The 57,671-nt window shown below is 52.8% G+C and carries 46 protein-coding genes and 6 tRNA genes (2 of these 52 running past the window's edge); 26 read left to right on the forward strand and 26 right to left on the reverse strand.

Annotation, left to right across the window (positions count from 1 at the left end; all coding sequences use genetic code 11):
- Together EX31_RS23195 and miaB are read right to left on the reverse strand one after the other, a co-directional pair.
- Positions 1-97 carry the 5' end (the start) of a PhoH family protein gene (locus EX31_RS23195; RefSeq protein WP_112151683.1) on the reverse strand. It extends 980 nt beyond the left edge of the window, so the window shows 97 of its 1,077 coding nt (coding positions 1-97); it begins with the start codon at positions 95-97; the stop codon falls past the left edge of the window.
- Between the two features lie 245 nt (positions 98-342).
- Positions 343-1,767, reverse strand: coding sequence for a tRNA (N6-isopentenyl adenosine(37)-C2)-methylthiotransferase MiaB (miaB, locus tag EX31_RS23205; protein ID WP_013576480.1), 1,425 nt, complete (start codon positions 1,765-1,767; stop codon positions 343-345).
- A gap of 188 nt (positions 1,768-1,955) precedes the next feature.
- On the opposite strand from miaB, the gene ubiF reads away from it, so the two are divergent.
- Entirely contained in the window at positions 1,956-3,140 is a 1,185-nt protein-coding gene (gene ubiF, locus EX31_RS23210) for a 3-demethoxyubiquinol 3-hydroxylase (RefSeq protein WP_013576479.1), read from the forward strand.
- Positions 3,141-3,247: 107 nt separating this feature from the next.
- Here the strand turns inward: ubiF and EX31_RS23215 are convergent.
- The 11 genes from EX31_RS23215 to nagB form a co-directional block, all read right to left on the reverse strand.
- Positions 3,248-3,322, reverse strand: a tRNA-Gln gene (locus EX31_RS23215).
- A 44-nt stretch (positions 3,323-3,366) separates the two neighbouring features.
- A tRNA-Met gene (locus EX31_RS23220) sits at positions 3,367-3,443 on the reverse strand.
- Between the two features lie 92 nt (positions 3,444-3,535).
- Positions 3,536-3,610 (reverse strand) — tRNA-Gln (locus tag EX31_RS23225).
- A 70-nt stretch (positions 3,611-3,680) separates the two neighbouring features.
- Positions 3,681-3,755, reverse strand: a tRNA-Gln gene (locus EX31_RS23230).
- Between the two features lie 23 nt (positions 3,756-3,778).
- Positions 3,779-3,863 (reverse strand) — tRNA-Leu (locus EX31_RS23235).
- 7 nt (positions 3,864-3,870) lie between these two features.
- Positions 3,871-3,947: transfer RNA gene (locus EX31_RS23240), tRNA-Met, on the reverse strand.
- A 228-nt stretch (positions 3,948-4,175) separates the two neighbouring features.
- Positions 4,176-5,840: an asparagine synthase B gene (gene asnB, locus EX31_RS23245; RefSeq protein WP_037037050.1), complete on the reverse strand. Its 1,665-nt coding sequence runs from the start codon at positions 5,838-5,840 to the stop codon at positions 4,176-4,178.
- Between the two features lie 360 nt (positions 5,841-6,200).
- Positions 6,201-6,953 (reverse strand): HAD-IIA family hydrolase, encoded by a 753-nt coding sequence (locus tag EX31_RS23250; RefSeq protein ID WP_015690266.1) that lies wholly within the window; start codon positions 6,951-6,953, stop codon positions 6,201-6,203.
- 57 nt (positions 6,954-7,010) lie between these two features.
- The gene (locus EX31_RS23255) at positions 7,011-8,234 is read right to left on the reverse strand and encodes a DNA-binding transcriptional regulator NagC (protein ID WP_013576476.1); all 1,224 of its coding nucleotides are present in this window, start codon (positions 8,232-8,234) and stop codon (positions 7,011-7,013) included.
- Between the two features lie 20 nt (positions 8,235-8,254).
- Complete coding sequence (gene nagA, locus EX31_RS23260) at positions 8,255-9,394, reverse strand: N-acetylglucosamine-6-phosphate deacetylase (RefSeq protein ID WP_013576475.1); 1,140 nt, start codon at positions 9,392-9,394, stop codon at positions 8,255-8,257.
- A gap of 149 nt (positions 9,395-9,543) precedes the next feature.
- Complete coding sequence (gene nagB / locus EX31_RS23265) at positions 9,544-10,344, reverse strand: glucosamine-6-phosphate deaminase (protein ID WP_037037052.1); 801 nt, start codon at positions 10,342-10,344, stop codon at positions 9,544-9,546.
- A gap of 385 nt (positions 10,345-10,729) precedes the next feature.
- Here nagB and nagE point away from each other — a divergent pair, with 385 nt between their 5' ends.
- The 4 genes from nagE (at position 10,730) to chiQ (ending at position 16,827) form a co-directional block, all read left to right on the forward strand.
- Positions 10,730-12,766 carry an N-acetylglucosamine-specific PTS transporter subunit IIBC gene (nagE, locus tag EX31_RS23270; protein WP_126125306.1) on the forward strand — a complete coding sequence of 679 codons (2,037 nt, stop codon included), beginning with the start codon at positions 10,730-10,732 and terminating at the stop codon, positions 12,764-12,766.
- Positions 12,767-12,958: 192 nt separating this feature from the next.
- Positions 12,959-14,629: a glutamine--tRNA ligase gene (gene glnS / locus EX31_RS23275; RefSeq protein WP_015690263.1), complete on the forward strand. Its 1,671-nt coding sequence runs from the start codon at positions 12,959-12,961 to the stop codon at positions 14,627-14,629.
- 478 nt (positions 14,630-15,107) lie between these two features.
- Positions 15,108-16,478 (forward strand): chitoporin ChiP, encoded by a 1,371-nt coding sequence (locus EX31_RS23280; RefSeq protein ID WP_231576106.1) that lies wholly within the window; start codon positions 15,108-15,110, stop codon positions 16,476-16,478.
- Positions 16,479-16,491: 13 nt separating this feature from the next.
- Positions 16,492-16,827, forward strand: coding sequence for a ChiQ/YbfN family lipoprotein (gene chiQ / locus EX31_RS23285; protein WP_037037495.1), 336 nt, complete (start codon positions 16,492-16,494; stop codon positions 16,825-16,827).
- A gap of 128 nt (positions 16,828-16,955) precedes the next feature.
- On the opposite strand, the gene fur is transcribed toward chiQ, so the two are convergent.
- Positions 16,956-17,411, reverse strand: a complete 456-nt coding sequence (fur, locus tag EX31_RS23290; protein WP_013576469.1) for a ferric iron uptake transcriptional regulator — start codon at positions 17,409-17,411, stop codon at positions 16,956-16,958.
- Positions 17,412-17,723: 312 nt separating this feature from the next.
- Positions 17,724-18,251, reverse strand: a complete 528-nt coding sequence (gene fldA, locus EX31_RS23295; protein ID WP_013576468.1) for a flavodoxin FldA — start codon at positions 18,249-18,251, stop codon at positions 17,724-17,726.
- Positions 18,252-18,672: 421 nt separating this feature from the next.
- Here fldA and EX31_RS23300 point away from each other — a divergent pair, with 421 nt between their 5' ends.
- Complete coding sequence (locus tag EX31_RS23300; protein ID WP_037037061.1) at positions 18,673-20,337, forward strand: methyl-accepting chemotaxis protein; 1,665 nt, start codon at positions 18,673-18,675, stop codon at positions 20,335-20,337.
- A 76-nt stretch (positions 20,338-20,413) separates the two neighbouring features.
- Here EX31_RS23300 and ybfE read toward each other — a convergent pair whose 3' ends face one another.
- Positions 20,414-20,695: a LexA regulated protein gene (ybfE, locus tag EX31_RS23305; RefSeq protein WP_015690259.1), complete on the reverse strand. Its 282-nt coding sequence runs from the start codon at positions 20,693-20,695 to the stop codon at positions 20,414-20,416.
- 261 nt (positions 20,696-20,956) lie between these two features.
- Positions 20,957-21,739 (reverse strand): esterase, encoded by a 783-nt coding sequence (gene ybfF / locus EX31_RS23310; RefSeq protein ID WP_037037498.1) that lies wholly within the window; start codon positions 21,737-21,739, stop codon positions 20,957-20,959.
- 241 nt (positions 21,740-21,980) lie between these two features.
- Between ybfF and seqA the strand changes: the two genes are divergently transcribed.
- From seqA to EX31_RS23325, 3 genes are all read left to right on the forward strand, one after another.
- Entirely contained in the window at positions 21,981-22,535 is a 555-nt protein-coding gene (gene seqA, locus EX31_RS23315; protein WP_037037064.1) for a replication initiation negative regulator SeqA, read from the forward strand.
- A gap of 24 nt (positions 22,536-22,559) precedes the next feature.
- The gene (gene pgm / locus EX31_RS23320) at positions 22,560-24,203 is read left to right on the forward strand and encodes a phosphoglucomutase (alpha-D-glucose-1,6-bisphosphate-dependent) (RefSeq protein WP_013576463.1); all 1,644 of its coding nucleotides are present in this window, start codon (positions 22,560-22,562) and stop codon (positions 24,201-24,203) included.
- A gap of 182 nt (positions 24,204-24,385) precedes the next feature.
- Complete coding sequence (locus EX31_RS23325) at positions 24,386-25,102, forward strand: PadR family transcriptional regulator (protein ID WP_037037067.1); 717 nt, start codon at positions 24,386-24,388, stop codon at positions 25,100-25,102.
- On the opposite strand, the gene kdpE is transcribed toward EX31_RS23325, so the two are convergent.
- Genes kdpE through EX31_RS25645 form a run of 6 tightly spaced genes read right to left on the reverse strand, consistent with a single transcriptional unit; the run spans position 25,092 to position 32,993 of the window.
- A complete protein-coding gene (gene kdpE, locus EX31_RS23330) occupies positions 25,092-25,781 on the reverse strand; it encodes a two-component system response regulator KdpE (RefSeq protein ID WP_037037070.1) in 690 nt (229 codons plus the stop codon). The two genes, EX31_RS23325 and kdpE, sit on opposite strands and share 11 nt — an antisense overlap.
- A complete protein-coding gene (gene kdpD, locus EX31_RS23335; protein WP_037037073.1) occupies positions 25,778-28,474 on the reverse strand; it encodes a two-component system sensor histidine kinase KdpD in 2,697 nt (898 codons plus the stop codon). The genes kdpE and kdpD overlap by 4 nt, the downstream gene beginning before the upstream one ends.
- An 18-nt stretch (positions 28,475-28,492) precedes the next feature.
- A complete protein-coding gene (kdpC, locus tag EX31_RS23340; RefSeq protein ID WP_173362110.1) occupies positions 28,493-29,071 on the reverse strand; it encodes a potassium-transporting ATPase subunit KdpC in 579 nt (192 codons plus the stop codon).
- 33 nt (positions 29,072-29,104) lie between these two features.
- On the reverse strand, positions 29,105-31,171 hold the full coding sequence (kdpB, locus tag EX31_RS23345; protein WP_013576458.1) for a potassium-transporting ATPase subunit KdpB: 2,067 nt from the start codon (positions 31,169-31,171) through the stop codon (positions 29,105-29,107).
- Positions 31,172-31,214: 43 nt separating this feature from the next.
- Entirely contained in the window at positions 31,215-32,903 is a 1,689-nt protein-coding gene (gene kdpA, locus EX31_RS23350; RefSeq protein WP_037037075.1) for a potassium-transporting ATPase subunit KdpA, read from the reverse strand.
- Positions 32,904-32,993 (reverse strand): K(+)-transporting ATPase subunit F, encoded by a 90-nt coding sequence (locus EX31_RS25645; protein WP_071823630.1) that lies wholly within the window; start codon positions 32,991-32,993, stop codon positions 32,904-32,906.
- Positions 32,994-33,402: 409 nt separating this feature from the next.
- On the opposite strand from EX31_RS25645, the gene EX31_RS23355 reads away from it, so the two are divergent.
- The 5 genes from EX31_RS23355 (at position 33,403) to EX31_RS23375 (ending at position 37,983) form a co-directional block, all read left to right on the forward strand.
- Positions 33,403-33,609 carry a YbfA family protein gene (locus tag EX31_RS23355; RefSeq protein ID WP_013576456.1) on the forward strand — a complete coding sequence of 69 codons (207 nt, stop codon included), beginning with the start codon at positions 33,403-33,405 and terminating at the stop codon, positions 33,607-33,609.
- A gap of 181 nt (positions 33,610-33,790) precedes the next feature.
- A complete protein-coding gene (locus EX31_RS23360) occupies positions 33,791-34,744 on the forward strand; it encodes a YbgA family protein (protein WP_037037078.1) in 954 nt (317 codons plus the stop codon).
- A gap of 21 nt (positions 34,745-34,765) precedes the next feature.
- Positions 34,766-36,196, forward strand: a complete 1,431-nt coding sequence (phrB, locus tag EX31_RS23365; protein ID WP_037037080.1) for a deoxyribodipyrimidine photo-lyase — start codon at positions 34,766-34,768, stop codon at positions 36,194-36,196.
- A 33-nt stretch (positions 36,197-36,229) separates the two neighbouring features.
- Positions 36,230-37,213 carry an MBL fold metallo-hydrolase gene (locus EX31_RS23370; protein ID WP_037037083.1) on the forward strand — a complete coding sequence of 328 codons (984 nt, stop codon included), beginning with the start codon at positions 36,230-36,232 and terminating at the stop codon, positions 37,211-37,213.
- A 26-nt stretch (positions 37,214-37,239) separates the two neighbouring features.
- Positions 37,240-37,983, forward strand: coding sequence for a type 2 GTP cyclohydrolase I (locus EX31_RS23375; protein ID WP_037037086.1), 744 nt, complete (start codon positions 37,240-37,242; stop codon positions 37,981-37,983).
- On the opposite strand, the gene EX31_RS23380 is transcribed toward EX31_RS23375, so the two are convergent.
- On the reverse strand, positions 37,980-39,365 hold the full coding sequence (locus tag EX31_RS23380) for an MFS transporter (RefSeq protein WP_369794826.1): 1,386 nt from the start codon (positions 39,363-39,365) through the stop codon (positions 37,980-37,982). The genes EX31_RS23375 and EX31_RS23380 overlap by 4 nt on opposite strands.
- Before the next feature lie 275 nt (positions 39,366-39,640).
- Between EX31_RS23380 and pxpB the strand changes: the two genes are divergently transcribed.
- Genes pxpB through nei form a run of 5 tightly spaced genes read left to right on the forward strand, consistent with a single transcriptional unit; the run spans position 39,641 to position 43,428 of the window.
- Positions 39,641-40,306 (forward strand): 5-oxoprolinase subunit PxpB, encoded by a 666-nt coding sequence (gene pxpB, locus EX31_RS23385; protein WP_013576450.1) that lies wholly within the window; start codon positions 39,641-39,643, stop codon positions 40,304-40,306.
- Positions 40,300-41,229, forward strand: a complete 930-nt coding sequence (pxpC, locus tag EX31_RS23390) for a 5-oxoprolinase subunit PxpC (protein WP_037037091.1) — start codon at positions 40,300-40,302, stop codon at positions 41,227-41,229. Before pxpB ends, pxpC begins: the two co-directional genes overlap by 7 nt.
- Positions 41,219-41,956: a 5-oxoprolinase subunit PxpA gene (gene pxpA, locus EX31_RS23395; protein WP_037037094.1), complete on the forward strand. Its 738-nt coding sequence runs from the start codon at positions 41,219-41,221 to the stop codon at positions 41,954-41,956. The genes pxpC and pxpA overlap by 11 nt, the downstream gene beginning before the upstream one ends.
- 27 nt (positions 41,957-41,983) lie before the next feature.
- A complete protein-coding gene (gene pcp, locus EX31_RS23400) occupies positions 41,984-42,634 on the forward strand; it encodes a pyroglutamyl-peptidase I (protein ID WP_037037096.1) in 651 nt (216 codons plus the stop codon).
- The gene (gene nei, locus EX31_RS23405; protein WP_037037099.1) at positions 42,634-43,428 is read left to right on the forward strand and encodes an endonuclease VIII; all 795 of its coding nucleotides are present in this window, start codon (positions 42,634-42,636) and stop codon (positions 43,426-43,428) included. The genes pcp and nei overlap by 1 nt, the downstream gene beginning before the upstream one ends.
- Before the next feature lie 51 nt (positions 43,429-43,479).
- Here the strand turns inward: nei and EX31_RS23410 are convergent, their stop codons facing one another.
- Together EX31_RS23410 and EX31_RS23415 are read right to left on the reverse strand one after the other, a co-directional pair.
- A complete protein-coding gene (locus EX31_RS23410; protein WP_231576107.1) occupies positions 43,480-46,248 on the reverse strand; it encodes an autotransporter family protein in 2,769 nt (922 codons plus the stop codon).
- 420 nt (positions 46,249-46,668) lie between these two features.
- On the reverse strand, positions 46,669-47,952 hold the full coding sequence (locus tag EX31_RS23415) for a citrate synthase (protein WP_013576444.1): 1,284 nt from the start codon (positions 47,950-47,952) through the stop codon (positions 46,669-46,671).
- An 827-nt stretch (positions 47,953-48,779) separates the two neighbouring features.
- Between EX31_RS23415 and sdhC the strand changes: the two genes are divergently transcribed.
- From sdhC to sucC, 7 genes are all read left to right on the forward strand, one after another.
- Complete coding sequence (gene sdhC / locus EX31_RS23420) at positions 48,780-49,169, forward strand: succinate dehydrogenase cytochrome b556 subunit (protein WP_013576443.1); 390 nt, start codon at positions 48,780-48,782, stop codon at positions 49,167-49,169.
- Complete coding sequence (gene sdhD, locus EX31_RS23425; protein ID WP_013576442.1) at positions 49,163-49,510, forward strand: succinate dehydrogenase membrane anchor subunit; 348 nt, start codon at positions 49,163-49,165, stop codon at positions 49,508-49,510. The genes sdhC and sdhD overlap by 7 nt, the downstream gene beginning before the upstream one ends.
- Positions 49,511-49,513: 3 nt before the next feature.
- Positions 49,514-51,280, forward strand: coding sequence for a succinate dehydrogenase flavoprotein subunit (gene sdhA, locus EX31_RS23430; RefSeq protein ID WP_013576441.1), 1,767 nt, complete (start codon positions 49,514-49,516; stop codon positions 51,278-51,280).
- Positions 51,281-51,299: 19 nt separating this feature from the next.
- Positions 51,300-52,016 carry a succinate dehydrogenase iron-sulfur subunit gene (locus tag EX31_RS23435; protein WP_013576440.1) on the forward strand — a complete coding sequence of 239 codons (717 nt, stop codon included), beginning with the start codon at positions 51,300-51,302 and terminating at the stop codon, positions 52,014-52,016.
- A 400-nt stretch (positions 52,017-52,416) separates the two neighbouring features.
- Positions 52,417-55,224, forward strand: a complete 2,808-nt coding sequence (sucA, locus tag EX31_RS23440; protein WP_013576439.1) for a 2-oxoglutarate dehydrogenase E1 component — start codon at positions 52,417-52,419, stop codon at positions 55,222-55,224.
- 46 nt (positions 55,225-55,270) lie between these two features.
- The gene (gene odhB / locus EX31_RS23445) at positions 55,271-56,500 is read left to right on the forward strand and encodes a 2-oxoglutarate dehydrogenase complex dihydrolipoyllysine-residue succinyltransferase (protein ID WP_013576438.1); all 1,230 of its coding nucleotides are present in this window, start codon (positions 55,271-55,273) and stop codon (positions 56,498-56,500) included.
- A 92-nt stretch (positions 56,501-56,592) separates the two neighbouring features.
- Positions 56,593-57,671 carry the 5' portion of an ADP-forming succinate--CoA ligase subunit beta gene (sucC, locus tag EX31_RS23450; RefSeq protein ID WP_013576437.1) on the forward strand. 88 nt of this gene lie beyond the right edge of the window, so only the first 1,079 of its 1,167 coding nucleotides appear in the window; its start codon is at positions 56,593-56,595; the stop codon falls past the right edge of the window.

Below are 57,671 nucleotides of genomic sequence, written 5' to 3' on the forward strand. Positions count from 1 at the left end.
CATCAAACGGCCCGCACAGGCTCAGCAAACGCTGGTTGTCTTCGGGCTCCAGTAAAATCTCTTGTGTTACAACGTTCAAACGAATCCTCTGGGTCACTTCGGACCAGTTGTCATTTCACCCGGCTGAGTCACTGCTTTCAGCCGCCAACCATACCTGACTTAATAATACATGCCCTTGGCAAAATATGCTGCGCCGTGGCAGCAGTTGCAGGCACCGTCATCCGGATATGCGGCCTTTGCTGGAAAATTAAACCCTTATGATGAGGTTATTACCGAAAATCTCAAAAGAAACAGGACGCCGGAGCGCCCTGTTGATTTCAGGCTGTGCATCATTCTGATGGTTCAGGGTTGATATAATCCAACGCCCAATTCATTTTCTTTGCGGGTGCGTTCGATAACTGATTGTGGTGATTCATGCAGGCGAAGCGCCATCTGTTCTTCCGTACGGACAACCACACCGCGCAGTGAGTTGGCATACACGTCGACAATTTCGACATCAACGAACTTACCAATCATGTCCGGTGTGCCTTCGAAGTTGACCACGCGGTTGCATTCGGTACGGCCGGTCAGCTCCATAATGTCCTTGCGGGACGTGCCTTCCACCAGAATACGCTGAACAGTACCCAGCGTGGCGCGGCTAAAGCGCATGACTTGCTGTGTGATTCTGTCCTGTAACAGCGCCAGACGCTGTTTCTTCTCATCCATGCTGACATCATCAACCATATCTGCCGCCGGTGTGCCCGGACGCGGAGAATAGATGAAGCTGAAGCTGACGTCGTAATTCACCTGCGCAATCAAATCCATCGTACGTTCAAAATCTTCGTTCGTTTCGCCAGGGAAACCGATGATAAAATCTGAACTGAAATGAATATCAGGACGCGCGGCGCGTAACTTGCGGATAGTCGATTTATATTCCAGCACTGTATGAGGACGCTTCATCATCGTCAGAATGCGATCGGAACCACTTTGGATCGGCAGATGCAGGAAGCTCACCACTTCAGGCGTATCTTTATAGACTTCTATAATATCATCAGTAAATTCCACCGGATGACTTGTGGTGAAACGGATACGGTCGATACCGTCAATCGCTGCCACCAGACGCAGCAGCTCAGCGAAGGTGCACACGCCACCCTCAAACGCATCGCCACGATACGCATTAACGTTCTGGCCCAGCAGGTTAACTTCACGCACGCCTTGCGCGGCCAGTTGTGCCACTTCAAACAATACGTCATCGCACGGGCGGCTGACTTCTTCACCGCGCGTATAAGGCACTACACAGAAGCTGCAATATTTGTTGCAGCCTTCCATGATGGAAACGAAAGCTGTCGGGCCGTCTGCGCGGGGTTCCGGCAGGCGGTCAAATTTTTCGATTTCAGGAAAGCTGATATCCACGACCGGGCTTTTGGTGCCACGTACGTGGTTCACCATTTCCGGTAAACGATGCAAGGTTTGCGGACCGAAGACGATGTCGACACAAGGCGCACGTTTACGCAGCATTTCGCCTTCCTGTGATGCGACGCAGCCACCCACCCCAATGATAATATTCGGGTTTTTCTTTTTCAGTAATTTCCAGTGTCCGAGCAGGCTGAACACTTTCTCCTGCGCCTTTTCCCTTATTGAGCAGGTATTCAGCAGCAGAATGTCTGCTTCTTCAGCGTTATCCGTCAGCTGGTAACCATGGGTGCTGTCGAGAAGGTCAGCCATTTTGGATGAATCATATTCATTCATCTGGCAGCCCCAGGTTTTTATGTGCAGTTTTTTAGTCATCAGCGTGTCAGTACTCAATACGGGAAACGTTAGATCGGCAGTGCCGCAGTGCATAGCATAGTTCAGGGGCGCTATTGTAAACCCTCACTCCAGTGCTGACCAGTGCAGGAAAGCAGCTTAGGCCCTGATGCCAACACAAAAATCCGGTACACTTCGCATAATGAACTGAACAGAAAGCCGGAATAATAATGAATAATTCTGAGAAGACATTTGATGCAGTCATTGTGGGTGGCGGCATGGTGGGCGCTGCCACAGCCCTGGGGCTGGCGCAGCAGGGATTGCAGGTCGCTTTGATAGAGAATGAAGAACCTGCCGGGTTTGATCCGTCAGCGCCGGCTGATTTGCGTATCTCCGCGATTGGTTGCGCGTCTGTGCGCTTTTTACAGAAACTGGGTGCGTGGGGTGCGGTTGAGAAAATGCGCTCAGTCCCATACCGCCGCCTGGAAACCTGGGAAGTTGACGGTTCTGAAGTGAAATTCGATGCGCAGTCTCTCGGATTGCCGGAACTGGGCTTCATGGTCGAAAACCGGGTACTTCAGCTGGCGCTGTGGCAACAGTTTGATGCCCTCACCAGTCTGACCCGTTTTTGCCCGGCAAAATTGCGTCACCTTTTGCAGCACGATGATAAAACCTGGTCTCTGCAACTGACTACGGGTGAATTACTGCGCACGCCACTTGTGGTCGCTGCCGATGGTGCGAATTCGCTGGTGCGGCAGTTAGCGGGGATTGGTGTGGATGGTTGGGAATACCGCCAGCACTGTATGCTGATTCATGTAGAAACCGCAACGCCGAATCAGGACGTGACATGGCAGCAATTTTTCCCTTCCGGCCCGCGGGCGTTCCTGCCGCTGTTTGATAATCAGGCCTCGCTGGTCTGGTATGACAGCCCGCAGCGTATCCGTTATCTGAAAACGCTGAATATGCAGCAACTTACGACAGAAGTGATGCAGGCTTTCCCGGCACGGCTGGGCACAGTGAAAGCAATATCCGCAGGTGCATTCCCACTGGTTCGCCGTCACGCTCAGCGTTATGTCTTACCGGGGCTGGCGCTGGTGGGTGACGCAGCGCACACCATCAATCCTCTGGCAGGGCAGGGCGTCAATCTGGGATACCGTGATGTGGAAGCGTTATTATCGGTGCTGGAAAAGGCGCGTGACCATGATGAAGCGTGGAGCAGCGAGAAAGTATTACTGCGCTATCAGCGTCAGCGTCGTTTGGATAATCTGCTGATGCAAAGCGGGATGGATTTATTCTATACCGCCTTCAGTAACGATCTGGCACCGGTGAAAGCGTTGCGTAATCTGGCGCTGATGACCGCACAACGTACGGGCGCACTGAAAACCAAAGCACTTAAATACGCATTGGGGATTTAATGACGTCAAGGCTGGTGGGAAAACATCTCCACCAGACCTCTATTTTTAGATAAAGATTTAAAATACATAAAAGCAAAAGGCCTGCTAAAAAGCAGGCCTTTCTAATGTGGCTGGGGTGCCAGGATTCGAACCTGGGTATGCTGGTATCAGAAACCAGAGCCTTACCGCTTGGCGACACCCCAATTTTGTTTCTCACTACCTTTTGAGTAGTGTACTGCAAGTAAAATGGTGGCTACGACGGGATTTGAACCTGTGACCCCATCATTATGAGTGATGTGCTCTAACCAGCTGAGCTACGTAGCCAAATTCTACTGACTTACTTCAAAACTTCAAGCACTAATTTAACTAACTTAATAATAAATTTCAAGTGCTTACCAATTATACAGAAAGAAGTATGGCTGGGGTACCTGGATTCGAACCAGGGTATGCTGGTATCAAAAACCAGTGCCTTACCGCTTGGCGATACCCCAACAGTACAACTTCTTCAAATTGGATTTTCCTCACAACCACATCAGTACAACAATGTGAAAGGTAAGAAAATGGCTGGGGTACCAGGATTCGAACCTGGGAATGCTGGTATCAAAAACCAGTGCCTTACCGCTTGGCGATACCCCAACTGTGCTGCCGATGTCTGGAAATGGTGCGGGAGGCGAGACTTGAACTCGCACACCTTGCGGCGCTAGAACCTAAATCTAGTGCGTCTACCAATTTCGCCACTCCCGCAAAAAGATGGTGGCTACGACGGGATTCGAACCTGTGACCCCATCATTATGAGTGATGTGCTCTAACCAACTGAGCTACGTAGCCATCTTTTTTCGCGCTACCTTCATCGGCGTTGCGGGGCGCATTATGCGTATATGACCGTTTTGCGTCAACACCTTTTTTGGAGAAAAAGGCCTGACGGCGTCCATTTGTCTGGCTTATAACCACTCTGGTGATTAATTGGACAAAAGACATTATTTTTACTGACTTTACCCATTAAAAAACGGGCCTGAAGAGGCCCGTTTGCGACAAGGATATTTACCGGTAAATCGGTTATTTATAAGCGGACTGATGCACGCCAACGGCACGGCCAGAAGGATCGTCCATGTTTTTGAACGCTTCGTCCCATTCAATGGCTTTCGCTGAAGAACAGGCCACTGACGGCCCGCCAGGCACACATTCAGCCGCGCTTGGCACCGGGAATAACTCTTCAAAAATCGTACGGTACAGGTAGCCTTCTTTCGAAGTCGGCGTGTTGTACGGGAAACGGAAATGTGCAGTTTCAAGCTGTTGATCGGTGATCTGCTGAGAGGCCACTTCTTTTAAGGTATCGATCCAGCTGTAACCTACGCCATCAGAGAACTGTTCTTTCTGTCGCCAGGCCACGCTGTGAGGCAAATAAGACTCGAAACATTCACGCAGGATATGTTTCTCCATCTTGCCGTTGCCGCACATCTTGTCTTTCGGGTTGATACGCATCGCGACGTCGAGGAATTTTTTGTCCAGGAACGGGACGCGGGCTTCAACACCCCAGGCTGACATGGCTTTGTTGGCACGCGCACAGTCATACATATGCAGGGCCAGCAATTTACGCACGGTTTCTTCATGGAATTCTTTAGCGTTTGGTGCTTTATGGAAATACAGATAGCCGCCCAACACTTCGTCTGCGCCTTCGCCAGACAACACCATTTTGATGCCCATCGCTTTGATTTTACGCGACATCAGATACATCGGCGTTGATGCGCGGATAGTCGTGACGTCATACGTTTCAATGTGATAGATAACATCGCGGATAGCATCCAGACCTTCCTGCACGGTGAAGTGAATTTCGTGGTGCACGGTGCCTAAATGGTTGGCGACTTCCTGAGCAGCGCGCAGGTCCGGTGAACCTTGCAGACCGACGGCAAAGGAGTGCAGTTGCGGCCACCAGGCTTCGCTCTGATCTTTATCTTCAATACGGCGGCCGGCAAATTTCTTGGTGATGGCGGAAATCACGGAGGAATCCAGACCACCAGACAGCAGCACGCCGTAAGGCACGTCAGACATCAGGTGACTTTTTACCGCTTCTTCCAGTGCATCTTTCAGCGCTGCAGCGTCAGTGACGTTGTCTTTGACGTTTTCGAAGTCAAACCAGTCACGCTGGTAGTATTCGCGAATTTCACCGTCCTGGCTCCACAGATAGCTGCCTGCCGGGAATTCTTTGATGGTGCGGCAAGCCGGCACCAGCGCTTTCATTTCTGAAGCGACGTACATGTTGCCGTGTTCGTCGTAGCCCATGTACAGAGGGATAATGCCCAGATGGTCGCGGCCAATCAGGTAGGCGTCTTTTTCTGTGTCATACAGAATAAAGGCGAACATACCTTGCAGTTCATCGAGGAAGGCAGGGCCTTTTTCCTGATACAGCGCCAGAATGACTTCACAGTCAGATGCGGTCTGGAATTCATACTTGTCGCCCAGTTCTGCGCGCAAAGCCTGATGGTTGTAAATTTCGCCGTTCACAGCCAGAACGTGGGTGTGTGCTGCGTTGTACAAAGGTTGTGCGCCGTTGTTCACGTCGACAATGGACAGACGCTCATGCGACAGAATGGCTTTATCGCTGGCAAACACACCGGACCAGTCGGGTCCGCGGTGACGCATCAGGCGCGACAGTTCCAGCGCTTTTTTGCGCAGCTCGACAGCGTCAGTTTTGATATCGAGCACACCGAAAATTGAACACATATGACTTTCTCCCTAACGACCTTTCTCTGGCTGTTATTTTTATGATTACGAATGAGGATCAACGTTGCCGTTCTTTCAGTTTTAGCCCGGCGTTGTTGCGTTGCTGACTATGAAAATGCGTCAAAACCCCTATGTTGTGCAAGTGGTTTAACGCTCTTCTGATAAATAGTTGGTTGATGGTGGGTTATCTTTGATGAATCACCAGTTTTATGGCGATTCTGTTAGCGGATTATTAATTTAATCGCCAAAAATTGAGGAGGATTCAAAAAAAGAGAAAAGTGGATAAAAATCAGACGGCAAGACAAAAAAAAGAGCCTGAATAAAGATCCAGACTCGTTTTCAGGCAGTGGCCGGAAACGCTTAAATCACGTCGATATCGGCAACTGAAGGGTAAATCCAGGTCGGACGGAAAGGCATTCCCTCAATATCGTTGAGCGTGGAAACGCCAGTCAGCACCAGAACGGTTTCCAGACCTGCCTGGAAGCCCGCCAGAATGTCAGTACGCAGATTATCCCCCACAATGACGGTATCTTCGGAATGCGCCTGCATTTTATTTAACGCCGAACGGATAATCCACGGGCTCGGTTTGCCGACATAAAATGGCTGGCGTCCGGTAATTTTTTCGATCGGTGCACACAATGCGCCGCAGGCAGGGACAAAACCGTGTCCGTGGTTATCAGGATTTGTCGCGATAAAGCGCGCGCCGTTTGCCACGAAATAGGCGGCTTTATGGATCATGTCCCAGTTATAAGAACGGGTTTCGCCGACAATCACGAAATCAGGATTGATATCGGTAATGGTAAAACCGGCTTTATAGAGTTCATGAATCAGCGCACCTTCGCCGACGACATAGGCTTTTTTGCCTTCCTGACGTTTGAGGAAATCGGCTGTGGCCATCGCAGAGGTGAAAAATGCACTTTCAGGCACGTCGAGACCGGCAGCGCCGAAGCGGTTTGCCAGATCCTGTGCTGTCTGGGAAGGGTAGTTAGTGAGAATAACCAGAGGCATTCCCTGTTCCTGAATCCGCGCCAGAAAACGATCGGCGCCAGGTACTGCGGTATTGTCGTGCAACAGCACGCCATCAATGTCACAAATTACGTTCTTTATCGTCATAATTTCCAAACCCACATTTTCAGTCCCATTCCTGGCAGCCAGATACTATAGCACGTCTTAATTTTCCATCAGACGCTGTAACAGAACGCCATTCAGCATCGCCCGTTTAACCAGGGCAAACGCACCAATCGCTGACTGATGATTCAGGGCAGAGGTCACTACCGGTAAATTACGGCGGAAATCTTTCAGAACCTGCGCATTAATGCAGTTCTGAATTGCCGGAAGCAGAACCTTATCGGCTTCGGTGATTTCGCCGGCAATCACGACTTTTTGCGGGTTGAACAGATTTATCGCGATCGACACACCTTTACCCAACTGGCGGCCAACGTGTTCGATGACTTCGGTTGCCAGCGGATCGTGGCGGTTGGCCGCTTTGCAGATCGCTGAAATTGAACAGTCATTCAGACTCAGCTTGCTGGCGTAGCCTTGCGTCAGTAAATGGCGCACCCGATTTTCGATGGCAGCGTTAGCCGCAACGGTTTCCAGACAGCCGAAATTACCGCAATGGCAGCGTTCGCCCAGCGGGTCGATCTGAATATGGCCGATTTCACCGACGTTGCCGTTACTGCCGAGAAAAATCTGGCCGTTAACGATGATTCCGGCACCGGTACCACGGTGTAAACGAACCAAAATAGAGTCCTGACAGTCGCGGGTTGCACCGAAGTAGTGTTCGGCAAGCGCCAGACTGCGGATATCGTGGCCGACAAAACTGGTGACTTTAAACCGGGCTTCCAGCGCATCGACTAATTTCCACGCGCCCACGCTGATATGCGGCATATAGCGCACGATGCCTTTATTCGGATCGACCAGCCCCGGAAGAATGACGGAAATGGCAATCAGTTCGCGGATTTTGCGCTGATTCAGTTCAATGAATTGCTGGATAGCTTCGAACAGCGCGTTCTCCAGGGTTTCCTGAGTGCGTTCGGGCAGGGCGTAATGTTGTTCGGCCAGCGATTTTGCGCTGAGATCATAAAGCGTAATCGTCGCATCATGGCGACCAAGACGTACTGCGATGGTATGGAAAGGGCGGGTTTCGGTGATGATAGAAATAGCGCGGCGCCCTCCGGTGGAAGCCTGCTGATCAACTTCTTTAATCAGCCCGCGCTCAAGCAATTGTCGGGTAATTTTGGTCACACTGGCGGGCGCTAACTGACTCATGTCAGCAATCTGAATGCGCGAGATGGGACCTTGTTGGTCAATCAGGCGGTAAACCGCCGCGCCGTTTAACTGCTTAACCAGATCAACGTTGCCGATTTGTGCCTGCTGTCCGCCAGTTGTCATCAATGCTGTTATCCGCTCAATTAAACTTCGTCACCATTAACGATAGTTTTTGTGATTTTAAAATCATGAGTGAACGCGGTGAGGTTGGCGACTTTACCTGCTTCGATGCTGCCCAGTTGGTCTTCAACACCAATGGCGCGTGCCGGATAAAGCGTTGCCATACGCAGCGTTTCGTCCAGTGCGATGCCAACATGTTCGACGCTATTTTGTACCGCTTCGATCATCGTCAGCGCAGAGCCGCTCAGTGTTCCGTTTTCGTCCACACAGAGTCCGTCACGGTAGTATATTGTTTTACCGGCAAAAATGAACTCATCAATATTCGCGCCAGCCGGAGCCGTTGCGTCAGTGACCAGCACCAGCTTCTCGCCTTTGAGCTTTTTCGCATTGCGAATATTCGCCCAGTCAACGTGAAGACCATCAGCAATCACGCCGGTATAGACTTCTGGCGTATCGAAGATTGCACCAATAAGACCAGGCTGACGGCCCGTGATGGCGGGCATTGCATTATAAAGGTGCGTAGCAAAGCTGATACCTGCGGCAAAACCGGCACGGGCTTCAGCATAGGTGGAATTTGAATGGCCTGCGGAAATCACTATTCCTGCATCACGCATCTGGCGGATATATTTTGCATCAACCTGTTCGGGTGCGAGCGTCAGTTGGGTGATCACGTCCGCGTTTGCACACAGAAAATCAATCATCGCGCTGTCTGGCAGGCGGATAAAGGCCGGGTTGTGCGTGCCTTTTTTCAGCGGGCTGAGGTAGGGTCCTTCAAGGTGCAGACCCAGTGCCTGGTTCGGATACTTTTCCAGATAGGTACGCATCACGCTGATACCGTGTTTCATGTAGTCATCGCTACAGGTAATCAGCGTCGGTAAGAAACTGGTACAGCCGGATTTTTCATTGGCTTTCTGCATGATTTCTAACGTTTCTACTGAAATCGCTTCCAGTGAATCGTTGAATTGCACGCCGCCACAACCATTAAGTTGCAGATCGATAAATCCGGGGGCAAGAATGGCGCCATCCAGACTGCGGGTTTCCACATTCGCCGGCAATTCACTTACCGGGCAGACACGTTCAATTTTGCCATCGGCAATGACCACCGCGTGGTTATCCAGAACGTCATGACCGGTATAGACCCGGCCGTTCACTAAAGCGTACATCATGCCCCCTAGTACGTTTGCCCTTCTCCAGTCACGCTGCTGCTGCGTTGGCTGCCTCACTCACTCCGGTCACTTACTTCAGTAAGCTCCCGGAGATTCGCTCGTTGCCGCCTTGCCGCAACCCGACTGGCTTTGGGCATAATTTTGGATCAGAGATTTTTCATATTTTCCGCTTCTAACTCGCGGAAATATTTAACAGTTTTGACTTTCAGTTCCATGGTGGACGGTTCGTCACACACCATAACGGCTTTCGCGTGCAATTGCAGGCAGCTGATGGTCCACATATGGTTGATATTACCTTCAACTGCCGCTTCCAGCGCCTGCGCTTTCGCATGGCCGGTCACCAGAATCATCACTTCTTCTGCGTCCAGCAACGTGCCCACGCCAACGGTCAGGGCGTATTTTGGCACCTGAGAGACATCGTTGTCGAAGAAACGTGAGTTCGCGATACGGGTTTCATGGGTCAGGGTTTTGATACGCGTACGGGAAGCCAGAGAAGAGGCTGGTTCGTTGAATGCGATATGACCGTCATTACCCACGCCGCCCATAAACAGGTGAATTTTGCCGTAAGACTTAATTTTCGCTTCGTACTGGCGGCATTCTTCGTTGACGTCTGCTGCATTACCATTCAGCAGATTGATGTTTTCGCGTGGAATATCAACGTGGTCAAAGAAGTTTTTGTACATAAACGTATGGTAGCTCTCAGGGTGTTCCTGCGGCAGACCGACATATTCGTCCATGTTGAAGGTCACTACGTTCTTAAAGCTAACCTGGCCTGCTTTATGCATGGCGATTAAATGTTTGTAAGCTTCGAGCGGCGTGCCACCGGTTGGTAAACCCAGAACAAAAGGGCGATCAGCAGTGGGTTTAAATGCGTTGATGCGTTCAACAATATGACGTGCAGCCCATTTGCCAACTTCAGTGGGGGTGTTTAATGGAATAAGTCTCATCAGATACCTCTTAGTTTCAGAATATTGAATATAATGTGTCTGTCCTCCGCTGAAGTGTTAGCGCGGGACAATAAGTCAGAAAGCAGTTTTGGGTTCAGGGCGGTCTTGTTAAGCGTAAACCACCGCAACGGTTTATGACTGGCACAATACCGTCTGGATTTTTTTAATGATAAAATAAGTTTGGTGTATTGACCAGTGAAATGGCATGTTATGACCTCTTTTTGGTGACAAATCTCACAAAAAGAGAGGTTTTAATTTGCGATACGAAATAATATTTTTACACTCGCAATTGCAGTTGGTTAAATCGGAACGGTAAATGTAAAAGGTAGTAAACATACTAATTAAACTACTTTGGTGATTCGCTTACGGGCGAGTAGGGGGAATGTTGAATATACTGAGTTATTTACAAAAGATTGGCCGGGCATTAATGGTGCCCGTTGCTACGTTGCCAGCCGCCGCAATCCTCATGGGCGTCGGTTACTGGATCGACCCTGTGGGTTGGGGGGGAGACAATGCGCTGGCGGCATTTTTCATTAAATCTGGCTCCGCCATCATTGAAAACATGTCCGTACTGTTTGCGATCGGTGTGGCGTATGGCATGTCCAAAGACAAAGACGGTGCAGCTGCACTGACGGGTTTTGTCGGTTTCCTGGTGCTGACCACGCTGTGTTCGCCTGCAGCCGTGTCCATGATTCAGAAGATCCCGTTAGACCAGGTGCCGGCGGCATTTGGTAAAATCAATAACCAGTTTGTCGGTATCTTAGTCGGTATCATTTCTGCCGAGTTGTACAACCGTTTCAGCCACGTCGAGTTGCCGAAAGCGCTGTCATTCTTCAGTGGTCGTCGTCTGGTTCCGATCCTGACTTCTTTCCTGATGATCATCGTCGCCTTCATCCTGATGTATGTATGGCCACTGATTTTCAACGGTCTGGTGACCTTCGGTGAGCATATCCAGCAACTGGGTTCTGCCGGTGCCGGTATCTATGCCTTCTTCAACCGTTTACTGATCCCGGTCGGTCTGCATCATGCACTGAACTCCGTGTTCTGGTTTGATGTTGCAGGTATTAACGATATCCCTAACTTCCTCGGTGGTCAGGAATCTATCCAGTCAGGTAAAGCGGTGGTAGGTATCACCGGTCGTTATCAGGCCGGTTTCTTCCCGATCATGATGTTTGGTCTTCCGGGCGCGGCACTGGCGATTTACCACTGCGCACGTCCTGAAAACAAAGCAAAAGTTGCTGGTATCATGCTGGCTGCTGCTTTCGCTTCCTTCTTTACCGGTATCACCGAACCGCTGGAGTTCTCCTTCATGTTCGTTGCGCCGGTGCTGTATGTGATTCACGCCGTACTGACCGGGATTTCGGTCTTCATCGCAGCAAGCATGCACTGGATTGCCGGTTTCGGCTTCAGCGCAGGTTTGGTGGATATGGTGCTGTCTTCCCGTAACCCGCTGGCGACTCACTGGTACATGCTGATCCCTCAGGGTCTGGTGTTCTTCGTGATTTACTATGTGGTGTTCCGTTTCACCATCCAGAAATTCAACCTGCTGACCCCGGGACGTGAACTGGCAGTGGCCGGTGACGAAGCGGACGGTTACGACGTTGATGTGGAATCTGCTGGCAACAAAGGTGACGAAACCGTTGCTCTGGCACGCCGTTATATCAGTGCCATCGGTGGTTCAGAAAACCTGACCGGCATTGATGCCTGTATCACCCGTCTGCGCCTGAACGTGAAAGACTCGGCACTGGTCAACGACGGACTGGCGAAACGTCTGGGCGCTTCAGGAGTTATCCGTCTGAATAAACAAAGCGTGCAGGTGATTGTCGGTACCCGTGCCGAAATCATTGCCGGTGCGATGCGTACCGCACTGAATGCAGGCCCGATTGCTGCGGCTACCGTGACTCCGGCTGCGCCAGTGTCTGAAATCAAACCTCAGGCAGTGCCAAACAGCGTGAAAACGGTAGTGGAAACCTTAGTGTCTCCGGTTACCGGTGACATTGTGGCGCTGGATCAGGTGCCTGATGAAGCCTTTGCCAGCAAAGCGGTGGGTGATGGTGTTGCCATCCGTCCTACCGATAAAATCGTTGTGTCGCCGGCTGCGGGCACGGTGGTGAAAATCTTCAATACCAATCATGCGTTCTGCCTGGAAACGACTTCCGGTGCTGAAATCGTGGTGCATATGGGGATTGATACTGTTGCACTGAACGGCCAGGGCTTTACCCGCCTGGTTGAAGAAGGGGCAACAGTCACTGCCGGTCAGCCTGTACTGGAACTGGATCTGGATTATCTGAATGCCAATGCGCGCTCAATGATCAGCCCGGTAGTCGTCAGCAATATTGATGATTATACCGGTGTGACGTCACTGGCCAGCGGTTCAGTGGTTGCCGGTCAAACGAAACTGTTCGATATCCAGGGCAAATAACCCTGCGGATGACGTAACAGGTCGACGTAGTGACAGCGGGAAGAGAGCGATCTCTTCCCGTTTTTTATTGTCTGAGGACAGAGGCACCAGAGATAACCACGATTTAATGCAACTAACGGTTGTTTCCCGGCGTGGCTTGTTGGAACATAAGCGGTTATCCGTAGAGTCAATGTTGCGTAGAGGAATTGCACAATGAGTGAGGCTGAAGCCCGCCCAACAAATTTTATCCGTCAGATTATTGATGAAGATCTGGCGACCGGGAAACACAATACCGTTCACACCCGTTTCCCACCTGAGCCTAATGGTTATCTGCACATCGGTCATGCGAAATCTATCTGCCTGAATTTCGGCATCGCGCAAGACTATCAGGGCCAGTGTAATCTGCGTTTTGACGATACCAACCCGGCAAAAGAAGACATCGAATTCGTTGAGTCAATCAAACGCGACGTCCAGTGGTTAGGTTTCGACTGGAGCGGCGATATTCATTACTCCTCGGACTATTTTGATCAACTGCATGCTTATGCGCTTGAACTGATCAACAAAGGTCTGGCGTATGTTGATGAACTGTCTCCTGACCAGATCCGTGAATATCGCGGTTCCCTGACGTCGCCGGGTAAAAACAGCCCGTACCGCGATCGCACCGTGGAAGAGAACATTGCGTTATTTGAAAAAATGCGTAACGGTGAGTTCGCCGAAGGCGCTGCGTGTCTGCGTGCAAAAATCGATATGGCCTCGCCATTCTTTGTCATGCGTGATCCGGTTCTGTACCGTATTAAATTCGCAGAACATCACCAGACCGGTAAAAAATGGTGCATCTATCCGATGTACGATTTCACCCACTGCATTTCCGATGCGCTGGAAGGGATTACCCATTCGCTGTGTACGCTGGAATTCCAGGATAACCGTCGTCTGTACGACTGGGTTCTGGATAATATTTCTATTCCATGCCACCCGCGTCAGTACGAATTCTCCCGTCTGAATCTCGAATACTCCATCATGTCCAAGCGCAAGCTGAACCTGCTGGTGACCGAGAAGATTGTTGAAGGCTGGGATGACCCGCGCATGCCGACCGTTTCAGGTCTGCGTCGCCGGGGCTATACCGCGGCGTCTATCCGTGAATTCTGCCGTCGTATCGGCGTTACCAAGCAGGATAACAACGTCGAAATGATGGCGCTGGAATCTTGCATCCGTGACGATCTCAACGAGAACGCACCGCGCGCCATGGCGGTTATCAATCCGGTTAAAGTGATCATTGAAAACTTTACCGGTGATGATGTGCAGATGGTGAAGATGCCGAATCATCCGGGCAAACCGGAAATGGGCACCCGCGAAGTGCCGTTTACCCGTGAGATTTACATTGATCAGGCTGATTTCCGCGAAGAAGCCAACAAGCAGTACAAACGTCTGGTGTTGGGCAAAGAAGTGCGCCTGCGTAATGCGTATGTGATCAAAGCAGAACGTATCGAGAAAGACGAGGAAGGGAATATCACCACTATCTTCTGTTCTTACGATATCGACACGCTGAGCAAAGATCCTGCCGATGGCCGCAAGGTGAAAGGCGTGATCCACTGGGTGTCCGCGTCTGAAGGTAAACCTGCTGAGTTCCGCCTGTATGACCGTCTGTTCAGCGTCGCAAACCCGGGCCAGGCGGAAGACTTCCTGACCACCATCAACCCGGATTCCCTGGTGATTTCCCACGGTTTCGTGGAGCCATCACTGGTGGCTGCACAGGCTGAAATCAGCCTGCAGTTTGAGCGTGAAGGTTACTTCTGTGCCGACAACCGCTACTCAAGTGCTGAACATCTGGTGTTTAACCGTACCGTTGGCCTGCGTGATACCTGGGAAAGCAAACCCGTCGCGTAAGCCCTCAGTATGAGGTAACAAAAACGCAGTTCAGGCTGCGTTTTTTTTCGCCTGTTATTCTTGTCAGAGATGCCTTTTGTTTTTCGTCGCGAATTAATGTATTTCCTATGCTTACTTTTAAAACGTTGTGCCACAGCCGTTCATATTGCTGAAACGTTTAAATTGTAAGATGATTTTGTTTAATCATCTGTTTTAATTATGTATTATTGTAGTCCACTGCTTTAATCCTTTCCTGCATACCTCTGTAATACTTTTTCATCTTTATGTGCACTTTGTCATATTTCGATGATTAATGATTAATTACTCATTGATAATTCGTGTCGCGAAAAATACTCTTGATGTTGATTTAACCGGTTACGCCTCTGGCGACCGCTTTTTATACCCGTTTGGGTTTTGCTCGTTTTTTTAGTCAACATGAGGAATCTCTATGCACAAGCACCGTAACAGGGGCAGGGGATCGGCTTACCTGAAACCTGCCATGTATTCTCTCGCCGGCACCTTACTGGGTGGCGGAATGATGTTTTCACAAGAGACCAAAGCAGCCGGTTTTATTGATGATTCCACACTGACCGGCGGTGTGTACTACTGGCAGCGTGAACGTGACCGCAAGGACATGGATCCGGCGAGTGACCACTACAAAGACTATACAACCAACCTTTCGCATTCTACCGCTAACCTGAACCTCGATTTTTCTTCCGGCTATGCCTGGGACATGTTTGGTATTGATATCGCAGCCTTTACGGCGATTGAAATGGCCGAGAGCAGCGAGAGCGGCCATCCCAACGAAATCGCCTTTTCCAACAGCAACCGCGCCTACGACGAAGATTACTCCGGGGATAAAAGTGGGGTCAGTCTTTATAAGGCAGCCGGTAAATTCAAATACGGCGGATTCTGGGGGCACGCAGGGTATATTCAGCCTACCGGACAGACGCTGATCGCACCGCACTGGAGCTTTATGCCGGGTACGTATCGCGGTGCGGAAGCCGGTTATAAACACGATTTCGGTGACCCGGGTGAACTGAGTTTCTCCTATATGTGGGCTGATGAATATAAATCGCCGTGGCATCTGGAAATGGATGATTTCCGCCAGAATGACAAGAAAACCGGCGTTTCTTATATTCATTCGCTCGGTGCGAAATATGATTTTAAAAATGACTTCGTACTGGAAGGCGCATTTGGCCAGGCTGAAAGTTATGTCGATCAGTATTTTGCTAAAGCCTCGTACAAAATGGATCTGCTGGGCAATCCGCTGACCACCAGCTATCAGTTCTATGGCGCAGAAGACCGCATCAGTGACAAGAATGATCCGAACAGTCTGTATGACGGTCTGGCATGGTTGCAGGCACTGACCTTCGGCTATACCACCGGGCAGTTTAACTGGCGTCTGGAAGGGACGATGGTGAAAGCGGAAGGGAATCAGGGTTACTTCCTGCAACGTATGACCCCGACCTATTCCTCTTCAAACGGTCGTCTTGATGTGTGGTGGGACAACCGTTCTGACTTCAACGCCAACGGTGAGAAAGCCGTGTATGCCGGCGTGCTTTATGATCTGGCGAAATGGGATTTACCGGGCTTAGCGGTCGGTGGTTCGTACGTCTATGCGTGGGATGCCAAACCGAGCACCAACGCCGCTTACGACCAGAGCCAGCGCCTGAAAGAAAGCGCCTGGAGTCTGGATGCGCTGTACACCATTCAGGAAGGTCGCGCGAAAGGGACGTTGTTCAAACTGCATTACACCCAGTACGACAACCACTCTGATCTTCCTAGCTGGAGTGGCGGGTACGGCAACATATTCCAGGATGAAAAAGACGTGAAATTCATTGTCATTGCTCCATTCACTATTTTCTGAGGTCGTTATGTCGATGAATAAATTACTGATGATTGTGATGTCGTCCGTGCTTCTGGCTGGTTGTGCACCTACCGCCGATCAGGCACAAATATCCCAAACGCGGGAAGATTACCGTGCCTGTATCAATACGTCAGAAGGCAATCCGGACAAACTGGCATCCTGCGAGGTGTTACTGAATAAACTGAAACAGGAAAAAGCCCACCAGCAATTTGCAGAACAGGAGACGGTGCGCGTGGTGGATTACCAGCGATGTCTGACGGCGCGTAAAACTGGCGACGGTCAGGCATATGCTGCTGATTGCGGGAAAATATGGCAGGAAATAAAAACGAACAATTCACCTAAGCCGTGAATCTCAGCAGCGAAACATACCCCGGCTTGCCGGGGTTTTTTATGCCTGCTATCCGGGCTTAATCTGCGTCGATATCAGACATAAAAAAACCGCTTTTCAGCGGTTAATTTAGTCAAAGCCTGTGCAGATTACTGCGCAGGTTTATCGTTGTGCAAAGAGTCATCTTCGCGGCAATCGCCTGCTTCACAGTGACCGTACAAATACAGGCTGTGGTTGGTGAGCTTGATACCGTGTTTCTTAGCAATCTCACGCTGACGACCTTCAATATATTCGTCACGGAATTCGATCACACGACCGCAATCCAGACAGATCAGGTGGTCGTGGTGATGTTGCTGGGTCAGTTCGAATACGGACTTGCCGCCTTCGAAGTTATGACGGGTGACAATACCGGCGTCGTCAAACTGGTTCAGAACGCGGTAAACCGTCGCCAGGCCAATTTCTTCACCCATATCAATCAGTTGCTTGTAAAGATCTTCCGCACTAACGTGATGACCTTCCGGCGCTTGCAGCACTTCCAGGATTTTGAGGCGCGGAAGCGTGACTTTTAAGCCGGCTTTCTTCAGTGCGGTGTTGTTGTCAGTCATGCGGATTCAGTCCTGTTACTATGTGCTAATCAAGTTGAGGCATGCAGCCTGTGGCATCGGCGGCACAAAATTATTCGTTTAGTCTCTTCGTTTAACGCAATGTGCCAATTCTCGTCAACGACAGCCTGTTAATAAAGATCACAAATTGCCGGTCACATTTGGAATGCAACGACTTGATCAATAGAAAAAACAGAGGAACTCAGTGTACCTTGATACGACCGAAAGTTACAATTTTGTAGCAGTTAAATTGTTAATTTCAGTAATAGTTTGGCCCTTCAATTGTAGAATAAATCCTCAGGGCCAACAGGGTTTTTAGCCAATAATTTCAGAAAGGCTAAGTTCTTCTGTGATCTGTTTCACCCAGGCATCAACACGTTCGCTGGTCAGTTCGGGCTGACGATCTTCGTCAATTGCCAGTCCTATGAAGTGCTTATCATCCGCCAGGCCTTTAGATGCTTCAAAGTGGTAACCTTCGGTAGGCCAATGTCCGACAATCACTGCGCCGCGTGGCTCAATGATATCGCGCACGGTGCCCAGCGCATCGCAGAAATATTCGGCGTAGTCTTCCTGGTCACCGCAACCAAACAGTGCCACCAGCTTACCTTCGAAATCTATCTCTTCCAGCGTTGGGAAAAAGTCGTCCCAGTCACACTGCGCTTCACCGTAATACCAGGTTGGAATGCCGATAAGCAAAATATCGAATTTTTCCAGATCCTCTTTGCTGCTCTTCGCAATGTCATGCACCTCTGCAACATCTTTACCCAATTGCTTCTGGATCATTTTTGCGATGTTTTCGGTGTTACCTGTATCGGATCCAAAGAAGATACCTACAACGGCCATAAGATTACCTAACCTCTTGTTCTCAATGAAGTGCTCTGCAACGCAGGCAATAATAATGCAGATGATAGCAAACTCGTGCGGCGGAGAATATGCTTCTGCTCGCCTTCTTAACTGGGAAATAAGTTTATCGGGCAATATTTTTAAGTGTTATCGCCTTTGTGTGCTTTCACCTGCGGCGAATTAACCTCAGGGTTAATAAGGTCAAAAGCAAGTTTGAGAAATAAGTTGTCACAATACTAAATTTCGAGAACATTCCGCCGATAGATGATTCGGGAGCAATCTCAACATAATAAAGAAATCGATGCCCGGAGAGGTGTTCAAACATGTCCTGGGGCACTTGCCTGCTGGTTACCTGTCTTGATTCTCCGCATCCCCGTCAATCCTCAGGCCAGAAACAGACATGTTTCGAGAGAGGCATATCGTGCAGTTTTTAAAAAATATCACCATCAGGGCCGCTTTATTAACCATTCTTGGCATCTTTTGCGTCATGTGGGCAGGTGTTTCCCTTTACACCGTCACCTCACTGGACACACTGACCCAAAATACCAAAAATAGTACCGAGCTGGTCAACAATATGGCGCTGATCAATAAAGGAAATGATCAGTATTTTCGTACCGTGACGCGCCTGAGCCGCGCCGTGGCACAGCTTCAGGCCGATCCGTCAAAAGGTCCGGAAATTTTTGATACCGCCAAACAATCACTCAGTGGGCTGACGCAGGCTCTGGCCAGTTTTAAAGCGGCACCGCATCCGGGGCTGGAAGATTCCTCCGTGCAGGAATTAATCACCAGTTGGGAAAATCTGATCACGCAGGGCGTCACGCCATTGTTCGACGCAGCCCGCAGCAAAAATACGGAGTCCTATAACCAGCTAGCCAATTCCACCGTACCTGCACTGAGCCGCAGCTTTGGCTCATCGATGGAGAAAGTCAGCGGTCAGATCGCTGTCGATTTTGATGCGGCACAACGGCAATCCACCCATCTGACGTCATTTAGCAAAGTGATTCTGCTGACGGCATTTGGTATCGGGCTGGTGATTTTATTGCTGACTGACCGTTATCTGGTGATGGCGCTGGTGAAGCCGCTGGATAAAATCCGCGGTCACTTCGCGGTGATCGCCAGCGGCGATCTGACGTTTTATCTGGAAGAATTCGGTAAAAACTGCGCCGGTAAGCTGATTCCGTTGCTGAACGAGATGCAGTTGAGCCTGGTCAATACCGTTCAGACCATCCGCAACTGCACCAATCACATCTATCAGGGCGCGTCAGAAATTTCAGCCGGGAACAACGATTTGTCTTCCCGTACGGAAGAACAGGCGTCGGCGCTGGAAGAAACCGCTGCCAGCATGGAAGAACTGACGGCTACCGTTAAACACAATGCCGATAACGCGCATCACGCCAGCCAGCTGGTGATGGAGGCTTCCACCACCGCGCAGAAGGGCGGCAACATCGTGGCAGACGTGGTCAGCACCATGAAAGATATCTCCGGCAGCTCGAAGAAAATTGCTGAAATCACTTCTGTGATTAACAGCATCGCTTTCCAGACCAACATTCTGGCGCTGAATGCTGCCGTCGAAGCGGCACGTGCGGGCGAGCAGGGGCGCGGTTTTGCAGTGGTTGCCAGCGAAGTGCGCAATCTTGCACAACGCAGTGCGCAGGCGGCGAAAGAAATCGAGCAGCTTATCAGCGAATCGGTTTCCCGCGTCGACAGCGGTTCGAAATTGGTTGAAAACGCCGGTCAGACGATGAATGAAGTGGTGCGCTCAATTACGCATGTCACTGACATCATGGCGGAAATCGCCTCTGCATCCGATGAGCAAAGCAAAGGAATCAGTCAGGTGGCGGTTGCCGTCACAGAAATGGACAGCGTCACACAGCAGAACGCCGCGCTGGTAGAACAGGCGTCGCAGGCTGCGGTATCACTGGAAGAGCAGGCTTCATTGCTGAACAATGCCGTTGCTACGTTCAAACTTAAAGATAGCGTGACGAGCGTCGGTTCACGTCCGGCGAAGTCAATTTCCGCACCGTTATTGCGTCCGGATACCAGCATGCTTTCGGCGAAAAGTGCTGAAAACTGGGAAACGTTCTGAGCAGGAAGACGTGAATTAATATGGAATAAGTAAGAAAAAACAAACGGGTAGCCTGAGAGGGTTACCCGCTTTTCAATCAGCCTTCATGACCGTTAAGATGCGACAGCAGCATCTCTTCAATCAATTCGCTACGACTGATATTGCGTTCTTCTGCCAGCTTATTGAGCATATCAACAGCATCGGCATTCATTTTCAGCTCCACACGACGCAGGCCGCTCGCTTTATCGCGGCGTAACTGGTTGCGCTTATTGATCCTGAGCTGTTCATCACGGGATAGCGGATTTGTTTTTGGACGCCCCGGACGACGGTCATCTGCGAACAGATCAATCGTCGTGCGATCCAGTTGTTCTTTTGCCATAGGTAGCGGTACAACCAGGGAAGTTTTTACATCGGAAAACCGCAAGCCGGTTCCTGACGAGCGTTTCACACATTTCGGGCTAAGAAACCCTGACCCAATTCACCTCCCGCGACTCACTGTGAGTAAACGGGGCGGCAAAATTATAGCGCGCAATCATACACTGGCGCACCAGGGGTTCACAACGCCTGATTACCCTGATTTCATGATAACTTCTTAAGTTGTGCAGACTTTTTGCACAATTTATCCCCAGGATGTTAAACCTCAGGCCGCATCGATGAAACGGTGCACCGCGCGCAGTACTGCATCGGGTTTTTCCGCGTGCACCCAATGACCGGCTCCCGCCACCACATGCGCTTTGGCCTGCGGAAATTGTCGGGCAATCGCGTCGCGATATTCATCCTGCACATACGGCGATAGCCCGCCACGGATAAACAGCGCCGGACGATCCCACGGAGGCACGTCTTCCCAGCCGGTAATAGTTTCGTATTCACTGAGCAGCACCGGCACGTTAAAGCGCCATTCTCCCTGCTGGAATGATTTGAGCAGGAACTGGATCACGCCGTCTTCCTTTATATACGTACGCATGCATTCGGTAGCGGAGGTACGGTCGCGGAGTCCTGCCTCGGTCACGGCATTAATCGCCGCAAAAATCTCATCATGGCGACGCACGTGATAATCCACCGGCGCGACATCAATGGCGATCAACTTTTCGATACGGTCGGGGATCAGTGCCGTCAACGCCATCGCCGCTTTCCCACCCATTGAATGGCCGATCACAATGACTTTTTGGAAACCAACAGCATCCAGCGTTTCCACTAAATCCTGCGCCATGGCGGCGTAAGACATTTCATCAGAACGTCCTGACTGGCCGTGATTACGCAAATCCACCTGTAACACGTTATGCTGTTGTCTCAGGTCCCGGGCCAGAATGCCCAGATTATCAAGGGTGCCGAACAATCCGTGGATGAGCAAAACCGGCAGTGCAGTGCTGTCAGCGACTTCAGATTCTTGCAGGCGATAATGTAATTTCATAGAGAAGTTCATACAGATAAACAATCTCATTAGGTTATCATGACTTGCGGATAATTTTTTAAAACAGAAAGTTTCTGCCAGATGCCTGAGCGGGATTTGACTACCAGGAGCAGAACGGGCCGGAGCCTGCATGCAGCAAAATCGGGAAGTTGTCTGGATTTTACTTCGCGGCGCAATTCCTCTGTTTGTTACTGCGTAGAAATTTGTATAATCCTTTCGAATGAATTAAGTAGAAAAACAGTACTGGATAAAGATGAAAACTATTGAGGTTGACGAAGAACTCTACCGCTACATTGCCAGCCACACGCAAGCAATCGGTGAAAGTGCGTCTGATATTTTACGCCGTATGTTGAAGTTTACTGCCGGTCAGACCGCTCCTGCCGTACCAGTGACCACTTCTGTTATCGCCGGAACTGTCGCGCAGGAAAAACCTGCCGCCGCCGCCGCACCGACGTCGCGTGATAAAGTCCGCGCCGTTCGTGAACTGTTGCTGTCCGACGAATACGCAGAACAGACTAAAGCGGTTAACCGTTTTATGCTGATCCTCTCGACCTTGTATACCCTGAACCCTAAAGAATTTGCGACGGCGACCGACTCTCTGACCGGGCGCACGCGGACTTACTTTGCCGGTGACCAGCAAACCTTGCTGCAAAACGGCATTCATACCAAGCCTAAACACGTTCCCGGAACGCCGTATTGGGTTATTACGAATACCAACACAGGTCGTAAACGCAGCATGATTGAACACATCATGCAGCTCATGCAGTTCCCGACGGAACTGACTGACAAAGTTTGCGGCACCCTTTAATTTCAGCGTAAGGGAGAAGCGCCAGTGGCTAATCACCCCCGTGCAGGGCAACCTGCTCAGCAAAGCGATTTGATCAATGTGGCGCAGTTAACGTCACAGTACTACGTTCTGCAACCGGATCCGGCAAACACTGCGCATGCTGTGAAATTCGGCACGTCCGGCCATCGCGGTAGCGCGTTGCGTCACAGCTTTAATGAAGCGCATATTCTGGCGATTGCTCAGGCGATTGCCGAAGTGCGTAAAGAGCAGGGCACCACCGGGCCATGCTACGTGGGTAAAGACACGCACGCGTTGTCTGAACCGGCGTTTATTTCCGTGCTGGAAGTGCTGACCGCCAATGGCGTTGATGTCATTGTTCAGGAAAACAACGGGTTTACGCCGACACCGGCTGTGTCTCACGCCATTCTGACGCATAACCGCAACGGCGGCGCGCTGGCGGATGGCATCGTCATCACGCCTTCGCACAACCCACCGGAAGATGGCGGCATCAAATATAACCCGACCAACGGCGGTCCGGCGGATACCAATCTGACCTCCGTGATTGAGAAACGTGCTAACGCATTGCTGGCCGCGAAACTGACAGGTGTGAAACGTCAGTCTCTGGATCTGGCGTGGAAAAGTGGTCATCTGACAGCGAAAGATTTGGTTCAGCCGTTTATCGAAGGGCTGACCGACATCGTTGATATGGCTGCGATTCAGAAAGCGGGTCTGAAACTGGGTGTGGATCCCCTCGGCGGTTCCGGTATCGAATACTGGAAACGCATCGCGGAACATTACAAACTGGACCTGACGCTGGTGAACGATGAAGTCGATCAGACTTTCCGTTTCATGCATCTCGACCACGACGGCGTGATCCGTATGGACTGCTCGTCCGAATCCGCAATGGCGGGTCTGCTGGCGCTGCGCGATAAATTCGATCTGGCCTTTGCTAATGATCCTGACTATGACCGTCACGGTATCGTGACGCCTGCGGGTCTGATGAACCCGAACCATTATCTGGCGGTGGCGATTCAGTATCTGTTCCAGCACCGTCCGCAGTGGGGCAAAGACGTTGCCGTCGGTAAAACGCTGGTCTCAAGTGCGATGATCGACCGCGTGGTGGAAGATTTGGGCCGTAAACTGGTGGAAGTGCCGGTTGGTTTCAAATGGTTCGTTGATGGTTTGTTTGACGGCAGCTTCGGTTTTGGTGGCGAAGAAAGTGCAGGCGCTTCTTTCCTGCGTTTCGACGGCACGCCGTGGTCTACCGACAAAGACGGCATCATCATGTGCCTGCTGGCGGCGGAAATTACTGCCGTTACCGGTAAGAACCCGCAGGAACATTACAATGAGCTGGCTGCCCGCTTTGGCGCACCAAGCTACAACCGTATTCAGGCACCTGCGACTCATGCGCAGAAAGCCGCGTTGTCTAAACTTTCTCCTGAACAGGTGAAAGCCGACACGCTGGCCGGTGACCCGATCACCGCCCGTCTGACCAACGCACCGGGCAACGGCGCGTCCATCGGCGGCCTGAAAGTGATGACCAAAAACGGCTGGTTCGCGGCTCGTCCGTCCGGTACAGAAGAAGCTTACAAGATTTATTGTGAAAGCTTCCTCGGTGCTGAACACCGTGAGCAAATCGAGAAAGAAGCGGTAGAAATCGTCAGCAAAGTGCTTGCCGACGCTAAATAAGCCGTTCTCTGCTTCTCATCAAAGGCGCTGATTATTCAGCGCTTTTTTTTGTCCGTTTTTTACCGGAAGTTCAGACATCAAAAAGAGTTATCTAAATGCGTTTTTCGGCTTGCCAGTTTCTGAAAACCGATCTAGTTTAGATATATCGAAATGATTCGATATATCTAAATGGGACATAAATTATGTTTAGCAAAATGTTTGAAGGCCGCCATCGCGGTCACGGTAGCCGGGAAGAAGGGCATCGCGGCCATTGCTGTCATGAATCAGAACGCAGTGATCACAGCGAGCGTCACATGTTACGCCGTGATGGCCGTCATCGTGGGGAAGACCGGGGTGAGGAAGGGCGTGAACATCGCGGGCGTGGTGATGGTCGTCGGGGTGGTCGTGGCGAGCGCGGTGTACATCGTCTGTTCGAACACGGTGATTTACGCCGCGTCCTGCTGGCGCTGGTGGCGAAAAAACCGAGCCATGGTTATGAGTTGATCAAAGCGATTGAAGAGGCATCGTCAGGTCTTTACGTACCAAGCCCTGGCGTGATTTATCCGACGCTGACGCTGCTGGAAGAGCAGGATTTCCTCGAGGCTGTCGCCACCGGTAATGGCCGGAAAAGTTATCAGATCACCGAAGCCGGTAAAGTGGAGCTGGCGCAACATCAGGCGGTGGTTGATGTGATTTTTGCCCGTCTGGCTGGCGCGCAGCGTCCGCGTGAAAACAACCTGGCAGAGGGCATTCATGAGTCGATGCACCGCCTGAGGCATGCACTGCGCGGTAACATGATGCGTGCGGATTTAACGCCGGAACAGGTGGTGCGGGTGAGTGCGATTTTGCAGCAGGCTGCAGAAAGTCTGGAAGCCGAATTTGCCGAAACCAAACCGCAGACTGACGAACCTAAGGCATAAAGCGATAGCCCACGCCGGTTTCGGTCAGTAAATGACGTGGCCGGGTGGCGTCGGCTTCCAGTTTCTGGCGCAAATGCCCCATGTAGATGCGCAGATAATGGCTGTGTTCGACGTAATTCGGGCCCCATACGTGGCTCAGTAACTGACGCTGAGTAAGGACTTTGCCGCTGTTCGCCAGCAGTTCGGCCAGCAGACGAAACTCAATCGGCGTCAGATGACAATCATCACCGTTACGCTGTACGCGCCGGTTGATCAAATCTACCGTCACATCAGAAAACGTCACCAGCGGGCTTTCCTGCGCGCTGCCCGTATGGCGACGCAGGGCCACACGAACCCGCGCCAGCAGTTCACCCACGCCAAACGGCTTGGTGAGAAAATCATCGGCACCGGCATCCAGCGCGGCAATTTTGTCTTCCTCACGGGTGCGTGCCGACAGCACAATAATCGGGATGGCGCTCCAGTGGCGCAAATCACGAATATAGGTCAGGCCGTCACCGTCTGGTAAACCGAGGTCGAGAATAACCAGATCCGGTTTACGCGTGCCGGCCTCAATCAGCCCGCGTTGCAGCGTTTCACTTTCAAATACCCGCAGGCCTTCCGCCTCCAGTGCCGTACGCACAAAGCGGCGGATCTCTTTTTCGTCTTCAACAATTAAAATATTTATCGGGGATGCGCTCACGATACCTCGTCGATGTCTGATTCCATGTCACTTTCCATCTCCGGCGATGCCTCGAGCGGCAGCCTGAAACGAAAACGCGCACCGCCGTTCGGGCCATTTTCCGCCCAGATCCGTCCGTCGTGCACCTCAATAATGGCACGACAAATCGCTAATCCCAACCCCACACCCGGAATGGCGGATTCTTTATTACCGCGGGCGAATTTTTCGAAAATGGTGTGCTCGGCGCCAGCCGGAATACCAGGGCCGTTATCCCAGACTTCCATCTCCAGCCATTCATCCAGCGGCGTGGCTTTAATGCCAATTGTCGCACCGGTTCCGGCATATTTATGGGCATTTTCCAGCAAATTGATCAGCACCCGTTCAATCAGGCTGGCATCGCAGTTAACCAACACCATTTCCTTCGGCAAATCAATTTCGATGTTGTCGTGCGCCAGTACGGGTTCGAGCATCCGCAATGCGCTGCCGGTGATTTCTTCCACTGACTGCCACTCTTTGCGCAAATTAAATCCGCCGGACTGAATGCGCGCCATATCCAGCAGATTATTCACCAGCCGCGTGGTGCTCAGCACCTGCTGGCGGATCTGGCTGGCCTGCGGTGCGTGTTTCGAGCCTTCCGATGCCAGATCCAGCGTGAGGATTTCCGCCTGCCCGAAAAGCACCGTCAGTGGGGTACGTAAATCGTGGGAAAGCGCTGAAAGCAGCGAGTTGCGCAGTTGTTCGCGTTCGGTTTCCAGCCGTGCCGTTTCCGCGCGGGCAGCCAGATGCAGACGTTCGAGCGCATTGGCAATCAGCACGGTAAAGGTCTGCAACAGACGCTGCTGTTCCGGCACTAACAACTGACGGATATTCGGCGGTTCGACCGCCAGCAGGCCGCGTGATTCGCCGGATGCAATCAGCGGCAGAAGCTGGTACGGCACGCCAGGCAGGGTATCCGTGCCCGCACCGGCTGGCAGTTTTTTGTCGAAACTCCAGCGGGCGATAGCGTCATCCACCACAATCGAGGTGATTTCACCCGCAGGCTGCGCCAGTTCACCGTTCTCCTGCGGCAGCAAAATGGCCGTTTTGGCATTCAGACTGGAAGAAATAAAGTGGCGACTGGTCTGTGCGATGGCTTCCGGCGTCAGCGACTGACTCAGCCCTTTGGACATTTCATACAGATGCTGCGCACGCTTTTCACGGTGACGGGCGATACGCGCCTGATAACGCACCCCTGCTGTCAGGTTCCCGATCAGTATGCCGACAGTCAGCATCACGCCGAAAGTCACCAGATATTGCGCGTCAGTCACCGCCAGCGAGCCACGGGGTTGCACGAAAAACAGATCAAAGCTGATGACGTTAATCACCGCCGCCAGCACAGACGGCCAGCGGCCATAAAACAGCGCGACAATCACCACGCCGAGCAGATACACCATGACCAGATTGGCCTGATCGAACGTCGGCACCAGCCACTGCGACATCACGGTGATCACCGCGCACAGCGCCACGGCCAGCGCACAGCCCCACAACTGGCGACTGAAGCGATCAGCAAACGTGCGCGAGTCCTGCTCTTTGCGCAGGGGCGTGACCGGTGCATCTTCCAGCCCGACGACGATTAAATCGAGGTCGGGCGCGATTTCCGCCAGCTTATCAGCAAAACTGGCGCTGAATTTCCAGCGCTTTTCACGACGTCTGCCGGTCATGATTTTGCCCAAACGATGTTCGCGGGCGTAACGCAAAATCGCCTGTTCCTCCTGCGGATCGGAGAGCGTGGCAGTTTCTGCCCCCAGTTCCTGCGCCAGTTTCAGGGAACGCAAAATGGCGCGACGCTGACCTTCAGGCAAACGGTGCAGACGCGGGGTTTCGACATACACCGCGTGCCAGACGCAACCGAGGCGCGCTGCCAGGCGCGAGGCGACGCGGACTAATTTCTCATTGCCGCCACCGTGACCGATACACAGCAACAGCGCATCGCGGGTATGCCAGACACGGCTGATGCCCTGATCATCGCGATATTCGCGCATCTGGTCGTCTACCCGGTCGGCGGTACGACGCAGGGACAGCTCGCGCAGGGCAATCAGATTGCCTTTGCGGAAGAAGTGTTCGATGGCGCGTTCGGCCTGACCGGGAATATAAACTTTGCCTTCTTTCAGGCGCTGACGCAGGGAGTCGGGGGGTAAATCCACCAGTACGACTTCGCTGGCGCCATCAAACAGACGGTCGGGAACCGTTTCACGAATAATGATGCCGGTGACGCCGCTGACCACATCGTTCAGGCTTTCCAGATGCTGAACGTTCACGGTGGTAAATACGTCGATACCGGCATCGAGTAACTCTTCGACATCCTGCCAGCGTTTCGGATGGCGCGAACCGGCAGCATTACTGTGCGCCAGTTCGTCCATCAGGATCAGGGCAGGGCGGCGGGCCAGCGCAGCGTCGAGGTCAAACTCCTGCACCTGACGTCCGCGGTGTTGAATGCGTTTCGGCGGTAACAGAGAAAGCCCCGGCAACAGCGCCTGTGTTTCCTGCCTGCCGTGGGTTTCCACCACGCCAACCAGCACGTCGAGGCCGGTGGCGCGCAGGCGCTGCGCCTCCTGCAACATGGCAAAAGTTTTACCGACGCCCGCGCAGGCACCGAAAAAGACTTTCAGTTGCCCGCGTGGCTTCTCGTTGGCGAGCGCCAGCAGGCTGTCGGGATCGGGGCGATCTTCTGTCATATCATCCTGTGAGGTTGGTTAATGGGTTTTCAGTTCATCCAGCGCCTGATTCAGGCCGAGCACATTAACGACGTCGGGGCCAAGGTAACCAATCAGCGGTGATGATGTATTATCATCAATCAATTTATTCACTTGCGCCAGTGGCAGCCCGCGTGCGGCAGCAATGCGCGGAGCCTGCCATTGTGCCGCTTCCACTGAAATCTGCGGATCCAGTCCGCTGCCGCTGCTGGTCACCAGATCCACCGGTACCGTTGCCGGGCTTTGCGGATTGGCTTTGCGCAGCGCTGCCACGCGGTCTTTCACTGCCTGATCCAGCGCCGGGTTACTGGCCGCCAGATTACTCCCTGCCGACGCCATCGGGTTATACGGCGAATCGGAGGTGACGGACGGACGGCCCCAGAAGTAATCATTGCGGGTAAAATTCTGCCCGATCAGTTCTGAGCCAATCACTTTATTGCCGCTGTCTTTAATCAGCGAACCCATCGCCTGCGGGCGAAATACCAGCTCTGAAACGCCGGTGGTCAGCAGTGGATAAACGACGCCGGTCGCCAGCGTCAGCAGAACTGTCATCACCAGAGCCGGACGCACATAGGACATTCTTGTAACGGACATAATGGTCTTCCTTAAAAATCAGCTCAGATGTAAAACGGTCAGGATCACGTCTATCAGCTTGATACCCACAAACGGCACCAGCAGCCCGCCCGCACCATAAATCCACAGGTTACGGCGCAACAGGGCGGCGGCACTCATGGCTTTATAGCTCACCCCTTTCAGCGCCAGCGGGATCAGGAACACAATCACCAGGGCGTTGAAAATGACCGCCGACATAATGGCCGAAGACGGCGACGTCAGATGCATGACGTTCAGCGCATTGAGTTGCGGATAGGTTGCCGCGAACGCCGCCGGGATAATGGCGAAATACTTCGCCACGTCGTTGGCAATACTGAAGGTGGTCAGCGAGCCGCGTGTCATCAGCATTTGTTTACCGATATGCACCACTTCAATCAGCTTGGTCGGGTTGGAATCGAGATCGACCATATTCCCGGCTTCCTTCGCTGCCTGCGTCCCGGAGTTCATCGCCACCGCGACATCGGCCTGTGCCAGCGCCGGCGCATCGTTGGTACCGTCGCCGGTCATCGCCACCAGACGACCTTCTGACTGATACTGACGAATCAATGCCAGTTTGGCTTCCGGTGTGGCTTCCGCCAGAAAATCATCCACGCCCGCTTCGGCGGCAATCGCGGCGGCGGTCAGGCGGTTATCCCCGGTGATCATCACCGTTTTAATGCCCATTTTGCGCAGCTCGGCAAAGCGTTCCTTGATACCGCCTTTGACAATATCTTTCAGCTCAACCACGCCCAGCACTTTCGCGCCTTCAGCGACCACCAGCGGCGTGCCGCCTTTACGCGCCACGGTTTCCACCAGCCCCTCGACGGCTTTCGGGAAGGTACCGCCGTTGGATTCCACATGGCGACGGATAGCGTCAACTGCCCCTTTACGGATGCTGCGGTCACCGACGTTGACGCCGCTCATGCGGGTCTGCGCGGAGAAGGGCACGAAGGTTGCATTCAGCGAATGAATATCGCGTTCACGCAGGTTAAAGCGCTGCTTCGCCAGCACCACAATACTGCGACCTTCCGGCGTTTCATCAGCCAGAGAGGATAACTGCGCGGCATCGGCCAGTTCCTGTTCCGTCACCTGCGGCGCGGGCAGGAACTGCGATGCCTGGCGGTTACCGAGCGTGATGGTGCCGGTTTTATCCAGCAGCAGCACATCCACGTCACCGGCGGCTTCCACCGCACGGCCGCTGGTGGCGATGACGTTCGCTTCCAGCATGCGGCTCATACCCGCCACGCCAATCGCCGACAGCAAACCGCCGATGGTGGTCGGGATCAGACACACCAGCAGGGCGACCAGCACGGTGACCGTGACCGGAATACCGGCGTGGCTGGCGTCAACGCTGAACAGCGAGAACGGATACAGCGTGGCGGTAGCCAGCACGAACACCAGCGTCAGCGCGACCAGCAAAATCGTCAGCGCCACTTCGTTTGGCGTCTTGCGGCGTTTCGCACCTTCGACCATCGCAATCATACGGTCGAGGAAGGTATCGCCAGGGTTCGCCGAACATTCGACCACCAGCCAGTCTGACAAGACGCGCGTCCCGCCGGTGACCGAGGAGAAGTCGCCGCCGGATTCGCGGATCACCGGCGCAGATTCACCGGTAATGGCGCTTTCATCCACCGATGCACCGCCGATCAGCACTTCACCGTCGCATGGCACGGTATCGCCTGCTTCGATCAGCACGTAATCGCCTTTGCGCAGGGTATCGGCGGCGACTTTAATCACCGGCGATTCAGGGCGTGGTTCGTAGATTTTTTTCGCCCAACTGGTTTTCTGCACGCCTTTCAGGCTCTGCGCCTGCGCCTTGCTGCGGCCTTCCGCCAGTGCTTCGGCGAAGTTGGCGAACAGCACGGTAAACCACAGCCACAGCGACACGCTGCCGGTAAAAGCCGCGCTGCCGTCGGTCCGGTGCAGCAGAATTGCCAGCCAGATCAGTGTGGTCAGAATGCTGCCCAGATACACCACGAACATCACCGGATTGCGCCACTGAACACGGGGATCCAGTTTTTTCACCGAATCCAGCAGGGCAGTGCGGATCAGACGGGGTTCAAATAACGCACGTTGTTTACGACTCATCTTTTTAGTCTCTATATTCATCAGTTCAACGAGTTACGCAGCATTACTGTGCTGACCAGACCTGCAAATGTTCTGCCACCGGTCCCAGCGCCAGCGCCGGAATAAAGGTCAGTGCACCGACTAACAACACGGTACCGACCAGCAGACCGATGAACAGCGGGCCGGATGTCGGCAACGTGCCGTTGCCTGCCTGCTGGCGTTTTTTCATCACCAGAGAACCGGCAATCGCCAGCACCGGAATGATGACGCCGAAGCGGCCGAAGAACATACAGGCTGCCAGCAACAGGTTGTAGAACGGCGTATTGACGCTCAGCCCGGCAAACGCACTGCCGTTGTTATTGGCGGCGGAAGACACCGCATACAGCACTTCACTGAATCCGTGCGCGCCGGGGTTTAAAATGCCTGCGCGACCGGCGTCGGTGACCAGCGCCAGTGCCGTGCCGAGCAGCACCAGCGTCGGTGTCACCAGGATTGCCAGCGCGGTCATCTTCATATCGTAAACGTCGATTTTCTTACCGAGATATTCCGGTGTACGGCCAATCATCAGCCCGGCAATAAACACCGTCAGCAGTACAAACAGCAGCATGCCGTACAGGCCGGAACCCACGCCGCCGAACACCACTTCGCCAATCTGCATCAGCCACATCGGCACCATACCGCCGAGTGCCGTAAAGGAATCGTGCATGGCGTTGACCGCACCGCACGAGGCCGCCGTAGTGACGACGGCGTACAGGCTGGAGGCCAGAATGCCGAAGCGGCTTTCCTTACCTTCCATATTAAAATTGCTGCTGGCACCAAGTGCCATGAAGTGCGGATTGCCTTTAAGCTCGGCGTACATCACTACCACGACCGACACCACGAAAATCACCGACATCGCCCAGACCAGCGCGTGCCCCTGACGGTTATCGCCGACCACGCGGCCAAAAGCGAAGCACAAGGCACAAGGGATAATGAAAATCGCCAGCATCTGCACCATGTTGGTCAGTGCGGTCGGATTCTCAAACGGATGGGCAGAGTTGGCACCGAAGAAGCCACCGCCGTTGGTGCCGAGCATTTTGATGGCTTCCTGCGAAGCCACCGGCCCCATAGGTAAGGTCTGTTGCAGGCCTTCCAGTGTGGTGATGTGCTGATACGCTTCGAAGTTTTGCAGTACACCCTGACTGACGAAAAACAGTGCCAGCAGGAAAGACACCGGCAGCAGCAGATACAGTGTGATGCGCCATAAATCCGTCCAGGCATTGCCGATGGTGTGTGCTGAAGGGCGTGCAAAGGCGCGGATCAGGGCAAACGCCACGGCGATACCGGTCGCTGCGGAGAGGAAGTTTTGCACAGTCAGCCCGACCATCTGGCTGAGATAGCTCAGCGTGCTTTCGCCGCTGTAAGCCTGCCAGTTGGTGTTGGTCACGAAACTCACTGCGGTATTAAAGGCCAGATCCCATGACAATCCGCCGAAATGCTGCGGGTTCATCGGCAATACGCCTTGCGCCATCAGCAGCGCCATCAGCACGATAATGCCCAGAATGTTAAATACCATGATCGCCAGTGCATACTGCCACCAGTTCATTTCAGCATGGCTGCTGCCAGACGTGCGTAAAACACCGTTTTCTATGCGCTGAATAAATGCGCCGGGCTGTCCTTCAATCAGTTGAGCAATAAAGTTACCCAGTGGTTTTGCCAGCAGCAAAAGCACCAGCATAAAACTGGCAATCAGTAAGAATCCGGTTGCAGCCATTTAAAAATCCTCCGCATTCAGCAGGGCATAAACCAGATAGCCGAGCAGCAGAAGAACCAGTAATGCGCCGCAGATTACGCCAACACTCACAATCCACCTCCACAGGTGTGTTTTTATGTTGTGGCGAGAATAAGGAAAGGCGGGAAAAGATCCTGAAAAGAAAGCGTTCCTGCGTGTAAAAAAAGTATAAAAATTCCTTCGTCCTTAAAGCCACAGCGGCGTTACCTGCACTCACTAACCCGAATCACTGACCTGAGTCCGCTCATCGGGATTCCTTCGCCTGCTGCCTTGTTGTCATTCCAATGACTTAGGAATTGGTGGTTAACCTGAATTACGTATTTATTTAACCATTTTGTAACTCAATTACAGCGAGAGGCCAAAATTGGCGAAAATTTACACTTTAAAGTGGTCAGATGAGTAGTAAAATTTCATCAATTGCAGTATATTTTTCACAACTTACAGTTTCCGAAAACTTTGCAAATTTCACAGGAGCAACGCGATGAATGATTACACGCCATACACAATGACCCGCATACTGGCCCGCCGCGCTTTTGTTATCGCTGCCGGTGTTCTGGCTCTGCCGGTTATGCTGTTCCGCGCTGACCGCGCCCGTTTTTACAGCTATTTACACCGTGTCTGGATGAAAACCAGCGATAAGCCGGTATGGCTGAGTCATGCCGAGATGGCGACCCAAGACTTTTACTGATTTAGCTCCCTCCCCTGCGAAGGGGAGGCGCCAGAAACCCCGTTCCCCGCGGGGTTTTTTATTGCCTGTTGATAAACCTGTACAATATTATTTTTATGTATAACTTGTGCTAAAGTTATACATAAGGGTGATGAATCAATGCCACCTCTTACTTTCCTTTCTGGGACACAAGGCGCCGACAATGACGAAAACAATTCCGATTGGTATCAGTGCATGCCTGCTGGGTGAAAATGTCCGCTTTGATGGCGGGCATAAGCGTCTGGCGTTTGCCGTAGAGCAACTGGCGCCTTATGTGCGGTTCGAGCCGATCTGCCCGGAAATGGCGATAGGCTTACCGACGCCGCGTCCGGCGCTGCGTCTGGTGAAAATGGATGACGGTATCGTGATGCGTTTCAGCAATGACGAGAGCATCGACGTCACCGAAAAGATGCAGAGTTACGCCGAAAAACGCGTGGCGCCGCTGACCAGCCTTTGCGGTTATATCGTCTGTGCAAAATCCCCGAGCTGCGGGATGGAGCGGGTGCGGGTGTACAGCGCTAACGGTAAAGATGCCAAAAAAGCCGGTATCGGGATGTATACCGCCGAGCTGATGAAACAGCATCCGTGGTTGCCGGTGGAAGAAGATGGCCGGTTAAACGATCCGGTGCTGCGGGAGAATTTTGTTGAGCGCGTTTTTGCGCTGTTTGAACTGAACCAGCTTCGCGAAAGTGGCCTGACGCGCGGCAAACTGATGGCATTTCACAGCCGTTATAAACTCATTTTGCTGGCCCATTCTCAGCCGGAATATCGTGAGCTGGGGCGCTTTGTGGCTGCGATGGCAGAGTGGGACTCTCTTGAGGACTACTTCACTGAATACCGGTTACGGCTGATGAACCTGTTGCTCCACAAAGCCACGCGCCGCAATCACACCAACGTGCTGATGCATGTGCAGGGGTATTTCCGCAAACAGCTGAGTTCGCCGCAGCGTCAGGAACTTGCGGGCCTGATCGACCGCTATCGCCAGGGTATGCAGCCGTTGCTGGCGCCGATCACCTTGCTCAAACATTACATGTCGGAATACCCGGATGCCTATCTGGCTGACCAGCGTTATTTCGAGCCTTATCCGGAAGCTTTAAAACTTCGATACGGACATTAATACGGATATAAAAGGGAAAATATGACCACGCATTTAGTCTGGTTCCGTAATGACCTGCGGATAACCGACAATCGCGCGTTGCATGCGGCCTGTGAAGACCCGCAGGCGCGTGTTATTGCCGTATTTGTTGCCACGCCCGAACAGTGGAAACAACATGAAATGGCACCGCGGCAGGCGATGTTTATTTATCAACATCTTCAGGCGTTACAGCATGCGCTGGTTGAGCGTGGCATCGGTCTGCATTACCACCAGTGTGATGATTTTGCCGACAGCGTGACGTGGCTGAAAGATTTCTGCAAAACCGAAAAAGTGGATGCGCTGTTTTACAATAAACAGTATGAAATCAACGAGCGTCAGCGTGATGCGGCGCTGGAGAACGCGGTCAGTGAATCGGTCATCTGCCACGCTTTTGACGACAGTCTGCTGCTGCCGCCGGGGTCGGTAATGACCGGCAATAATGAAATGTACAAGGTTTATACGCCTTTTCGCCGCGCGTTTTTATCCCGCCTGACCGAATCTGACAGCCGTTCGCTGCCTGCGCCACAGGCGCGAGAAAATGCTGAAAAAGTGGTGACACACCGGCTGATGCCGTTCGATTATCCGCTGGCGGATATCGGCGATCATTTTGCGATTGGCGAGGAAGCCGCGCGTAACCGGCTGCGCAGTTTTTGTCGTGAACAGGTGCAGGATTACCTCGAACAACGTGATTTACCGGCGGTCGACGGCACCAGTTCGCTTTCGCCGTATCTGGCCATTGGCGTGCTTTCGCCGCGCCAGTGTCTGAACCGTCTGCGCGCCGAATGCCCGGACGTGCTGGAGAAAACCGACGGCGGCGCGTTCGGCTGGCTGAATGAGCTGGTGTGGCGCGAGTTTTACCGCCATCTGATCGTCGCCTGGCCGAAACTTTGCAAACATCAGCCGTTCGTTGCATGGACTGACAACGTGCGCTGGCGTCATGCGCCCGATGATTTGCAGGCGTGGAAAGACGGGAAAACCGGTTATCCGATTGTAGATGCGGGTATGCGTCAGCTGAATGCGACGGGCTGGATGCATAACCGTCTGCGTATGATTGTCGCCAGTTTTCTGGTGAAGGATTTACTGATCAACTGGCGTGAAGGCGAACGCTATTTCATGTCGCAACTTCTGGATGGTGATCTGGCGGCCAACAACGGCGGCTGGCAGTGGGGTGCCTCGACGGGTACCGACGCCGCGCCGTATTTTCGTATTTTCAATCCGACGACACAGGGCGAACGTTTTGATAAAACCGGATGCTTTATCAAAGCCTGGGTGCCTGAACTCGCGGATGTGCCGGAAAGAGACATTCATCAACCGCATCGCTGGGCGGAAAAACATCATCGCGTGCTAGACTACCCGCTGCCGGTTATTGATCACGCGCAGGCGAGAAAAGACACGCTCGCGGCGTTTGAGGCGGCAAAAAACCGGTCAGACTGACTTTACTCTCTCACCACGACAAGGAGCGATGTGATGAAAAAATACCTGCTGGCGATGATGCTGGCGTGCTGGGCGGGCCAGGCCAACGCGGGATTTGATGTTGTGGCGCTCGGCGTGAATGGCGGCGTCGAAGAAGGTAACCTCACCTCCTATCTGATCCGAAGTGACGATCAAAAACTCTATCTCGGACTGGATGCCGGTTCTGTTTTACCGGGCATCCGCAAGGCGCTGGAGAAAGGCAGTTTTCCGCAGGTCACCGCCGAAAATGCCGCACCGCTGACCCCGCAGGGCGCGGTTTTCCGCAACCTGATTGGCGGATACTTTATCAGTCACGGTCATCTCGACCATCTTGCAGGGTTGATTATCAGCTCGCCGGAAGACAGCAAAAAACCGATTTACGGCATGGCCGATACCATTGGCACGCTGCGTCAGCATTATTTCAATGGCCGCGTCTGGCCGAACTTTACCGACTCCGGCAGTGGTTTACGTATCGGCACCTATCGCCTCAACCAGCAGCGTCCGGCACAGAGATTTTCTCTCGGACTGACCGGTCTGGACGGCAGTATTTATCCTCTGAGTCACGGCGGTACGCCATCCAGCATGATCCTGGTCAGCCGCAATAATCAGTCTTTTGCCTTCTTCGGCGACACCGGCCCGGATGAAGTCGAGAAATCAAAAAATCTCGATACCGTGTGGCGCATGCTGGGCGATGAAGTGAAAGCACAACGGCTGAAAGGGCTGATTATCGAAACGTCGTATCCCGATGGCGTACCCGACAGCAAACTGTTTGGGCATCTGACGCCGGACTGGCTGCTGAAAGAGCTGGGAACGCTGCAACAATATGCCGGTGGCGAAGGTTCGCTGAAAGGCCTGACGGTGATTATCAGCCACGTTAAACCCAGCCTGAAAGCCGGGGCAGAGCCTGAACAGGCGATCATGGCGCAGCTGGAAAAAGGGAATAATCTGGGCGTGAATTTTGTCAGGATGGCGCAGGGTGATAAATTAGAGATCAAGTAGACCATCCATTAATAACGAGAAACGCCATGAATAATCTCCAGCTTGAAAAGCTGATTAATCAGAAACTGGATATCAGCAATTACAAAGATTACGCACCGAACGGATTGCAGGTTGAAGGGCGTCGTGAAGTGCAGCGCGTGGTGACCGGCGTGACGGCGTCGCAGGATCTGCTGGATGCCGCAATTGCTGTCGAAGCTGATGCGGTTCTGGTGCATCACGGTTATTTCTGGAAAGACGAACCGGCTGAAATCCGCGGCATGAAGCGTAACCGTCTTAAGACGTTGCTGGCAACGGATACCAATATGTACGCCTACCATCTGCCGCTGGACGGCCATCCGGAGCTGGGGAATAACGCGCAACTGGCGAAACTGTTCGGTATCGACGTGCAGGGGGAAATTGCCGTGCTGTTGCCGTGGGGCGAGCTGGAAAAACCACTGACCGGTGAAGCATTCCGCCAGCGCATTGAAGTGACGCTGGATCGCAACGTGCTGCACAGTTCACAGAATGCACCTGCCGAAATCCGTCGCGTGGCATGGTGTTCCGGTGGCGGTCAGGGCTACATTCAGAAAGCCGCAGAATTTGGCGTCGATGCCTTTATCAGCGGCGAAGTGTCTGAACAAACCATTCATATTGCCCGTGAAATGGGCCTGCATTTCTTTGCCGCAGGCCATCACGCCACCGAACGTTATGGCGTGAAAGCGCTGGGCGAATGGCTGGCAGCGGAACACGGGTTAGACGTCATGTTCATCGACATCGACAATCCTGCCTAATTTTTCTTTTCGACCGTCTCTTCAGAAACGCTGTCTTCCAGCAGGGTGAACGCCCGCTGTAATCCGGTATCCACTTCGGGATCTGCGCCCTGCGGTGGATACTTGCTTTCCTCTTCTTCTTCCTCTGCGGCTTCGCTTTCCTCAACCTGCGGTTCCACCACGTTTTCCGGTGCGGGCATGGTTTCCTGAATCATCTGTTCGTCAAACGCCGGGTTTAGCGCAGGCGAGAGCGGGGAACTGCTCAGGCTGTCCGGCATGGCGATGTGCGGAACCGGTGCATCGACCGCCATCTGTGTTTCTTCTTCCTTTTTCGACGTCCGGCTCAGTGCCACAATCCCGGCACCGCACAGGGCAAAAAATGCATACAGGATATTGCCACCCAGCGGTTCGATCAGCGCGCCGACCGCCAGCGGGCCGATACAGGCGCCGACGCCAAAAGCCATCAGCAGACAGGCTGAAAGCGAGACGCGACGCTCCGGTTCGATCATGTCATTGGCGAGCGCGACGATCAGCGGGTACAAGGTGAACTGCATCAGGCTGACGACAAAACCAATGGCGAGCAACAGCGGGAATGAGATGTGGCTGAACAACGCCAGTGGCAGGGCAGTAACGGCCAGCAGGATGGCGTTTATGCGCATCAGCATGTTGCGGTTATAGCGGTCAGAAAGCCAGCTGAGCGGGAACTGTGCCAGCAGCCCGGCGAAAATCGCCAGCGCCATAAACAGACCGGTTTGTTGTGTGCTCAGCGATTGCTGGCTGGTGTAAATCGGCGCCAGCCCGTAGAACGAACCGACGACCATGCCAATTAACAGCGTGATGGCCAATACTTTAGGGATAGCACCAATAAAGAATTTCAGTTCCATCGGCGCTGGCGACATATGGCCGACGTTGGTGCGTGTAGTCAGCGCAATCGGCACCAGGCACAGGGCAAAACACAAGGCAATAACGATAAGCGTACTGACGCCTAAATCGCTGTTGAGCATCAGTACGACCTGACCAAGCGCCATCCCGAGATAAGACGCCACCATATAAAAGCCGAATACCACGCCGCGCTGACTGGCTTCGGCCTGATCATTGAGCCAGCTTTCCAGCACCATATATTGCACCATCATGCATAAGCCGATGATCAGGCGCAGCACCACCCAGACCGGGATGATGTCAGTCAGGCCATGGCCCAGCACGGCGGCGGTGATAATGCCGGAGCAGGAAACGTAGGCACGAATATGGCCGACGCGGGCGATCAGGATATGGCCGACTTTGCCGCCGATCACCAGCCCGATGTAGTTGGCTGCGATGATCGCCCCGATCATCGCGCCGCTGACATGAATCGCGGAAAGACGCAGGGAAATGTAAGTCGTCAGCAGGCCGGAACCCAGTAACATCAGTAATGTCGTGGTGTAGAGCGGAAAAAAGAGTGCTAATGGTTTTCTCACAGGCCATCCCTATTGTGTAACGAAGGCGTTATCCAAACGCTAAAAAACAGCAACGTTTCTGAGAGTAGCAGTTGCAGGCGGCGGGCGAAACCTCAGTGTCCTGCGCTAACGGGCAGATGAGTTGACATCAGCACTCTGTTTCACGCATAACTGATAACAAATCTCACGCTATTGATTCGATGAATAACCCAATGATCCACAACCCTTCTTTAAGGAGTGCCTGAGTGCAACGAGCACGATGTTACCTGCTGGGCGAACGCGCGGTAGTGCTGGAACTTGAACCCCCGGTATCACTGGTAAGCCAGCAACGGATCTGGGGGCTGACGCAACGTTTACAGGATCGCGCCGCGTATCCGGGCGTGCGTGAAGTCATTCCCGGCATGAATAATCTGACGGTATTACTCTCTGAGGCGCAAAGTTCGGCGCTGGATGCCATTGAGCGTCTGCAAAACTGGTGGGAAGAAAGCGAAGCCATCGAGCCTGAATCGCGGCTGATTGAAATTCCGGTGATTTACGGGGGTACGCAGGGGCCGGATTTGGACAACGTGGCGCGTCATACCGGCATGACGCCGCGTCAGGTCGTCGAATGTCACGCAGGTGCTGATTACATCGTCTATTTTCTCGGTTTCCAGCCCGGTTTCCCTTATCTGGGCGGCATGCCTTCGACACTTGCCACGCCACGTCACGGCGAACCGCGCCTGTCAGTGCCTGCGGGTTCGGTTGGCATTGGCGGCAGTCAGACAGGTATTTATCCTCTTGAGACCCCGGGGGGCTGGCAACTGATCGGCCAGTCGCTCATCGCGATGTTTGATCCGCTGCGGGAACAGCCGACATTATTGCTGCCGGGCGACAGCGTGCGTTTTGTGCCACAGAAGGAGGGCGTATGCTGAAGGTTTTACGCGCCGGGATGTTGTCCACGGTGCAGGATTTAGGCCGCAATGGTTACCGCCAGCAGGGCGTCAGTCAGTCCGGTGCGCTGGATGCCCCGGCGCTGCGGTCTGCCAATCTGCTGGTTGGCAATGACGAAAATGCGGCTGCGCTGGAAATTACCCTTGGTCAGTTCAGTGCCGGGTTTCACCGCGAAGGCTGGATCGCGCTGACCGGCGCCGGTTGTCACGCACAACTTGATGGTAAAGAGGTGTGGACCGGCTGGTGTTACGAAGTGAAACCGGGGCAGGTGCTGGCTCTGAAAATGCCCACCCGCGGCATGCGCAGCTATCTGGCGGTTTCCGGCGGCATTGATGTGCCGGAAGTTATGGGATCACGCAGTACCGATCTGAAAGCCAAATTCGGCGGTTTCCACGGGCGTCCGTTGCAGGATGGCGATATGTTGCCCATCGGTGATTCGTTCCGGCAACCGCAAAAAACCGGTGGCATTAAACAGTTGCTGTTTGGCAACCGCATTCGTGCATTGCCGGGGCCGGAGTATCAGGAATTCAGCGAGAAGTCGCGCGATGAATTCTGGCGCGCCGCCTGGCAGCTCAGCCCGCAAAGTAACCGTATGGGATACCGTCTGCACGGGCATACCCTGAAGCGCGAAACTGACCGTGAAATGCTGTCGCACGGCTTATTGCCGGGCGTTGTGCAGGTGCCACATGGTGGCCAGCCGATTGTTCTGATGGCCGATGCTCAGACTACTGGCGGCTATCCGCGTATTGCCTGTGTTATTGAGGCGGATTTGTATAATCTGGCGCAAATCCGCCTGGGCGAACCGATTCATTTCGTCAAATGCACACCGGAAGACGCGCAGAAGGCCTTACGTGAGCAATCACTCTTTATCGAACAGATTAAACGGGGGCTGCATGGTTGTTGATCTTAACGCCGATTTAGGCGAAGGCTGTGGGAATGATGAGGCGCTGTTGCAGCTCGTCAGTTCAGCCAATATCGCCTGCGGATTTCATGCCGGTGACGCGCAGACCATGCAGCAATCCGTGCGCCGGGCGCTGAAATACGGTGTGGCGATTGGCGCGCACCCGAGTTTTCCTGATCGGGAAAATTTTGGCCGCACCGCCATGCAACTTCCTGCCGAAACCGTGTATGCGCAGGTGGTGTATCAGCTGGGTGCGCTGGCTGCCATCACCCGTGCGGAAGGCGGACACATGGTGCATGTAAAGCCGCACGGCGTGTTGTACAACCAGGCAGCAACCGACGCCGTGCTGGCGGATGCCATCGCCCGAGCGGTACATGCGGTGGATCCGGCATTGCGTCTGGTCGGGCTGGCGGGCAGCGAATTAATTCGTGCCGGTGAACGCCTTGGCCTGCAAACCCGTCAGGAAGTGTTCGCTGACCGGCGTTATCAGAACAACGGATCACTGGTGCCGCGCACTCAGCCGGATGCGATGATCGAAAGCGACGAACTGGCGTTGGATCAGACATTGTCGATGATACAGCAACAAAAAGTGCTCAGCCGCGAAGGTGTCTGGGTGCCCGTTAATGCGGAAACTGTCTGTCTGCATGGTGATGGTGAGCACGCGCTGACGTTTGCCCGCCGGTTGAGGCACGCGTTTGCTGAACAGGATATTCAGATCAGCGCAGGCTGATTTTTGCAGAATCTGAGGAGTACCTCTATGCGTAAAGTTTTAGTCACCGGTTTTGAGCCTTTTGGCGGCGAGCGCGTTAATCCATCATGGGAAGTAGTAAAGCAACTGGGTGACCTGGAATTGTCGGGCGCGCAGATTGTGGTTCGTCAGTTGCCGTGCGTGTTCGGCAAAGCCATTGATGCGCTGAATGCGGCGATCGATGAAGTGCTGCCGGAAATGGTGATCTGCGTCGGACAGGCCGGTGGCCGCAATGATTTCAGCATCGAACGCGTGGCGATCAACGTCGATGACGCGCGTATTGCCGATAACGACGGCAATCAGCCGGTGGATGAGGTGATTGTCAGCGACGGCCCGGCGGCGTATTTTTCCACTCTGCCGATCAAGACAATTGTTAACGGATTACGCGAGTCGGGGATCCCTGCATCGGTGTCGCAAACCGCCGGTACCTATGTCTGTAACCACGTGATGTACGGCCTGATGCACCGTCTGGCACAGCCTGCCTGTAAGGTGGTGAAGGGCGGTTTTATCCATATTCCTTACCTGCCTGAACAGGCCGCGCATCATCCGGGGGCGCCAAGTATGTCAGTACATACTGTTCTGAACGCCCTTGAGCTGACGATCGCCATCGCGCTGCACACGAAACAAGATTTGAAAATTGCCGGGGGTGCGACTCACTGATGCCTGAAGGTCCTGAAATTCGCCGTGCGGCCGATGTGCTGGCTACGGCGGTAGTGAATAAGCCTCTGACGGATGTCTGGTTTGCGTTTCCGGCCCTGAAACCTTATCAGTCAGCGCTGCGTGGAACCAGAATCACGTCGATTGAAACGCGGGGGAAAGCCCTGCTGACGCACTTTTCCAACGGACTGACGTTGTACAGCCACAATCAGCTTTACGGCGTCTGGCGGGTGGTCAATGCCGGTGAAGTGGCGAAAGAAACCAAACGCTCGCTGCGGGTAAAGCTGGAAACCACCGAAGCGGCGATTTTGCTCTACAGCGCGTCCGAAATCAGTATTTACGATACGGCGGAAATCGAAAAGCATCCGTTCCTGCAACGTATCGGCCCGGATGTGCTGGATGAGCGACTGACAGTCGCGCAGGTACGTGAACGGTTACTTTCGCCTAAATTCTGCAACCGGCAGTTAGGCGGAATGTTGCTGGATCAGGCTTTTCTGGCCGGGTTGGGGAATTATCTGCGGGCGGAAATTCTCTGGCTGGCGAAACTGCTGCCGGATCATAAACCAAAAGAGCTGAATGACACGGAACGGGATGCGCTGGCCGATGCCTGTTTGTCTGTTGCGCGGTTGTCGTACGCCACGCGAGGTACGATGGATGAAAATGTGCATCACGGCGCGCTGTTCCGTTTTAAGGTATTTGGCCGCACAGGCCAGCCATGTGAACGTTGCGGCGATCCGATCATGAAAACCAGTGTGTCATCGCGACCATTCTTCTGGTGTCCGGTGTGTCAGGTCTGAAAGATAAAAAAGAAAAGGGCACCGGAGTGCCCTTGCTCAGTGTTTTCAGAATCAGAAATTCACTTTGATACCCAGATTACCGCTGTAACCTTCCAGATCTGAATCAAATCCTTTCTGGTAGCGGACGTCTGTATAAATTGTGGTGTTTTCACTGAGTTTGCCCGCCAGCCCTGCGCCAGTCTGCCACCAGTTGTCGCTGAATTCCGCTTTAAGCCGTTGAGTCGCGAATTGTACTTCGGGTTCATCGCCAATAGTCGTGACGGCATCCAGCGTCAGATAAGGCGTCCAGGTTGGATTATCCATGAACAACCGCACACCGCCGCGTGCCTGCGCATTACTGGTTGATACGCCGGAGACATTGCTGATGCCATCGTTGAAATCTTCCAGATTCAGATACTGATAAATCACCTGCGCCTGAGGTTCAATTTTCAGATTTTCATGCAGTGTAAAGGGTTTGCCTGCTTCCACTGATAACGCGACGCCATAACCGTCCTGATCGGCATCATGCGTGCTGTCATAGCTGTTTTTATACCAGCTGCCCATACCCACCGCGTCAATGTAGCCGCCATCCTGCGCTTTTAGCGTGTAGTAACCGCCGAGGCTATAGATGTCGCTGTCTACACTGCCAGCTTGTACGGAATATATCGGGTTATTGCTGCGAAGGCTGTCTTCCGCGTCGGTATTCTGACGTCCGAGTGTCACGAGAATACCGGCACTGCGTTCGGTGTTTGCTTCGTTTTTATCCCACATCAGATCCATCCCTAACTGCGCATACCAGGTATCGGTATCATAGCTGTAACGGCCTGCGTCATTCTCGGTGTGAGTACCGACAATCCGACCCCATGCGCCGTCTTTATGTAGCACATCACCGCCGGTACGCTGGTGATAAGTGCCAATCGCATCAAAGCCATACTGCATATTCAGCGCCGGTGCCGCGATATATCCCGGTACTTCCTCACGCCACGGCTGGATGTCGTCGGATGGCGTCGGAGTTGGGTTCACATCCGGATTGGCGTCAGGTGCAGGGGCAGGGATCGGCGTTGAACAATCATAATTAGCGCAGGTGCTCAGATACCAGTTTTCACCCTCACCGGTGGTGATATCACCTTTACGCAGCCCGTAGTTGAACGCACCCGCTGAAACAGAATTCCCCAGCGTGAAGGCATTGGTTCCCTGGGTATTGGTTCCATCCACGGTAACCACTTCAATCCCGTTGCCCTGTGTATAGTTACCGTTGCCGCCTGTGCTGGTGACATACAAGGTGTTTTGACCGGTAATGTCGCCCGTTACGTGGATCTTGTCTGTCGGCGAGTTGCTGTCATCCAGATAGGTATTGATACGGTATGTGCCGTCGCCGGTCATATTGCTGTTCACGGTAAGTTCAGAGTATTCATTACCGTTATGTGTGAAGAACGTGGTGCCACCGGAGTTCATCTGCGAAATCGTGGAATCACCGGTCAGCGTCCACCGGCTGGAATCGTCGATATTAATGCTGTTGGTACTGGCGGTGATGCCTTGCCATTCAGAGCCGCTGTTAAGATAGACATCCACAACACTGCCGGTATCGGCAATGATATCGCCTTCCATGTGAGAGTTACTGGCCGACAAGTTGATCTGGCTTTGTGTGGTAACACCGGTGCTAGTACTGGTGTAACTCCCGGCTTTCAGCAGCACGCCGTTTCCGCTTTGCACGGTTGACCTGTTGTTCACGTTAATCCGGGTATTGGCACCTGCAGCCAGTATTCCCTCGCTGGTGGCACTGCTGACAAGGCTGTTATCCAGCGTCACAATGGCCTGATGTTCTGCATCAAAACCCTGCATATAGATGCCATTTGCTAATGCACCAGTGGCCGATAACTCGCTGTTGCTGATGGTCATCTGGCTGTTGGCATAGGAACGGACAGCGGAAGCCCCTTCGCCGGTAGAAATCCCCGTAACCGCATTGGCATCAAGAGTAGAATCATTCATTGCTACCAGCAGATTACTGTTTGCACCGTAAGTTGTGATCTCAGCACCATCAAGATCCATAATCCCGGAGCCTGTGGCTACAGCAGCGGCTGAACGGGTACCTTCGGTCTTGAGCACTATATTTTTGGCCGTTAGCGTTGCGCCCTGACTGGCAAAAAAACCGATGTTATTATTGCCTGTCGTGGTGTAGGTCCCGCCTGTCAACGTCACATCGCTATAGGCGTTGCTATTCACCATGATATCGTCAGTGCCGGTCATTTCGACGTTGCCGTTTATTATGTCAACGGTAGTTCTTTTGGCATCGCTGGAACCTGACGCATAAATGACATTTTGGGAACCTGCAGAGTTTTGTTTAACCGTGAGATTTTCAATGCTCAATGAGGCGTCAGAAACGGTGAGCGCATGTTTTGCGTTAGTTAATTCTATGTTTACATTACTCAGGTTCACCGATGCACCCGACTGGATATTAATTCCCTGTGCCTGAGCGGCATCACTGTTGATACGTATATCATTACCTGTTAATGTCGAACCGACATCTGAGACATAAATAACACTGCTGTCATCTTTGCCCGTACGGATGTCGGTATTATTAATTTCGGCTGATGCGCCAGTAATAATGTTAAATGTTTTGCTGGAATCTGTTGTGCTGACATCAGCATAATTAAGGATTAACTTACCTCCGCTAATAATATTGAATGCATAAGCTTCGCTGCCGGTCGTGGAAACTACGGATTGAACGGGCACTGGCGAAGGTATTCCAGGGACAGTGATTTCACCATCAACAATAACTTCCGTACCCGCGCCGGTGATGGTGTAAGCGTGATCGCCCGTACCTGTCGTAGCGAAACTCAAGGCATCAGCAGGGGTTATGCCCGTTGAAAATGTGGTTGTTGCAAGTGCAATAGAAGACGGTAATAAAAGACTAAAGATGGCGCTCGATAATAATGTTTTTTTAAATAAATGCGGGTGTTCCCGATATTCTTCCATGTCAAAATGTCCTTTGTTTTAATAATGGCGTGTTTATCTTACATGTTTCATTAATACGCTTTTTTAATTAGCGGATTGCAATGAATCATATTGTTGATGACTATGAGTTTATTGTCAGATGAATTTCGGGGGATGGTATATCACGGAAGGATAAGCGTCAAATATTGGTACTGATATATTGAATCGTTAATTTATGCTTAATATATAATTAAGGTCTCTTTGGGTTGAATAAATAAAAAGGCCAATGAATTATTCATCGGCCTTGTATATTAGGACAGGAGGGAATTATTTTTTCAGCTGAGAATGGAAATCGCGTTTGTCATAGCCGGTATAAAGCTGGCGAGGACGGGCAATTTTGATACCTTCCTGATGCATTTCGCTCCAGTGAGCAATCCAGCCAACAGTACGCGCCATCGCGAAGATCACGGTGAACATGGAAGAGGGAATACCCATGGCTTTCAGGATGATGCCGGAGTAGAAATCGACGTTCGGGTACAGTTTCTTCTCGATGAAGTACGGGTCGTTCAGTGCGATATGTTCAAGCTCCATCGCTACTTCCAGCAGGTTGTCTTTCAGATCCAACTCTTTCAGCACTTCATGACAGGTTTCACGCATCACGGTTGCGCGCGGGTCGTAGTTTTTGTAAACACGGTGACCAAAGCCCATCAGGCGGAAAGAATCATTCTTGTCTTTTGCACGTTTCACAAATTCAGGGATGTGATCAACGCTGCTGATTTCTTCCAGCATTTTCAGTGCAGCTTCGTTCGCGCCGCCGTGAGCCGGTCCCCACAAGGACGCGATACCGGCAGCAATACAGGCGAACGGGTTAGCGCCAGAAGAACCGGCGGTACGCACGGTGGACGTGGAGGCGTTTTGCTCATGGTCAGCGTGCAGGATCAGAATACGATCCATCGCGCGTTCCAGAATTGGATTCACTTTGTATTCTTCACATGGGGTGGCGAACATCATGTGCAGGAAGTTACCTGCATAGGACAGGTCGTTGCGCGGATATACAAACGGCTGGCCGATAGAATATTTGTAACACATGGCAGCGACGGTCGGCATTTTAGACAGCAGACGGTAAGCCGCGATTTCACGGTGACGTTCGTTTTCTACGTCGATGGAGTCGTGATAAAAGGCGGCCAGTGCGCCGGTGACGCCACACAGCACAGCCATCGGGTGAGAGTCGCGACGGAAGCCGTGGAACAGACGGGTGATTTGCTCATGCACCATGGTGTGGCGGGTGACATTGGTTTTGAATTCATCGTACTGTTTCTGAGTCGGCACTTCGCCGTTCAGCAGCAGATAGCTCACTTCAAGGAAAGTGGACTCCTGTGCCAGCTGGTCAATCGGGAAACCACGGTGCAGCAGAACGCCTTCGTCACCGTCGATATAGGTGATTTTGGACTCGCAGGATGCAGTAGAGGTGAAACCGGGGTCATAAGTGAAAAGACCTTTAGAACCGAGGGTGCGGATATCCACTTCATCCTGGCCCAGTGTGCCGGACAGCACGTTTAGTTCAATCGGGTCGTGACCTTGTAGGGTAAGTGTCGCTTTCTTATCAGCCATTTACAGTCTCCTTAGCGCCTTATTTTTAAAAATCAGTAACAACAGAAATGCCTGGAAGCGACGCCTTGTAAGGTCATTATTATTGTCAGCCTTAGCTCTGCGATCGAATGGGAAGGGAACGTAGAGCTGAGTCGAAGTGCAGTCTCAGACTGCTCTGTGACAAACAAGCGGCGTTTCATCGTTGTTAACGATTCGGTAAATCATTACTGTTCTGTCGCTCAGTACCTGTGAAGAGTATGAGGATTTACACAATCACCACTTTTGCATAACTTGGGCCGTCAGGGAAGACCCTGCATTGCGATTGTGTGATCCACTGATTCTTCAGAAACTTTCACCATTTTGGTGCGTGAAGGCGAAGCCGGTATGTGCGCAGAATCACAGTCCTATAGGGATAGTTCATTTGTAATGGAAATGTTGATCAAATGTCAAACTGGATAATTTATTTCGTGTCTTTTGTGAAAAATGGGAGCTAACTCACTGTTTCGGAGAAATGTGAATAAAGCATTTGTAGGGCAATTGTAATAGGAATGTGATCAACCTATACTCCTACAAGGTCTCCGGGCAATCCGAAGTAGGAGCACCCAGCACTCTCTTTTTTGTCTCAGATTTTATGAAAATGGACTTAAAGGAAAACACATTTCTGCGCCGTTTAAGCACATCGGATGTCGTTGTTTGAGCGCGTGAAATGTTGGGCTTTTAGCTCAGCTTTCCAACGTTATTGGTTCTGTGGGGAGGCGGTAAGTCAACGCATCCACAACGACAAGAACGAAGGAAAGGGTGCTGTCTGACATACTGCTCCGGACCGGAGGAAAAATAATAAGAGCTGTGTGGGCAAAACCGTGAAAAAACAAAGACCTGTCAATCTGGATCTGCAAACGATCCGGTTTCCTGTTACTGCGATAGCGTCCATCTTACACCGAGTCTCTGGCGTAATTACCTTCGTCGCCGTCGGTATCCTCCTCTGGCTGTTAGGCCTGTCTCTCTCTTCTCCTGAAGGGTTTGCGCATGCTGCCGCCATCATGAATAGCTTCTTCGTCAAATTCATCTTTTGGGGAATACTCACTGCGCTGGCCTATCACGTTTGCGGTGGCGTACGCCATTTGCTGATGGATTTTGGCTATATCGAAGAGAGTTTGGCTGCCGGTACCCGTTCTGCCCAGGTGGCAATCGGTCTGACCGTCGTGCTGTCAATTCTGGCTGGAGTTCTCGTATGGTAAGCAACGTTTCTGCGTTAGGGCGTAATGGTGTGCACGACTGGCTGTTACTGCGTGCTTCTGCAATTATCCTCACCCTGTATATCCTCTATATTCTGGGCTTCGTGGTTCTGGCTCAGGAACTGACATTTGATGTCTGGCATGGCTTCTTCTCTTCCTCCATCACCAAAGTATTCACACTGCTGGCGCTGCTCTCAATTCTGATACACGCGTGGATCGGCATGTGGCAGGTGTTAACGGACTATGTGAAACCGCTGGCTGTCCGGCTGATGCTGCAACTGGCTATCGTCGTGGTGTTAGTGGTTTACCTACTTTACGGAACAATTGTTGTTTGGGGAGCGTAGTAAATGAATCTGCCAGTCAGAGAGTTTGATGCTGTCGTCATCGGTGCAGGTGGCGCCGGTATGCGTGCCGCGTTACAGATTTCACAAATGGGGCTGTCTTGCGCCCTGATTTCAAAAGTCTTCCCGACCCGCTCCCATACGGTGTCCGCGCAGGGCGGTATCACCGTCGCGCTGGGTAACACCCATGAGGATGACTGGGAATGGCACATGTACGACACCGTAAAAGGTTCCGACTATATCGGTGATCAGGACGCCATTGAATATATGTGTAAAACCGGGCCGGAAGCGATTCTGGAACTCGAACACATGGGGCTGCCTTTCTCCCGTCTTGAAGACGGCCGCATTTATCAGCGTCCGTTTGGCGGCCAGTCGAAAAACTTCGGTGGCGAGCAGGCGGCACGTACTGCGGCAGCCGCTGACCGTACCGGTCACGCCTTGCTGCACACGCTGTATCAGCAAAACCTGAAAAAAGGCACCACGATTTTCTCTGAATGGTATTCACTGGATTTAGTGAAAAACCAGGACGGCGCGATCGTCGGCTGTACCGCAATCTGCATTGAAACCGGCGAAGTGGTGTATTTCAAAGCCAAAGCGACCGTACTGGCGACCGGCGGCGCAGGCCGTATTTACCAGTCCACCACCAACGCCCACATTAATACCGGCGACGGTGTTGGCATGGCGCTACGTGCAGGTGTTCCGGTGCAGGACATGGAAATGTGGCAGTTCCACCCGACCGGTATCGCTGGCGCAGGCGTTCTGGTGACAGAAGGCTGCCGTGGTGAAGGCGGTTATCTGCTCAATAAAGACGGCGAACGTTTCATGGAACGTTATGCGCCGAATGCCAAAGACCTGGCGGGTCGTGACGTGGTGGCGCGTTCCATTATGATCGAAATCCGTGAAGGCCGTGGCTGCGAAGGTCCGTGGGGCCCGCACGCTAAACTGAAACTCGATCATCTGGGTAAAGACGTTCTGGAATCCCGCCTGCCGGGCATCCTTGAACTGTCGCGTACCTTCGCACACGTCGATCCGGTGAAAGAACCGATCCCTGTTATCCCAACCTGTCACTACATGATGGGCGGCATTCCGACCAAAGTGACCGGTCAGGCGCTGCGTGTTAACGCACAGGGTCAGGATGAAGTGATTCCGGGTCTGTTCGCGGTGGGTGAAATTGCCTGTGTATCGGTACACGGCGCTAACCGTCTCGGTGGTAACTCACTGCTGGATCTGGTGGTGTTTGGCCGTGCGGCGGGTATGCATCTGCAGGAATCTATCACCGAGCAGGGCGAAAGCCGTGATGCTTCTCAGGACGACATTGATGTATCTCTGGAGCGTCTGAACCGCTGGAACAACACCCGTTCAGGTGAAGATCCGGTGGCTATCCGTAAAGACCTGCAATCGTGCATGCAGAACAACTTCTCGGTATTCCGTGAAGGTGATGCGATGGCGAAAGGTCTGGAAGAACTGAAAGTGATCCGCGAGCGTCTGAAATCTGCCCGTCTGGATGATACGTCCTCAGAGTTCAATACCCAGCGCGTTGAGTGTCTGGAACTGGATAATCTGATGGAAACTGCGTTCTCCACCGCTGTCTCTGCAAACTACCGCACTGAAAGCCGGGGTGCTCACAGCCGTTTCGACTTCCCTGAGCGTGATGATGCGAACTGGTTGTGCCACACGTTGTATCAGCCAGAAACAGAAAGCATGACCCGCCGTGAGGTGAACATGCAGCCTAAGCTTCGCGCGGCGTTCCCGCCGAAAGCGCGTACTTACTAGGGCGGAGCGGAGACAGATTATGAAAATTGAATTTTCGATTTATCGCTACAACCCGGACGTTGATGACGTGCCGTACATGAAAGATTACGTGCTGGAAGCTAAAGAAGGGCGCGATATGATGTTGCTCGACGCGCTGATTTTGCTGAAAGAACAGGATCCGACGCTGGCTTTCCGCCGCTCATGCCGTGAAGGTGTTTGCGGGTCAGATGGCGTCAACATGAACGGCAAAAACGGCCTGGCGTGTATCACACCCGTCTCGACGTTGCGTAACGGCAGCAAGAAAATTGTAATCCGTCCGTTGCCGGGGTTACCGGTTGTCCGTGACCTTGTAGTAGACATGGGGCAATTCTATAAGCAGTATGAGAAGATTAAGCCTTACTTGTTGAATGATGGGAAAAATCCTCCGGCGCGTGAACATTTGCAAATGCCGGATGACCGCGAAAAGCTGGACGGATTGTACGAATGTATTCTCTGCGCCTGCTGTTCAACGTCCTGCCCGTCTTTCTGGTGGAATCCCGACAAGTTTGTCGGTCCGGCAGGCCTTCTGGCCGCTTACCGTTTCCTGATCGACAGCCGCGATACCGAGACTCAATCGCGCCTTGACGATCTGAATGATGCTTTCAGCGTATTCCGCTGCCACAGCATCATGAACTGTGTGAGTGTATGCCCAAAGGGGCTGAACCCGACCAAGGCTATCGGCCATATTAAATCGATGCTGCTACAACGCGGTGCCTGATTGATAAGCCACGCACAGCGGGAACTCAGGTTCCCGCTGTTATTTAGTTACCACCGGTTTTTCGCTTTCTTTAGTTACAAATGTGGTAACTGAGGTGGGGATAGCAAATAATTAATTTTTTAATAACAAAGTAGCAACAAGTGCAACAAAGTTGCGCCTGACTGGAGTAAGATAGCCGGGTCAAAAACCGGGAGATAAAAATCCCCCGAAAGGCAGCCGAAATAAGCAGGGTAACTTCAAAAATCAGTCACGCGCATGGCGGATTTCTGAAGGTTCCTTGAAGAGCCAACCGCTCAACCAACGAACTGTTTTAGTATGGAAAACCGTTTTACCGCGGTGTATCACGGTCATTATTATTAACCACGGCGAAAACTAAAGCTTCAAAGCTTAAGGGATCACGATGCAGAACGGCGCAATGAAGGCCTGGCTGGATTCCTCCTATCTGGCGGGTGCAAACCAGTCTTACATAGAGCAACTCTATGAAGACTACTTAACCGATCCTGGTTCCGTTGACGATAGCTGGCGTTCGATTTTTAAACAGCTACCAACAGTGGGTGTGAAACCAGAGCAACTCCATTCTCAAACTCGGGACTACTTCCGCCGCCTGGCGAAAGACGCGTCACGTTATAACTCCTCCATCAGCGATCCGGAAACGGATGCCAAGCAAGTCAAGGTGCTGCAGTTAATCAACGCCTTCCGCTTCCGTGGTCATCAGAACGCAAACCTTGATCCCCTCGGCCTGTGGAAGCTGGACGCTGTGCCTGATCTGGACCCGGCGTTCCACCATCTGACTGAAGCTGATTTCCAGGAAACCTTCAACGTCGGTTCATTTGCCATTGGCAAGGAAACCATGCAGCTCGGCGAGCTGTATAAAGCCCTGAAGCAAACCTATTGCGGTTCCATTGGTGCGGAATACATGCACATTACCAACACTGAAGAGAAACGCTGGATCCAACAGCGAATCGAATCCGTGGCAGGTCGTGCGAGTTTCACCAATGATGAGAAGAAAACGTTTCTTAAAGAGCTGACCGCTGCAGAAGGTCTGGAGCGTTATCTGGGGGCGAAATTCCCGGGTGCAAAACGCTTCTCACTCGAAGGTGGCGATGCGCTGGTTCCGATGCTGAAAGAAATGATCCGTCATGCTGGCAAAAACGGAACCCGCGAAGTCGTGCTGGGTATGGCGCACCGCGGTCGTCTGAACGTACTGATCAACGTGCTGGGCAAAAAACCTCAGGACCTGTTCGACGAATTCTCCGGTAAGCATAAAGAACACCTGGGCACCGGTGATGTGAAATACCACATGGGGTATTCGTCTGATGTGGAAACCGAAGGCGGTATGGTTCACCTGGCGCTGGCGTTTAACCCGTCGCACCTGGAAATCGTCAGCCCGGTGGTCATCGGTTCTGTTCGTGCCCGTCGTGACCGTCTGGACGAAGCGCGCAGCAACATGGTTCTGCCAATCACCATTCACGGTGACGCGGCCATTACCGGTCAGGGTGTGGTTCAGGAAACCCTGAACATGTCGCTGGCACGCGGTTATGAAGTGGGCGGTACCGTGCGTATCGTCATTAATAACCAGGTGGGCTTCACCACCTCGAATCCGAAAGATGCGCGTTCTACCGATTACTGTACCGATATCGCGAAAATGGTGCAGGCACCGATTTTCCACGTCAATGCCGATGACCCTGAAGCGGTGGCTTTCGTGACCCGCCTGGCATTGGATTTCCGTAACACCTTTAAACGTGACGTCATGATCGACCTGGTTTGCTACCGTCGCCACGGCCATAACGAGGCCGACGAACCTAGCGCAACCCAGCCGCTGATGTACAACAAGATCAAGAAACACCCGACGCCACGCAAGATTTACGCTGATGTCCTGACTGAGCAAAACGTAGCCAGCCTCGAAGATGCCACGGAAATGGTCAACCTGTACCGCGATGCGCTGGATGCCGGTGAATGCGTAGTGGAAGAGTGGCGTCAGAATGACATGCACACTTTCACCTGGTCACCGTATCTGAATCATGAGTGGGATGAGGCTTATCCGAACAAGGTCGAGCTGAAACGCCTGCAGGAACTGGCGCGTCGTGTCAGCCATGTGCCTGATGCGATCGAAATGCAATCCCGCGTTGCCAAGATTTACGGCGACCGTAACGAGATGGCCGAAGGCAATAAGAAGTTCGACTGGGGTGGCGCGGAAAATCTGGCCTACGCTACGCTGGTAGATGAAGGTATTCCGATTCGTCTGTCCGGTGAAGATACCGGCCGCGGCACCTTCTTCCATCGCCATGCGGTGATCCATAACCAGAAAAACGGTTCCGTTTACGTGCCGCTGGCCAATATTCATAACAGCCAGGGCGAATTCAATGTCTGGGATTCTGTGCTTTCCGAAGAAGCGGTGCTGGCCTTTGAATACGGTTACGCGACCGCTGAACCGCGCACCCTGACCATCTGGGAAGCGCAGTTCGGTGACTTCGCCAACGGTGCACAGGTGGTTATCGACCAGTTCATCAGTTCCGGCGAACAGAAATGGGGCCGCATGTGTGGTCTGGTGATGCTGCTGCCGCACGGCTACGAAGGGCAGGGGCCGGAGCACTCCTCCGCGCGTCTGGAACGTTATCTGCAACTTTGCGCTGAGCAAAATATGCAGGTGTGTATCCCGTCTACCCCGGCGCAGGTTTACCACATGATCCGCCGTCAGGCACTGCGCGGTATGCGCCGTCCGCTGATCGTGATGTCACCGAAGTCTCTGTTGCGTCATCCTCTGGCGGTTTCTACGCTTGAGGAGTTGGCTGACGGCAGCTTCCTGCCAGCGATTGGTGAAGTCGACGAACTGGATCCGAAACAGGTTAAGCGCGTGGTGATGTGCTCCGGTAAGGTTTATTACGACCTGCTGGAACAACGTCGCAAAAACGAGCAAACCGATGTGGCGATTGTCCGCATCGAACAGCTTTACCCGTTCCCGCACAAGGCAATTCAGGAAGTGCTTGAGAAATTCTCACACGTTCATGATTTCGTCTGGTGTCAGGAAGAGCCACTGAACCAGGGCGCGTGGTATTGCAGCCAGCACAATTTCCGTGAAGTGATTCCTTTCGGGGCTTCTTTACGTTACGCAGGACGCCCGGCCTCTGCCTCTCCGGCAGTGGGCTACATGTCCGTTCACCAGAAGCAACAGCAAGATCTGGTTAACGATGCGCTGAACGTTAAATAACCGCGTCGGTGTCAGTTAACTATATGGAACATAAGAAGGATTGATAATGAGTAGCGTAGATATTCTGGTCCCTGACCTTCCTGAATCCGTTGCGGATGCGACGGTTGCCACCTGGCACAAAAAGCCGGGCGACAGTGTTGAGCGTGACGATGTACTGGTAGAAATTGAAACCGACAAAGTGGTTCTGGAAGTCCCGGCGAGTGAAGCCGGTATCCTGGACAGCATTATCGAAGACGAAGGTGCGACGGTCATTTCCCGTCAGATCCTGGCACGTATTCGTCCGGGTAACAGCAGCGGTAAGCCAAGCACTGAGAAAAGCTCCGATAAAGAAGCGACTCCTGCGGCACGCCACACAGCAGCACTGGAAGAAGAGAACAACGACGCACTCAGCCCGGCTATCCGCCGTCTGATTGCAGAACATTCTCTGGATGCCAGCGCGATTAAAGGCAGCGGTGTTGGTGGTCGTCTGACCCGTGAAGATATCGAACAACATCTGGCGAAAGCCAAAGACGCGAAACCGGCAGCCGCGCCAGCCGCCGCTCCGGCAGCGACCAGCGCCGCTCCGGCTCTGGGTTCACGTAGTGAAAAACGTGTGCCTATGACCCGTCTGCGTAAGCGTGTTGCTGAGCGTCTGCTTGAAGCGAAGAACAGCACTGCGATGCTGACGACCTTCAACGAAATCAACATGAAGCCAATCATGGATCTGCGTAAGCAGTACGGTGATGGTTTCGAAAAACGTCACGGCGTGCGTCTGGGTTTCATGTCTTTCTATCTGAAAGCCGTGGTTGAAGCGCTGAAACGCTATCCGGAAGTGAATGCCTCTATTGACGGCGAGGATGTGGTTTACCACAACTATTTCGATGTCAGCATCGCGGTATCCACGCCACGCGGCCTGGTGACCCCGGTTCTGCGTGATGTCGATACGCTGGGCATGGCGGATATCGAGAAGCAAATCAAAGAGCTGGCGATCAAAGGTCGTGACGGCAAACTGAAAGTGGAAGAACTGACCGGCGGTAACTTTACTGTGACCAACGGCGGCGTCTTCGGCTCCCTGATGTCCACGCCAATCATCAACCCACCACAGAGTGCGATCCTCGGCATGCATGCCATTAAAGATCGTCCTATGGCGGTCAATGGTCAGGTAGTGATTTTGCCAATGATGTATCTGGCGCTGTCCTACGATCACCGTCTGGTTGATGGCCGTGAATCGGTCGGCTTCCTGGTGACCATTAAAGAGATGCTGGAAGATCCGGCTCGTCTGCTGCTGGACGTCTAGTCCCGGCACTGCGAAAGATTAGAGATCGAAAAATCTGCGGCACAGTTCGCTGTGCCCTGATAAGCCTTCCTACTAAGAATGGATAGAACATCATGAATTTACACGAGTATCAGGCGAAACAGCTGTTCCTGCGCTACGGCCTGCCAGCACCGACGGGCTTCGCCTGTTCCACCCCGCGTGAAGCGGAAGAGGCTGCATCGAAAATCGGTGCCGGTCCGTGGGTGGTGAAATGTCAGGTTCATGCCGGTGGCCGCGGTAAAGCGGGCGGCGTGAAAGTGGTCAAAAGCAAAGAAGAGATCCGCGCTTTTGCTGAGCACTGGCTGGGTAAACGTCTGGTCACTTACCAGACAGACGCCAGCGGTCAGCCGGTTAACCAGATCCTGGTTGAAGCGGCAACGGATATCGATCAGGAACTGTACCTCGGTGCGGTAGTGGATCGCAGCTCCCGTCGCGTGGTGTTCATGGCATCTACAGAAGGCGGCGTGGAAATTGAGAAAGTGGCAGAAGAGACGCCACACCTGATCCATAAAGTGGCACTGGATCCGCTGGCAGGTCCGCAGCCTTATCAGGGACGCGAACTGGCTTTCAAACTGGGCCTGACCGGTAAGCAGGTTCAGCAGTTCACCAAGATCTTCATGGGTCTGGCGAACATCTTCCTTGAGCGCGATCTGGCGCTGATCGAAATCAACCCGCTGGTGGTGACTACCGCTGGCGACCTGATCTGCCTCGACGGCAAACTGGGTGCAGACGGCAACGCCTTGTTCCGTCAGCCAGAATTGCGCGAGATGCGCGATTACAGCCAGGAAGATGCCCGTGAATCTCAGGCAGCGCAGTGGGAACTGAACTACGTTGCACTCGACGGCAACATCGGTTGCATGGTGAACGGTGCCGGTCTGGCAATGGGTACCATGGATATCGTGAAACTGCACGGTGGCGAACCGGCTAACTTCCTGGATGTTGGCGGTGGCGCAACCAAAGAACGCGTGACCGAAGCCTTCAAAATCATCCTGTCCGATGAAAAAGTCAAAGCTGTCTTCGTTAACATCTTCGGCGGTATCGTTCGTTGCGACCTGATCGCCGACGGTATCATCGGCGCGGTGGAAGAAGTGGGCGTCAGCGTACCGGTTGTGGTGCGTCTTGAAGGTAACAATGCCGAGCTGGGTGCCAAAAA

Origin of the sequence: Rahnella sp. WP5 (genome assembly GCF_000745615.1) — a bacterium.
Lineage (GTDB): Bacteria > Pseudomonadota > Gammaproteobacteria > Enterobacterales > Enterobacteriaceae > Rahnella > Rahnella aceris.

Coding starts and splice junctions, on each gene's coding strand:
- odhB (WP_013576438.1), top strand. CDS start 55,271: ATGAGTAGCGTAGATATTCTGGTCCCTGACCTTCCTGAATCCGTTGCG.
- chiQ (WP_037037495.1), top strand. CDS start 16,492: ATGAATAAATTACTGATGATTGTGATGTCGTCCGTGCTTCTGGCTGGT.
- ubiF (WP_013576479.1), top strand. CDS start 1,956: ATGAATAATTCTGAGAAGACATTTGATGCAGTCATTGTGGGTGGCGGC.
- ybfF (WP_037037498.1), bottom strand. CDS start 21,739: ATGAACTTCTCTATGAAATTACATTATCGCCTGCAAGAATCTGAAGTC.
- miaB (WP_013576480.1), bottom strand. CDS start 1,767: ATGACTAAAAAACTGCACATAAAAACCTGGGGCTGCCAGATGAATGAA.
- sucA (WP_013576439.1), top strand. CDS start 52,417: ATGCAGAACGGCGCAATGAAGGCCTGGCTGGATTCCTCCTATCTGGCG.
- seqA (WP_037037064.1), top strand. CDS start 21,981: ATGAAAACTATTGAGGTTGACGAAGAACTCTACCGCTACATTGCCAGC.
- EX31_RS23325 (WP_037037067.1), top strand. CDS start 24,386: ATGTTTAGCAAAATGTTTGAAGGCCGCCATCGCGGTCACGGTAGCCGG.
- nagA (WP_013576475.1), bottom strand. CDS start 9,394: ATGTACGCTTTAGTGAACGGCCGGGTCTATACCGGTCATGACGTTCTG.
- fur (WP_013576469.1), bottom strand. CDS start 17,411: ATGACTGACAACAACACCGCACTGAAGAAAGCCGGCTTAAAAGTCACG.
- phrB (WP_037037080.1), top strand. CDS start 34,766: ATGACCACGCATTTAGTCTGGTTCCGTAATGACCTGCGGATAACCGAC.
- EX31_RS23250 (WP_015690266.1), bottom strand. CDS start 6,953: ATGACGATAAAGAACGTAATTTGTGACATTGATGGCGTGCTGTTGCAC.
- EX31_RS23280 (WP_231576106.1), top strand. CDS start 15,108: ATGTATTCTCTCGCCGGCACCTTACTGGGTGGCGGAATGATGTTTTCA.
- ybfE (WP_015690259.1), bottom strand. CDS start 20,695: ATGGCAAAAGAACAACTGGATCGCACGACGATTGATCTGTTCGCAGAT.
- EX31_RS23435 (WP_013576440.1), top strand. CDS start 51,300: ATGAAAATTGAATTTTCGATTTATCGCTACAACCCGGACGTTGATGAC.
- nagB (WP_037037052.1), bottom strand. CDS start 10,344: ATGAGACTTATTCCATTAAACACCCCCACTGAAGTTGGCAAATGGGCT.
- EX31_RS23255 (WP_013576476.1), bottom strand. CDS start 8,234: ATGACAACTGGCGGACAGCAGGCACAAATCGGCAACGTTGATCTGGTT.
- kdpC (WP_173362110.1), bottom strand. CDS start 29,071: ATGTCCTATGTGCGTCCGGCTCTGGTGATGACAGTTCTGCTGACGCTG.
- EX31_RS23375 (WP_037037086.1), top strand. CDS start 37,240: ATGAATAATCTCCAGCTTGAAAAGCTGATTAATCAGAAACTGGATATC.
- pcp (WP_037037096.1), top strand. CDS start 41,984: ATGCGTAAAGTTTTAGTCACCGGTTTTGAGCCTTTTGGCGGCGAGCGC.
- EX31_RS23415 (WP_013576444.1), bottom strand. CDS start 47,952: ATGGCTGATAAGAAAGCGACACTTACCCTACAAGGTCACGACCCGATT.
- sdhA (WP_013576441.1), top strand. CDS start 49,514: ATGAATCTGCCAGTCAGAGAGTTTGATGCTGTCGTCATCGGTGCAGGT.
- EX31_RS23355 (WP_013576456.1), top strand. CDS start 33,403: ATGAATGATTACACGCCATACACAATGACCCGCATACTGGCCCGCCGC.
- EX31_RS23380 (WP_369794826.1), bottom strand. CDS start 39,365: ATGTTACTGGGTTCCGGCCTGCTGACGACTTACATTTCCCTGCGTCTT.
- EX31_RS23360 (WP_037037078.1), top strand. CDS start 33,791: ATGACGAAAACAATTCCGATTGGTATCAGTGCATGCCTGCTGGGTGAA.
- glnS (WP_015690263.1), top strand. CDS start 12,959: ATGAGTGAGGCTGAAGCCCGCCCAACAAATTTTATCCGTCAGATTATT.
- pxpA (WP_037037094.1), top strand. CDS start 41,219: ATGGTTGTTGATCTTAACGCCGATTTAGGCGAAGGCTGTGGGAATGAT.
- pxpC (WP_037037091.1), top strand. CDS start 40,300: ATGCTGAAGGTTTTACGCGCCGGGATGTTGTCCACGGTGCAGGATTTA.
- kdpA (WP_037037075.1), bottom strand. CDS start 32,903: ATGGCTGCAACCGGATTCTTACTGATTGCCAGTTTTATGCTGGTGCTT.
- EX31_RS23370 (WP_037037083.1), top strand. CDS start 36,230: ATGAAAAAATACCTGCTGGCGATGATGCTGGCGTGCTGGGCGGGCCAG.
- kdpD (WP_037037073.1), bottom strand. CDS start 28,474: ATGACAGAAGATCGCCCCGATCCCGACAGCCTGCTGGCGCTCGCCAAC.
- kdpB (WP_013576458.1), bottom strand. CDS start 31,171: ATGAGTCGTAAACAACGTGCGTTATTTGAACCCCGTCTGATCCGCACT.
- nei (WP_037037099.1), top strand. CDS start 42,634: ATGCCTGAAGGTCCTGAAATTCGCCGTGCGGCCGATGTGCTGGCTACG.
- fldA (WP_013576468.1), bottom strand. CDS start 18,251: ATGGCCGTTGTAGGTATCTTCTTTGGATCCGATACAGGTAACACCGAA.
- asnB (WP_037037050.1), bottom strand. CDS start 5,840: ATGTGTTCAATTTTCGGTGTGCTCGATATCAAAACTGACGCTGTCGAG.
- sdhD (WP_013576442.1), top strand. CDS start 49,163: ATGGTAAGCAACGTTTCTGCGTTAGGGCGTAATGGTGTGCACGACTGG.